This is a genomic window from Micromonospora sp. WMMA2032, from assembly GCF_002688545.1.
Classification (GTDB): Bacteria; Actinomycetota; Actinomycetes; order Mycobacteriales; family Micromonosporaceae; genus Micromonospora; species Micromonospora sediminicola.
On sequence record NZ_CP024052.1, the window covers coordinates 4898308 to 4954853 of the forward strand.

The window sequence follows — 56546 nt, forward strand, 5'->3', positions numbered from 1 at the left end:
ACGCTCGTGGAGATCATCCCGGGCAAGGGCTCCGGCGCGCTCAAGAAGAAGGTGCTGCGCTTCCTCGACCAGAAGGACGTCAAGCAGCTCTACCACCGGGTCGAGAAGGACTCGAAGAACTTCGGCCGCCTCTTCGTCCACTTCCGCTGGAAGTAGCCTGACGGCCGCTCTCGTGCGTCAGAGGTCGCGGACGGCGACCGTCTGGCCGCCGCTGCGCTCGCCGGTCAGCCGGAAACCCAGCTTCAGGTAGAACGGTTCCGGTCCGCCGGGCCGGGGCTCCCAGGTGACGTACGCCCGGTCGCCGCCCCGGGCTTTGATCTCCGCGCACACCGCGTCGACGGCGAACCGGCCGTAGCCGTGGCCCTGCGCGTCGGCCGCGATGTTCAGCCGCCAGAGACCGGCCCGTACGTCGTCCGGGCGGTCATTCCACGCGATGTCGAAGAACGCCATCAGGAAGCCGACGAGCCGGTCCCCGTCGTAGATCACCCTCGGCCAGGCGTGCTCCGGGAAGACGTACGCCTCGGCCAGCGACTTGACCACCGGTGCCACCAGATCCTCCTGGTCTGGGCGGACCGACAGCGCGAGGGCCGCCTCGTAGTTGTCCGGGGTGATCGTCTCCAGTCGCATGCGGCGCAGCGTAGCGAGCGGGTATGCGCCCGGCGACCGGGTATTCCTGGACCGCGTCCGCACAGCCGGCGACACTCGTTTCAACCGGCGGCCCCGCGCAGGTGGGTGAGCAGGCGCCGGTACTCGTCCGGCGTCCCGATGGCGGGGCGGTGCTGCGGGTGGGCGACGTAGTGGCTGATCACGGTGGTGAGGAAGCGGGCGTCGACGCTGTCGACGGGCAGCCTGGCGCGGCGGCCCACCACCAGGCCGTGCCGCCGCACCAGCTCGGGGTTCGCGATGGTCAGTGGGAGCCGCATCGGCGACCGGCCGGCGTCGCGGGTCGTGCCGGCGGCCGGCCGGGCCTCCCACGGGACGGTGCGCGACCCGAGGAGCCCCTGCACGCGTACGCCCTCCGGGTCCAACCGCACGTCGTGCCCGCGCCACGCCGCCCGGACCAGCAGCGCGATCAGCCCGAGCCAGAGCACTCCCAGGACGGCGTCGACCGTGGTGTCGATGCCCGCCTCGGCGGAGCGCAGGTATGAGCCGACGGTCGTGGAAGCCTGTCCGAGGAGGCCCAGGGTGAGCAGGACTCGCCACCCCGCCACCGGTGGGGTGAAGGACGGTGGCCGCGGCGACACCACCAGCGCGGCGGGCCGGTTTCCCAGCGTGATGATCGCCAGGACCAGGGCGGTCAGGGCGAGGGCGAGGACCGGGAGGAGCACCGCTCGCGCCAGGTCGGGCGCGTACCCCATCGCGACGGCGTTCCCGCCGGCCAGCAGCAGGCCCACCGTCAGGACGGGACGTCGGTGCCGCGCCACGGCGGTCGAGATCGTGTCGATCACGCCCGTGACCCTACGATCCGGCGGCCACCCGTAGGCGGGACGAGGGGGTGGGGGTCCCGGTCACGCGGACCCCGCCCCCTCGGCGAGCTGGTGTCGATCAGGCCGGACGTCGTACCCGGTAGGCCAGGTGGGTGACCCCGGTGCCCTCGACCACCCGGAACGGCCCGTCGAACTCCACCGGCGCGATGCCCAGCCCGGAGAAGAACGGGATCCCGTCGCCGAGCAGCACCGGCACCAGGTCCACGTGCACCTCGTCGAGCAGCCCGGCCTCCAGCACCTGCCGGGCGATCGTCCCCGCGTTGACCCCGACCTCCTTGTCGCCGGCGAGGGAACGGGCCCGGGCGATCGCCGCCTCGATGCCGTCGGTGACGAACACGAACGACTCACCCTCGGGCTCCCAGCCGTCCGGCACCCGGTGGGTCACCACGACCACCGGCTTGTCCATCGGGTGCCGCCCGCCCCAGCCGTTGGTCAGGTCGAACAGGGTACGGCCGACGACCAGCGCCCCGGTGCGCTCGACCAGGGCGCGGATGTGCGCGGCGCTGGCCGCCGAGGTCCGGAACGTCATCTCCGGGTTGGCGGTCGGCACCTCCACGTCGCCGTTGCCGTACCACTGGAAGAGGTGCGCGAACCCGCCGTGCGACGGGTCCGCGACGTAGCCGTCCAGGGACATGGTCGCGCCGGTGGTCACCTTGCTCATCGTCTGCTCCTCGGGTCGTCGCGTGAACCAGCTTTCACCCGGGGGTAGAAGCCGACCGGCCGTTCCTCGACATCCCGGCGGAAAAAGTTCAGCGGCGGGGCCGTAGCCCGTCGAGCGCGGTGGCGACGAGGCGGTCGGTGTAGTCGGTCGTGAGTGGTCCGCCGCGGTGGAGCCAGCGCTGGAACAACGGACCCCAGATCAGGTCCACCGCGACGTCGAGGTCGAGGTCGTCGGCGATCTGCCCGGCCAGTTGGGCGCTGCGCAGGCGCTGCCGCTTGGCCTCCCGCAGCGGCCCGTCCAGTCGTTGCGCGTACGTCGCCGCCAGATCGGGGTCGTGGGCGATCTCGGTGGCGAGCGCGCGCATCGGTTGCTCGTACCGGGGATCGGTCAGCTCGACGACGGTGGCGCGGAGCACCTCGGTCAGGTCGGCGGTCAGGTCGCCGGTGTCCGGCAGCCGGATCGGCTCGCCCTCCGCGCCTTCGCTGAGCATGAGGAAGGCGTCGAGGACGACCGCACCCTTGGACGGCCACCAGCGGTAGATGGTCTGTTTGCCGACGCCGGCGCGGGCGGCGATGCCCTCGATGCTGAGCTTCGCGTACTCGACCTCCTGGAGCAGGTCGAAGGCGGCGGTGAGGATGGCGCGGCGGGAGGTCTCCCGCCGGCGGGCCGTGTTCGGCGGCGTCATGGGCGGAATCCTATCAGTGAGACGAACCGTCTCGTCTTGACGGAGGGGTGGGGTCGGGCTAGCCTCGGGCCAGTAACGAGACGGACCGTCTCGTCTCATTGATCGAGGGAGCCCTCGCATGCCGACCCCGTCCGACGCCACCCCCCGCACCTGGTTCATCACCGGCGCCAGCCGCGGCCTGGGCCGTGCCTTCGTCGACGCCGCGCTCGACCGGGGCGACCGGGTGGTCGCCGCCGCCCGGACCGTCACCCCGGACGCCGTCCACGCGCGGCACGGCGACCGGCTGCTGACCCTGCCCCTCGACGTCACCGACCGGGCGGCCGTCTTCGCCGCCGTGGCCACCGCGGTCGAGCGGTTCGGACGGCTCGACGTCGTCGTCAACAACGCCGGCACCCTGTCCATGGGCATGATCGAGGAGTACACCGAGGCCGAGGCGCGGGCCCAGTTCGAGGTCAACGTCTTCGGCGCGTTGTGGGTCAGTCAGGCCGTGCTGCCCCACCTGCGCGCCCAACGGTCCGGTCACATCGTGCAGGTCTCCAGCATCGCCGCCCTCGCCGGCTTCCCGAGCACCGGCATGTACAGCGCGAGCAAGTTCGCGCTGGAAGGCATGAGCGAGGCCCTGGCGATGGAGGCTGCGGCCTTCGACGTCAAGGTCAGCATCGTGCAGCCCGGCGGCTACTGGACCGACCTCTACACCAGCATGACGACCACCACCCCGGTGGAGGCGTACGCCCCGCTGCGCGCCGAGCTGGAGCGACAGTGGGCGGCCGGCTCCGTCGACAGCGAACCCCGGCTGGCCGCCGAGGCGCTGCGGCAACTGGTCGACAGCGACGACCCGCCGCTGCGGCTGCTGCTCGGCAGCATGGTCTACGACCTGGCGTTCGACATCTCCCGCCGGCGGATGGACACCTGGGCGGGCTGGGAGCGGGTCAGCCGGGCGGCGGAGCAGGCGGTGGCGGCCCCCGCCGGCACCTGACGCCGACGGGGGCCGCGCCGCTAGAGCGGGTAGGTGCGTGCCACCGCCAGCATCTCCGAGCTGTGCGAGCCGACCACGCCCACGCCCGCCGGCCGGGCCCGGAACCCGGGCAGCGCGGACAACCCGTCGCTGGCGTCCATCGCGCGCAGGTTCACCGGACCGCCGCCGGTGGTCGCCAGCGTCAGCGTCACCTCGACGCCCTCCGGCGGCGGGGCGTGGAAGACGATCCCGAAGCCCCACCGGCCCTCGCGCGCCTTGACCGGCACCTCCCGCCCGGCCACCGACGCGGCCCGCACGGTCGCGGTGGTGGTGTCCACGTGCAGCGTCAGCAGCCGCACCGGCCGCTGCGGCGTGACCCGCACCCGCAGTGTCCGCTGGTCGCCGGCGCGGGTGTCGGCGAGCGTCTCCAGCTTCGGCGCGGGCAGGGACGCCGCCTGCGCCGGCCCGGCCCGCAACTCGCCGTCGCCCAGGCCGGGGAAGTCGTCGGCGACCGAGACGCTCCGGTCGACGTACCCGTCGGTCCAGGGCTGCGGCGCCTCCTCGTGACTTAGCCAGGCCGCCTTGCCGGTGCCGGCGTCCAGCGCGTACATCAGGTGGGTCGGCACGGGGTGGTCGGCGTCGAAGCGGTCCACGGAGAAGCCGACCCCGGCGAGCACCACCGCGGCCAGCGCGGCGGCCGTGGCGGGCAGCGCACCGAGCCGGCGGGCCCGCAGCGCGAGCAGGCCCCGCTGGCCGCCCGCCTGCGGGTGCAGCAGGTCCACCACGGGCAGCGCGGCCAGGCCGAGCAGCACCGCGACGAGCGCGGCCACCGCGCCCATGCCCATGCCGAGCGCCGGGAAGAGCAGCACCACGGTGGGCAGCAGGATGACCACGGCCACCGCGGCGGCCAGGGTCACCGCGACCACCGGCCACGGGCCGTCGCGCCGGGTGGCCAGCGCGGTGAGAGCGGCGACCGCGCCGGCCAGCGCCGGCACTGTCGTCAGGTACGCCCCGCCGGGCACCAGCACGGCGAGCAGCACCCCGAACAGGGCCAGCCAGGTCAGCCCGCCGAACGCCAGGGCGGCCGGGCCGACCCGGCGGCGGCTCAGCGCGTACCAGCAGAGCAGCACCGCGGTGGCGAGCGCCACCACGGCGAGCCGGTACCAGACCGGACGGTACGGGTCGAGCAGCTCCGCGTATCCGGGGCGGACCGTGGTGATGGCGGTCCAGAGCAGCCAGGCGCCCAGCGGGGCCACCACGAGCGGCACCAGGGTCAAAGCGACGCCGGCGGCGAGCGTGCCGGCGGTGGCCCGCCCGCGGCGGCGCAGCAGCCAGCCGAGCGCGCCGACCGCGAGCAGCGCGACCACGGCCAGCGGCAGGGTCAGCCAGCCGGGATAGCGGACCAGGCCGCCGGGCACCGGGAAGTAGGTGTCGTCGTGGCCGGCGCGCAGGTCGCCCAGGTCGGTGCGGCCGAACTCGCGGGCCAGGCCGAGCGCGTTGTCGCCGTGCATCTGGAGGCTGCCCCGGTCCATCCGGGCCGGCACGTCCAGCGGCGTGTGGTAGATCGCCCCGCCGTCGATGTAGGCGGAGTTCAGCCCGATGAACTTCTGGTCGAGGAAGGCGGTGAAGTCGGTGTCGTTGGGCAGCGCCCGGTAGATCTCCACCGCGAACGAGGTGCCCACCGGGTGCGGGGCGGCCCGACCGAAGACGTCCACCAGCTTCGCGTTGTTCCGTGAGGTCTCGAACATGATCACCGGGCCGGTGGAGCCGCGCGCCTCCAGGTTGAGCACCACCCCGCCGTCGGCGGCCAGCGGGTGGTCGGCGGCGAAGCCGGCGGCCCCGCACAGGCACGCCTCCTCCGCGTCGGTGAGCACGAAGACCACGTCGTTGCGGGGGCGCGGGCCGGTGGCCAGCGCCCGGGCCACCTCCAGGATGGTGGCGGTGCCGGCGGCGTCGTCGTTGCCGCCGGGCCCGGTCTGCACCGAGTCGTAGTGGGAGACGAGGAAGACCCTGCCGGTCGGGTCGGTGCCGGGGAGCCGGGCCACCACGTTGCGGACCCGGGCCAGCGTCGCCCCGCCGGCCGCGCCGCTGAGCTGCCCGGCCTCGGGCGCGACCGCGTCCTGCACCTGCGTATCCAGGCCCAGCCCGCGCAGCGTGCCCACCAGGTGCTCGCGTACCCGGTCGTTGGCCTCGCTGCCGGCCACGTGCGGCCGGGCGGCGATCACCTCCACGTTCCGGTACGCCCGGGCGGCGCTGAACTCGTCGGCCGGCGCGCTCGCCGGGCGCGGCGCCGGGGTGGACAGGTCGAGCAGGACGCCCGCCCCGACGGCGAGCAGCGCGACCAGCGCGGCGACGGCGGCGGGCAACCGGCGGCGCGGCTTGGCCAACGCCCGGTCGGCGGGGCGGGTGGGGGGTGCGCCCACGGGGACTCCTCGGGGTGGATCTACGGGGGTGGGCATCATCCTGCACCCCCGGGCCTCGCGGCGGCACCACCCGGTCGGTGCCTTGCCGCCCTGGCACCGCTCCCGGCGTAACATCGGGGGTCGGCCGTGCCGCTGTCCGGGTGGAAGGGGTTCACCGCCGACCCGTGCCGACGGCGGTCGTGTGGTGTGCGACCGTTTGTCTTAGCCTGGATCGCCCACGGCGCCCGGAAGGAGCCCGACATCACCAGCGAACTCCCGCGCCTCGCGGCGGTGACCCGGCCGCACGGGGGGAGCAGCGTGCCGGGCTCCGTCGTCGTGCCCCGGGCCGGCGCGGGGCTGCACGGCGGCCTCCCGCCGGGCGAGCGGCTGCGGGTGCTGCTGGTCGAGGACGACGAGGGCGACGCCTTCCTGGTCGGCGAGCTGCTCGCCGAGACCAACTCGATGATCGACCTGCTGGTGGCGACCAGCCTCAGCGAGGCCCGGCAGCGGGTGATGGGCGTGGACTGCGTCCTGCTCGACCTGGGCCTGCCGGACGCGCAGGGCCTGGACGGGCTGCGCCGGGTGCTGGAGATGGCCAGCGGCGCCGCGGTCTGCGTGCTGACCGGCCGCTCCGACGAGCACCTGGGCATCGTGGCGGTCGCCGAGGGCGCGCAGGACTACCTGGTCAAGGGTCAGGTGGACGGCGTCCTGCTGACCCGGGCGCTGCGCTACGCGGTGGAGCGCAAGCGGGCCGACGAGAACGCCCGCCGGCTGCGCGAGGTGGAGCTGCGTCAGGCCGAGTCGGCCCGCCTGGAGCGCGGCCTGCTGCCGCAGCCGCTGATGACCACCGACGAGGTCGCGGTGCACACGTTCTACCGGCCCGGCCGGCACGCCGCGCTGATCGGCGGCGACTTCTACGACGTGGTGCAGACCCGGCCGGACCGGATCGACCTGATCGTCGGCGACGTCTGCGGCCACGGGGTGGACGAGGCCGCGCTCGGCGTCGAGCTGCGCGTCGCCTGGCGGGCCCTGGTGCTGGCCGGGGTGCCCGACGACGAGGTGCTGCCCGCGCTGGAGCAGGTGCTGATGAGCGAGCGCCGGCTCCAGGAGATCTTCGCGACGGTGGCGACCGCCCGGCTCGACCTGGCGTCCGCGCGGGCCACCGTCCGGCTCGCCGGCCACCCGCCGCCGCTGCTGCTCAGCGGCGGTAAGGTCGCCCCGGTGCCGGCCAAGGGCGGCCTGCTGCTCGGCGTCCGACCCCGTCGCCCCGTCGCGTTCGACCTGGAGTTCGACACCGACGACTGGTCGCTGCTGATGTACACCGACGGCCTGATCGAGGGCCGGGTCGACGGTGGCGACGAGCGGCTCGACGTGCCGGGCCTGACCGACCTGCTCGCCGACCCGGCCAACCGGGCGGTGCCGCTGGCCGAGCTGCCCGCCTGGCTGGTCGGTCGCGCCGAGCAGATCAACGGCGGCCCGCTGGCCGACGACGTGGCGATGCTGCTGGTCACCCGGGGTGGCGGCCGGTGAGCGCGAGGGACGAGCGAAAGTGGGATCGGTGAAGGCGTACCAGCAGGGGTGGACCCTGCGGCGGCGGGTGGCCGCGCTCCTCGGCGTGGTGCTGGTGCTGCTGCTCGGGCTGGCCGCCGCGGAGGCGGCGGTCGCCGCGAAGAACCGGCAGAACATCGACGCGGTGCTGCTCAAGACCGGCCCGCTGCGGGTCCAGGCGCAGGAGCTGATGAGCGTCCTGCTGGACCAGGAGACCGCGGTGCGCGGCTACGCGGTGAACGGCGACCGCAACGACCTGGTGCCCTACCGGGAGGGCGTGCAGCGCGAGCAGACCCTGATCGCCTCCATCCGTGACCTCTCCGCCGACTACCCGGACGTGCGCCGGGAGCTGGGCGTGGTCGAGCAGCGGACCGCGCAGTGGCGCAGCCAGGTCGCCGAGCCGGTGATCGCGACCACCGAGCGCAGCGGCCCGGCCGCCGGGCAGGCGCTGATCACCGACCAGACCCGGCAGCAGTTCGACGGCATCCGGGGCGCGGTCACGACGCTCCAGGACGAGGTCCTCACCGTCCGGAAGGAGACCGCCGACCGGGTCAACGCCACCAGCAACGTGCTGGTGGTGCTGCTGATCATCGCGGCCCTGGTGGTGGCGGTGGCCGGGGCGGTCATGCTGCTCTCGCTCGACCGGATCCTGATCCGCCCGCTGGCCGGGCTGGTCGGCCAGGTGCGGGAGGTGGCCGAGGGCGACTACCAGCACCACATCGAGGGGTCCGGCCCGCCCGAGTTCCGCCGGCTCGCCGACGACATCGACCTGATGCGACAGAAGATCGCCCAGGAGCTGGACGAGGTACGCCAGGCGCGGGAGCGGATCGAGTGGGTCAACAGCCAGCTCCAGAAGCAGGCCGAGGAACTGACCCGCTCCAACCGTGACCTGGAGCAGTTCGCGTACGTGGCCTCGCACGACCTCCAGGAGCCGCTGCGCAAGGTGGCCAGCTTCTGCCAGCTCCTCCAGCGGCGCTACGCCGGGCAGCTCGACGAGCGGGCGGACCAGTACATCGCGTTCGCGGTGGACGGCGCGCAGCGGATGCAACGGCTCATCAACGACCTGCTCGCGTTCTCCCGGATCGGCCGGTTGACCACCGGCTTCACCGAGGTCGACCTGAACAAGGTGATGGGCGACGTGGCCGGGCAGACCGAGGCGGCCCGGCAGTACGCCGACGCCGAGCTGACCTGGGACGAGATGCCGACGATCCGCGGCGAGGAGCCGCTGCTGACCAACCTGCTGGTCAACCTGGTCAGCAACTCGGTGAAGTTCCGCCGCCCCGACGTGACGCCGAAGGTGCACGTGTCGGCCCGGCTGGTGGACGGCGAGTGGGAGATCAGCTGCCGGGACAACGGCATCGGAATCGAGCCGGAGTTCGCCGACAAGATCTTCGTGATCTTCCAGCGGCTGCACTCCAAGGACGCCTACCCGGGCACCGGCATCGGGCTCGCCATCGTCAAGAAGATCGTGGAATACCACGGCGGTCGGGTCTGGGTGGACACCGACGCCGAGGAGGGCACGACGATCCGGTTCACGCTGCCCGCCCTGGAGGCCGACATCGAGGCGGCCCGGGCGGCCGACGAGGCCGCGGCCGCCGAGCAAGCGGAGGCGACCGAGCCGGTGGAGGGGTCGACCGGGGACGGGGCGTCGACCGGGGAGGGCGTCGAGGACGCCGCCCCCGAGGTCGCCACTCAGCCGGACGGCCCGGTACGCGAGGAGTCGCCCGCACGGGCGGACGGACACGGTACAAACGGTGGCATGAAGGAGACGGTGGGATGACCGCGCCTGCGGACGGCAAGAGCCCGATCGAGGTCCTGCTCGTCGAGGACGACCCGGGCGACGTGCTGATGACCCAGGAGGCGTTCGAGGAGCACAAGCTCCGCAACCGCCTCACCGTCGTCTCCGACGGCGCGGAGGCGCTGGCCTACCTGCGTCGCGAGGGCCAGTACGCGGACGCGGTCACCCCCGACCTGATCCTGCTCGACCTCAACCTGCCCCGCCGGGACGGCCGGGAGGTGCTGGAAGAGATCAAGAAGGACGAGGAACTGCGCCGGATCCCGGTCGTGGTGCTCACCACCTCGCAGGCCGACGAGGACATCCTGCGCAGCTACCAACTGCACGCCAACGCCTACGTGACCAAGCCGGTGGACTTCGAGCGCTTCATCTCGGTGGTCCGCCAGATCGACGAGTTCTTCGTCAGCGTGGTCAAGTTGCCGCCGCGTGGCTGACCCGCTGCTGGACGACGTCGCCGCGCTGCTGCGGGAGGCCGCGGCCGACGTCGTGGTGCCGCTGTTCCGCCGGCTCGACGCGTCCGACATCTCCGAGAAGGCGCCCGGCGAGGTGGTGACCGTCGCCGACCGCGAGGCCGAGAAGCTGATCTCCGAGGGGCTGCGGCGGCTGCGCCCCGGCTCGGTCGTGGTCGGCGAGGAGGCCGTCGCCGACGATCCCGACCTGCTGCGGCACCTGCACGGCACCGGCGACGTCTGGCTGGTCGACCCGGTCGACGGCACGTCCAACTTCGCCGCCGGCCGGCAGCCGTTCGCGCTGATGGTGGCGCTGCTCACCGACGGCGTACCGGTGGCCTCCTGGGTCTACGACCCGCTGGACGGCACGATGGCGGCCGGCCGGCTCGGCGCGGGCACGACGCTGGACGGCACGCCGGTGCGGGCCGCCGGGTCGGCGCCGGAGGCGGGCGCGCTGCGCGGCACCGCGATGACGAAGTTCCTGCCGGCGGACTTCCGCCGCGACGTCGAGGCCGGCGGTCGGCGGCTCGGCGAGCTGCTGCCCGGCCAGCACTGCGCCGGCCGGGAATACCTGGACATCCTCACCGGCGCCCAGCAGTTCGTGCTGTTCTGGCGCACCCTGCCCTGGGACCACACCCCCGGCACGCTGCTCGTCCGGGAGGCCGGCGGGGTGGCCCGCCGCTTCGACGGCACCGACTACCACCCGGCCGACGAGGGCCGGGGCCTGCTGGTCGCCGCCAGCGAGGAGATCTGGGACGAGGTGTACGCGGCGCTGCTGGCCCGCTGATCGGCGCTGGGCGACGACCGCGACACGCTGCGTCGACGTTACGCGCTCCGCGCCCTCGCCGGCCTGGCGTGGGGCGCACGGTCCGGTATCGTGACCGGCGGTCTCCGCCAGCAGGCCGCCGCCCGGCGCCGGCGGAGACGCCGCCGCGCACGGTCGACTCGGGGGGCCGGCGGTCGACGGAAGGACCAACAGTGCCCAGGACCAGCCTCACCGGCCGGCGTGTCCGCCGGTCGTTGCTCGCGCTGCTCGCCGCGACGGCCGTGCTGCTCGGCGCCGGTTTCGCCGTGGCCGGCCCGGCCGCCGCCGCGCCGAGTCCGAACGCCCCCGACGAGGGCGACAGCAAGCAGCTGCGGGCGGCGCTGGAGGCCGCGGCGAAGGGCCACATCGACGCCAAGAACCGGCTGGACAACTCCAAGCGCCGGCAGGCCGCGCTGGCCACCCAGCTCAAGGACATCGAGGCGCGCCTCGTCGGGCTGACCGCGCAGGCCGGTGAGGTGGCCGTGCAGTCCTACCGGCTGGGTCGGCTCAACGAGGCGTCGATGCTGCTGGCCAGCTCCGGGCCGGACGACTTCCTGAAGCGGGCGGCCGAGCTGGACACGATGGCCCAGCGGGACAGCAAGCGCCTGGGTGACCTGGCCCGGGCCAAGGCCGAGGCGGCCGAGTCGAAGCTGGCCATCGACACCGAGGTGCGGGAGCAGCAGAAGCAGCTCGCCGTGCTGGCCCGCAAGAAGAAGGACGCCGAGGTCGCGCTGGCCAAGGTCAGCTCCGGGGCCGGCTCCGGCTTCAGCGGCGGGTCCTCGTCGGCCAAGCCGGCGCCGCGCAACTCGGACGGCTCGTGGCCGTCGGAGTCGTGCTCGGTGGACGACCCGACCCCCGCGTCCGGCTGCATCACGCCGCGCACGCTGCACATGCTCCAGCAGGCCAAGGCCGCCGGCTACAAGCGCTACGCGTCGTGTCACCGCAGCGGCGGGGGCGGCGAGCATCCCAAGGGCCGGGCCTGCGACTTCGCCGCCGCCACCGACGGGTTCGAGGACCGCACGGCCACCGGCGGCGACAAGGCGTACGGCGACAGCCTCGCCGCCTGGGCCAAGAACAACGCGAACCGGCTCGGCATCATGTACGTGATCTGGTACCGCCAGATCTGGATGCCGAACACCGGTTGGCGGGCGTACAGCGGCGGCGGCAGCCCGGCCGCCGACCACACAAACCATGTTCACATCTCGATGTACTGACCCGGTGGCCCAGGAACGCTGCGTACCATCGCGACGGTGAGCAGCACATCGTCCGACGTCATCACCGAGCCGACCGCCGGCACGACGGCCCCGCCGCGGGCCCTGCCGAACGGGCTCGCCGCGTTCCTGGTCTTCCTCTCCAGCGGTGCGGTGCTGGTGCTGGAGACCGTCTCGCTGCGCCTGGTCGGCCCGTACGTCGGGGTGACGCTCCAGGTGACAAGCTCGGTCATCGGCATGGCGCTGGCCGCCATCGCGTACGGGGCGTGGATGGGCGGGTGGCTCGCCGACCGGCGGGACCCGCGCACCCTGATCGCCCCGGCGCTGGTGCTGGCCGGCATCGCCACCGCGGTCACCCTGCCGATCGTCCGCTACGCCGGTGAGGTGCTGCGCGGCGGCGCGGCGAGCGCGGTGCTCCTGCTGACCGCGGTGACCGTGCTGCTGCCCGCGGCGCTGCTGGCCGGGATCACCCCGCTGGTGGTGAAGCTCCAGCTCGCCGACCTGCGCCGGACCGGCCAGGTCGTCGGCAAGCTCTCCAGCATCGGCACGCTGGGCGGCATCACGGCCACGCTGGGCACCGGCTTCATCCTGGTCGCCGCGCTGCCCAGTTCGGTGATCGTGCTGGCGCTGGCCGCGGTGCTCGGGGCGACCGGGCTGGCGCTCGGCTTCTGGCTGCGGCGACGCTCCGGCGGCGGCCCGTCGGCCCCGGGCCGGGCCAAGGCCGCGCTCGCGCTGCTCGGACTCTCCGCCGCCGGGCTCACCGCCGCCGCGCCGAACCCGTGCGACGTGGAGACCGCCTACCACTGCGCGCGGGTCGAGGTGGACCCGCAGTGGCCGGCGGGGCGCACGCTCTACCTCAACTCGGCCGAGCACTCCTACGTCGACCTGGGCGAGCCGACCCACCTGAAGTACGCGTACACGCAGTGGATCGGCCTGGTCGCGGACCTGGCCCGACCGGCGCGGCAGCCGGTGGACGCGCTGCACCTGGGCGGCGGCGGCTTCACCGTGCCGCACTATCTGGCCGCGACCCGGCCGGGCACCGACAACCTGGTCTTCGAGCTGGACGGCGGCCTGGTCGACCTGGACAAGCGGGAGCTGGGCCTGCGTACCGGTCCGCAGCTGCGCGCCCGGGTGGGTGACGCGCGGGTGCTGCTCGGGGGCGAGCCGACCGACAGCCGCGACCTCATCGTCGGGGACGCATTCGGCCACCTGGTGGTGCCCTGGCACCTGGCCACCCGCGAGATGGCCGCCGACGTCCGGCGGGTGCTGCGCCCGGACGGCGTCTACGTGCAGAACGTCATCGACTATCCGCCGGACCGGTTCATCCGGGCCGAGCTGGCCACCGTCTCGGCGGTGTTCGAGCACGTCGCGCTGATCGCCCCGCCCGGTGCGGTCGCCGGTCGGCAGGGCGCGAACTTCCTGATCATCGCCTCGGACGTGCCGCTGCCGCTGGCCGGGATCCCGGCCGGGCTCAAGCTGCTGCCGGAGCCGGCCGAGCTGCTCGACGAGGCCCGCACCGCCGAGTGGGTCGGGGACGCGCAGGTCCTCACCGACGACTACGCGCCGGTGGACCAACTCCTGGCGACCGCCTGAACGGGTGACTTTCCTGACCGATTCCGACCGCTGAGGTGTACGAGGGTCGACTTCGGGCAACAGGACCGACCATGGGTGGACCGGTCAGGAACGGCGTGCAACTGCTCGGCGAGCGATACCGGCTGGTCGAGCAGTTGGGCGCCGGCGGCATGTCGGTGGTCTGGCGCGGCTACGACGAGGTGCTCGGCCGGCAGGTGGCGGTCAAGGTGCTCGCCTCCCGGCTGGCCAGTGACAAGGCGTTCCGGCACCGGATCCGCGTCGAGGCGCAGGCCGCCGCGCGGCTCTGCCACCCCAACATCACCAACGTGTACGACTACGGCGAGTCGATCCAGGTCGGGTTGACGGTTCCGTACGTGGTGATGGAGCTGGTCGACGGCGGCCCGCTCAGCGGCCGGCTCGGCCGGGACGGGCAGCTTCCCTGGCGGGAGGCCATGACGATCGGCGCGGAGGTGGCCTCGGCGCTGGCCACCGCGCACGCCCGGGGCGTGGTGCACCGGGACGTGACCCCGGGCAACGTCATGCTCACCCCGACCGGCGTGAAGGTCGTCGACTTCGGCATCTCGGCGCTGGTGGGGGAGAGCGACAAGGGGCCGGACGGCGCGCTGCTCGGCACGCCCGCCTACCTGGCCCCGGAGCGGCTGGACAACGGGCACGTCTCGCCGGCCACCGACGTGTACGCGGTGGGGCTGCTGCTCTACCGGATGCTCACCGGCCGGCTGCCGTGGCAGGCCAGCACCACCACCGAGATGCTCCGCGCCCACATGTACCGGGATCCGGACCCGATGCCGCCGGTGCCGGGGCTGCCCGCCCAGGTCGCCGAGCTGGTCCAGCGCTGCCTGGCCAAGCGCCCCGAGGACCGTCCGCCGACCACCGAGGTGGCCCGGACCCTCGCCGAGGCGGCCGGCATCGCGGCGGTCGTACCGGTGTCGCCGGCGTTCGGCCGGGTCGACCCGGCGCTGATGGAGAACGCCGGCACCACGATCCTGCCCTGGTCGGCGGAGACCGACGCGCTGCCGTTCTCGGTGGTCCGCACCCGGACCCGGCGGGCCGCGGTGCGGCGGCGCCGGGTGGAGGCCGGGGTGGCCGCCGCCGGCCTGATCGCGGTCACCGCCACCATGTGGGGGGTGACGTCGCGAAGCCCGGCCAGCGGCGGCGTGGAGCCGACCGAGGCGCGGATGGGGCTGCCCGAGCCGACCCCGTGCGCGGTCGACTACTCGCTCCGCCGCGACACCGGCAAGGACTTCTCGGCCGAGCTGACGGTGACCAACACCGGCACCCGCGAGCTGCGTGACTGGACCATGAGCTTCAGCTTCCCCGGCAAGCAGGCGATCACCACGGCCCAACCTCCGGTACGCCAGGTGGGGCGGACCGTGTCGGTCACCGCCCCGGCGACGACTCCGGTGCTGGCGCCGGGCGCGTCGACCAAGGTCACGCTGGCCGGGCGCTACAGCGGGAGCAACACGCTGCCGGTGGAGTTCACGATCGGCGGACGCACGTGCGGGGTGCAGGTGTCGGGCATCGCCGGCTCGGTGCCGATCACCGTCGCGCCGACCACCAAGCCGCCGGCCAAGCCGGCCACCAAGACCACCGCCAAGACGACCGCCAAGGGCGGGACGGCGAAGGCGAAGCCCGCGCCGAAGCCGAAGGCCGAGCCGGCGAAGCCGAAGGGCAAGGGTGGCCCGAAGGGAAAAGGGAAGTAGACCGGCCGAAGGGGGGTGAGCACGGCAAGGACAAGGACAAGGCCAAGGGCAAGGGTTCGAAGGGCCCGAAGGGGTGACGGTCAGGCCAGCGCGGCGAAGCGCTGCACCTGGGCGATGCTGCCCTCCACGATGAGCACGCTCTCCCGCTCCAGCACGGTCTCCGGCTCGGCGTAGCGGAACGGCTGGCCGGGCTGCTTGGCGCCGACCACCATCACGCCGTACCGGTCCTGCGGGGCCAGGTCGCGCAGCGAGCGCCCGACCAGCGGCGGAGGCACCCGGATCTTGGCGATGGCGAAGTCGTCGCCGAACTCGATGAAGTCGAGCATCCGGCTGACGATCAGGTGCGCCACCCGCTCGCCGGTCTCCGCCTCCGGGAACACCACGTGGTGCGCGCCGACCGAGTGCAGGATCTTCGCGTGCTTCTCCGAGGTGGCCCGGGCCCAGATCTGCGGGACGCCCAGCTCGGTCAGGGCCAGCACGGTGAGCACGCTCGCCTCGACCGACGCGCCGATGGCGACCACCACCCGGGGGAAGTCGGCCATGCCGAGCTGGCGCAGCACCGCCTCCTCGGTGGCGTCGGCCTGCACCACCCGGTCCAGCTCGCCGGACCAGCGCTGGACCCGCTCCGGGTCGCGGTCGACGGCCAGCACCTCGTGGTCGAGCCGGGCCAGTGAGCCGGCCAGGTGACAGCCGAACCGGCCGAGGCCGATCACGGCGACGCCGGTGTCCTCGGAACGTCTAGCCGACAATGGGTTGCTCCTCCGGGTAGCGGTACAGGCGTCGCCGGGTGTTCAACGCGATCGCGGACCCGAGGGTGAGCGGGCCGACCCGGCCGATGTACATGAGCGCGATCAGCACGTACTGCCCGGACGGCGGCAACTGCTGGGTCAGGCCGACGGTGAGCCCGGTGGTGCTGAACGCCGAGGTGACCTCGAACAGCGCGGCGTAGAAGCGTACGTGCGCGGTCAGCGCGATCAGGCCGACCGTGCCGGCGGTGACCAGCGCGACGCTGAGCAGGGCGACCGTCAGCGCCTGCCGCTGGCTGGCCGAGGCCACCCGGCGGTGCCCCACCGTGGTGTCCGGTTCGCCGCGCAGCTCCGCCCAGATGGCGAAGCCGAGCAGGAAGAACGTGGAGACCTTGATGCCGCCGGCGGTGCTGGCGCTGCCGCCGCCGATGAACATCAGGCCGACGAACATCGGGTAGCTCTCCTCGGTGAGCCGAGCCACGTTGATCAGGTCGAAGCCGCCGGTGCGGCTCAGCGCGATCTGGCCGAAGGTCGACAGCACCTTGCCCGGCACGTCGTAGGTGCCGATCGTGTACGGGTTGCCCCACTCGGCGAGCAGCAGGTAGCCGAAGCCGACGGCGATGAGCACCAGGCTGCCCCAGACGGTCAGCTTGGTGGCGACCGCCCAGCGCGCCGGACGCCGCCACTCCCGGGTGGCCTCGAAGAGCGCCGGGAAGCCGAGCCCGCCGATGATCGCGCCGACGCAGAGCGGCAACGTCACCCAGGGGTCGCGGGCGAAGGCGACGAGGCCGTCGGAGTAGAGCGTGAAGCCGCCGTTGTTGAACGCCTGGATCGAGTGGAACACGCCGGACCAGATGGCCCGCCCGAGCGCGTAGTCGTAGACCAGCCACAGCCGCGCGCCGACCACGGCGGCCATCAGCGCCTCGGTGACGAAGACCGTGGCCGCGATCCGCAGCAGCAGCCGGCGTAGGTCACCGAGGCCGAACTCGGCGGTCTCGGCCTGGACGAGCAGCCGGTTGCGCAGGCCGAGCTGGCGGGAGACCGCGAGGATCACCAACGACGCGCCGGTCAGGATGCCGAGGCCGCCGAGCTGCGTGAGCACGGTGATCATCGCCAGCCCGAAGCCGTTCCAGTAGTTCGGCGTGTCGGTGACCGCCATGCCGGTCACCGACACCGCCGAGGTGGAGGTGAACAGCGCGGTCTCGAACGAGGTGTAGCGCTGCTCGCTCGTGGCCCAGGGCAGCATGAGCAGCCCCGTGCCGATCAGGATCACCACCAGGAACCCGAGCGGCACCAGCCGGACGGGCTTGCGGAGCAGGCGGCGCACCACGTCATCTTCCGTCCGGAGATTCACCGGCAGGTCAGGAACCGACCAACTGGCGGTCAACCGGGACCGGTCTGCTGTGCGTACCCATCGACGACAGGAGACGGCGTTGCGACGTACCCTTTCCGCCCTCGGCGTGGCCGGCGCGCTGCTCGCGGCGGCGGCCGTGGTGGTGCCGGCCGTGGCCGCCCAGGCCGGCCCGGACCACCACGCCGAGCGCCCCCGCGCGACCCAGCGGCCGATCGTGATCGGTCACCGGGGTGCCAGCGGCTACCGCCCGGAGCACACCCTGGAGGCCTACCGGCTCGCCATCCGCCAGGGCGCCGACTTCATCGAGCCGGACCTGGTCTCGACGAAGGACGGCGTGCTGGTCGCCCGGCACGAGAACGAGATCTCCGGTACGACGGACGTGGCGGCCCACCCCGAGTTCGCCGCCCGCAAGGCGACGAAGACCATCGACGGGGTAGCGGTCACCGGCTGGTTCACCGAGGACCTCACGCTGGCCGAGCTGAAGACGCTGCGGACGAAGGAACGGCTGCCGTTGGTGCGGGTGGCCAACACCGCGTTCGACGGCAGGTTCGAGATCCCCACCTTCCAGGAGGTCATCGACCTGGCCCGGGCCGAGTCCAAGGCGCGGGGCCGGACCATCGGCGTCTACCCGGAGACGAAGCACCCCACCTACTTCGCCTCGATCGGGCGCTCGTTGGAGGAGCCGCTGGTCGCGGTGCTCCGGAAGAACCGGCTGACCCACCGCGACGACCCGGTCTTCATCCAGAGCTTCGAGACCGCCAACCTGCGCAAGCTCGACACGATGACCGACGTGCGGCTGGTCCAGCTGATGGACGCGGCCGGCGCCCCCTACGACTTCACCGCCGCCGGCGACCGCCGGACCTACGCCGACCTGGCCACCGCCGCCGGCCTGGCCTGGGTGTCCCGGTACGCCGACGGCGTCGGCCTGAACAAGAACCTGATCGTGCCCCGGGACGCCACCGGCCGGCTGCTCGCGCCGACCTCGGTGATCCGGGACGCGCACCGGCTCAAGCTGGTGGTGCACGCGTGGACCTTCCGGGCCGAGAACCAGTTCCTGCCGGTGGACCTCCGGATCGGCGCCGACCCGAACGCGCGCGGCGACATCACGTCCGAGTACGAACTCTTCTTCGACCTGGGCCTCGACGGCGCGTTCGCCGACCAGCCCGACACGGCGGTCGCCGCCCGCGCCGGCCGCTGACGCCCGCTCACCCGTCGGGGTGCCCGCGTTCGCGCGGGCGCCCCGACATGCCCCCGCCTGTCGCGTTCGCTCGTCCGCCTGTCGCGTTCGCTCGTCCGCCTGTCGCGTTCGCTCGTCCGCCTGCCGCGTTCGCTCGCCCGCCTGCCGCCCCCGCCTGCCGCGTTCGCTCGCCCGCCTGCCGCGTCCGCCCTCCCGCCAGCTGCGTTCGCCCGCCCGCCTGCCGCAATCGCCCGCCTCGCGCCGCTGCCCGCTGCCCGGGGGAGGCGGCTGCGCTTGCCAGCGCCTTTAGAGCTGATAGCAGATTCGACTCACCCCCCCCGCCGGCCGCCAGGCACCCAGCGTTAAGAGGGGGCCCTTCCTCTACCGCAGGCGTTAATAAGGGGCCCTTCCTTACACCGAGGCACGCCCCGCCTCGGGCGGGGTGATGAGTCGGATCTGTTATCAGCTCGAAAGGCGGTGGCGGGAGGGCGGTGCCCCTCTCGACGACTACAAACTTGATGACGTGGGTGGATCGGCTGGGCGCGAGTCGGTCACGTCATCAAGTTGCTAGTCGGCCTGAGGGCTACTGTCCCGGTGGTTCGGCGACGTAGGTGCCACGGCCGGGCTGGCCGGTGATCAGCTCACGGTCGTGCAGCAGGGACATCGCGCGATAGGCCGTGTTGATGTGGACGCCGTAGGTCTCGGCCAGTTCGCGGGTCGAGGGGAGCTTGTCGCCGGGCTTCAACTCACCGCTCCTGATTCTCGCGGCGATGTCGTTGGCGATCAGGCGGAAGGGCGCTTCGGCTGTGGGCATGGTGAGGACTCCGGTTGGTTCGGCGATTCCGATCCTGCCCTACCTGCACAAGTAACTGCAACAGGTTGCGAAGACGTCGACAGTGGAGGCTCGCGCAACACCAGTTACTGGTGTAGGTTGACGGTGTCCGGCTCCGGTTGGTTCGGCAAACCGCGGGGTCGGACCCGGATTGGGCTCCGGGGCCGTACCGCCGAACGAGGCTGCGGTCGCGGGGCCGGCGACCCGCCCGCGTCCCCTGTCTGCGGACGGGTCGCCTCCACGGCTGGCGAGGAGGATTCGTGCGCAACGTGCTCCACCTGTTCCAACCGGCCCGGCGACCTCGTGGGGGCCGGGCGCCGAACGAGGGCTGGTACCGCTCCGAGTCATGCCGACCGCTGAGCGTCGGGCAGATCCGCGAGCGGCGGTTCCGCACCGTGCGGCGTGGCGGACTCGACCCGGCGGAGGTGCACGCGTTCCTGCACCGGGTCGCCGGAGACCTGGCGCTGGCCCGGCACGACGCGGCCCGGTGCGCCGAGGAGAACAGCCGGATCAAGCGGGCGCTCCGCGCCTGGCAGTCCCGGTTCGCCCCGGGGGCGTACCGGTGAGCCGGGAGCGGTTCGTCGTACACCTGCCGGTGCTCGCGGCCGACCTCGACGGCGCCCGTGGCTTCGCCAGGGCCATCTGCCGCGCGCTCGGCTTCCTGGCCGACGTCGAGCGGGCCGGGACGACCGTGTCGCGGGAGGACGAGCAGTCCCTCCGCCACTGGGTCTGGTGTGACCGGGTGCTGGACGGCGGCCGGCGCTGCCCACAGGCGGCCGAGCACGACGGCGACTGCGGCGGGCGGTGAGCGGTGAGCGGGCGGTCCGGCGATGGCCCGGGCCGACATTGCTGCCGCACCTCGCGTGGTGGGGCGGGCCATCCCGAGTCGGCGGGGTTACGTGGTGGTGTCCGACGTTGTAACGTGCGGCCATCCCGTCCCGGGCACTTGTGTGCGCCGACCACATAGCCCGTGGGTGACGTCACTTCTAGCGTGAGCCGACAACTGACAATCCTCCTGTCCTCACCTGGAGTCGCAATGACGATCCGGCACACGCGACGGGTGTTCCTTACCGCCGCCACCTCGGTGGCGGTCGCTCTGGCCGCCACGGCCTGTGGCAGCCCGCAGGACACCGCATCCGGCGGCGGCGACGCCGCCCCGGTCAAGGTCGGTCTGGTCTACTCCCAGTCCGGGCCGCTGGCCAGCTACGGCAAGCAGTACATCGAGGGGTTCAAGGCCGGCCTCGACTTCGCCACCAAGGGCACCGGCAAGGTCGGTGACCGCAAGATCGAGGTGACCGAGGCCGACGACGCGGGCGACCCGGCCAAGGCCGTGTCCGCCACCAAGGACATGATCGGCAAGGGTACGAAGATCATCGCCGGGTCCACCTCCTCCGGCGTCGCGCTCCAGGTGGCCCCGATCGCGGCGCAGAACAAGGTCCTGTTCATCTCCGGCCCGGCCGCCACCGACGCGGTGACCGGCGCGAACAAGTACACGTTCCGATCCGGCCGGCAGTCGTGGCAGGACGTGACGACCGCCAAGTCGTTCATCGGCGACGCGGCCGGCAAGAAGGTCGTCGTCTTCGCCCAGGACGGCGCGTTCGGCGACGCGAACGAGGCCGCCGTCAAGGCCGTGATCGGCGGCGCCGGCGCGACCGTGAGCAGCGTCCGCGCACCGGCCAGCGCCACCGAGTTCACCCCGTTCGCCAGCCAGATCAAGGCCGCCAAGCCGGACCTGCTCTTCGTCGCCTGGGCCGGCACCACCGCCGGCGCGATGTGGCAGACGCTGGACCAGCAGGGCGTCCTCGCCTCCACCACGGTCGTCACCGGCCTGGACATCCGCGCCTCCTGGCCGACGTTCGGCGCGGCCGGCAGCAAGATCTCGTTCCTGTCGCACTACTTCGACGGGGCCAGCGACACCGAGGCGGCCAAGGCCGCCAAGGCGAAGGTCGCCGGCGGCACGCTCGACCTGTTCCACCCGGACGGGTTCGCCGCCGCGCAGATGGTCGTCCGCGCCGTGCAGGAGGGCGGCGACGACGTGGACAAGATGATCAAGGCGCTGGAGGGCTGGGAGTTCGAGGGCGTCAAGGGCACGATGAAGATCCGCGCCGAGGACCACGCGCTGCTCCAGCCGATGTACCAGGCCAAGCTCTCCGGCAGCGGCACCACCTTCACGGCCACCGCGCAGAAGACCCTGACCGGTGACGAGAGCGCGCCTCCGGTCGCGCAGATGAAGGGCTGACCCGTGCTCGCCACCCGCGGTCTGACCTGGCGGATCGGTGAGGTCGCCATCGTCGACTCCGTCTACCTCGATCTCCAGCCGGGAGAGTTCCTCGGCGTGATCGGGCCCAACGGCGCCGGCAAGACCTCCCTGTTCAACCTGATCACCGGCCTGCGCCGGCCCACCGAGGGGAAGGTCCTGCTGGACGGCGCGGACATCACCGCGCTGGCCCCGTACCAGCGGGCCCGGCTCGGGCTCGGGCGGACCTTCCAGGCGTCCTCGGTCTTCGGCTCGCTGACCGTCCGGGAGAACGTCCGGCTCGCCGTACAGGCGCACCGGGGTGGCTCGATGAAGCTGTGGCGGCGGGCGGCGGCCGACCGGGAGGTGGCCGCCGCCGCCGACGCGGCGCTCGACCGGGTCGGCCTGCACCACCGGGGCGCGGCCCTGGCCGGCACGCTCGCCCACGGCGAGAAACGCAAGCTGGAGATCGCCCTGCTGCTCGCCGGGGAACCCCGGGTGATGCTGCTGGACGAGCCGATGGCCGGGGTGAGCGCCGAGGACGTGCCCGAGCTGGTCAGCGTGATCAAGTCGCTGACCGGGGACAGCGGCCGGGCCGTGCTCATGGTGGAACACCACATGGACGTGATCCTGGAACTGGCCGACCGGATCGCCGTGATGCACCACGGCGCGCTGCTGGCCTGCGACACCCCGGACACGGTGATGGCGAACGCCACCGTGCAGGAGGCGTACCTGGGGGAGGCGCTATGAGTGAGCCGATCCTGTCGGTGGAGGACCTGTCCGTGCGGATCGCCGGGCTGCACATCCTCCAGGGCGTGTCGTTCGAGGTGGCCCCGACCGGCGTCACCGTGCTGCTCGGGCGCAACGGCGTCGGCAAGTCCACCACCCTGCGCGCGATCGTCGGGCTGACGCCGCGCAACGGCGAGGCCCGGGGCACGGTGCGGATGGGCGCGCAGAGCCTGCTCGCCCGCCCCACCCACCGGCTGGTCCGCGGCGGCCTCGGCTACGTGCCGGAGGACCGCTGCGTCTTCGCCGGGCTCACCGTCGCCGAGAACCTGCGGCTGGCCGAGCGGCGGGGCACCACCCCGGCGTACGACAAGGTCTTCGCGCTCTTCCCGGAGCTGGACCGGCGCGGACGGCAACGGGCCGGTTCGCTCTCCGGCGGGCAGCAGCAGATGCTCGCCATCGGCCGGGTGCTCCTCAACGACAACCGGCTGCTGCTGGTCGACGAGCCGACCAAGGGGTTGGCGCCGAAGGTGGTGACCGAGGTGGCCGAGGTGCTGGAACGGGTCGCGGAATCCGTGCCGGTGCTGCTGGTCGAGCAGAACCTGGCGGTGGTGCGGCGGCTGGCGTCCGACGCGGTGGTGCTCTCCGCCGGTCGGGTCGCCTGGACCGGCGACGCCCGCGAGCTGCTGCTGGAGACCGCGCTGACCAAGTCGCTGCTGGGCGTGGGGTCCGGGGAGGTGCACGCGTGAACACCGTCGTGCTGCTGACGCTGACCGGGCTGGGCCTGGCGGCGCTCTACTTCCTCGTCGCCTCCGGCCTGTCCCTGGTCTTCGGCCTCGCGGACGTGCTCAACTTCGCGCACGGGCTGTTCCTCGGCGTCGGCGCGTACGCGACCTGGTGGGCGGCGGGCAACCTGCCCGGCGCCGGGCCGGACGGCCTCGGCTTCGTGGTCGCGGTGCTCTTCGGCGTGCTGGCCGGATCGCTGGTCGCGGTGCTGGTCGAGCTGGTGCTGATCCGGCCGCTCTACTCCCGCACCATCGAACAGGTGCTGGTCACCGTCGGCCTGTCGCTGGCCGGGGTGGCGCTGCTCCAGGCCACCTGGGGCGCGGACCCGCGCCCGTTCCCGCGCCCCGACTGGAGCCGGGACGTGACAGCGGTGTTCGGCGCCCAGGTGCCGAACGCCGGACTGCTGCTGATCGTCGCCGCCGTGGTGGTGCTCGGCGCGTTGCTGGCGTTCCTGCGCTGGACCCGGTACGGCCTGATCATCCGGGCCGGCGTGGAGAACCGGGAGATGGTGACCGCGCTCGGCATCGACGTCCGCAAGGCGTTCACCCTGGTCTTCGCGATCGGCGGGGCCGCCGCCGCGCTGGCCGGCGCGCTCGGCGGCGTCTACTTCGGCACCGTCTCGCCCGGGCAGGGCGGCTCGCTGCTGATCTTCGCCTTCATCGTGGTGGTGATCGGCGGGATGGGTTCGGTGGTCGGGTCCGCGTACGCGGCGGTCGCGGTGGGGCTGCTGCAACAGTTCGTCAACTACTACGGCACGTCCGGGCTGGGCGACCTGTGCGTGGTCGGTCTGCTCGCCGTGGTGCTGCTGCTGCGTCCGCAGGGCCTGGCCGGAAAGGTGGCTCACGCATGACCGAGGTCAAGAGCGCGGAGGTGCCCGCGCCTCCGGCGACGGTGCCCGACGAGCTGACCCCCGGCCACTCGCGGTGGCACGGGCTGCGCCCGTACCTGCCGCTGGTCGCGCTGGTGGTGGCGGCGGTCCTGCCCTACTCGACGCTGAACCTGCCGGGGATCTTCGAGGGGCCGCTGAACTCGCCGGGCACGCTGCAACTGCTCGCCATCTGCCTGGTCTTCGGCGGCCTCGCGGCCGGCTACGACCTGCTGTTCGGGCGGACCGGGATGCTCTCCTTCGGGCACGCCCTCTACTTCGCCGCCGGTGTCTACGGCACCGACGTGCTGATCACCAAGGCCGGGCTGCCGCTGTGGCAGGCCGCGCTGCTGACCGTGGTCGGCGGCACCACGCTCGCCGCGCTGCTCGGCGCGGTGGCCCTGCGTACGGTGGGCATCGCCTTCGCCATGGTGACGCTCGCCTTCGCCCAGGTCGGGGCGATCCTGGTGGCCCGGGACTTCGGTGGCCTCACCGGCGGCGAGGAGGGGTTGCCGCTGGACGTGTCCGGGCTGCCGGCCGCGCTGGTCGGCGTCACCAACACGGTGAACCTCTACTGGCTGGCGCTGGCGTACCTGGCGATCGTGGTCCTGGTGGTGCACCGGGTCAGCGGCTCGCCGACCGGCCGGGTCCTGGCCGGGCTGCGCGACGACGAGCGGCGGATCGGGGTGCTCGGGCTCGACCCGTACCGGTTCAAGCTGGTGGCGTTCACGTTGGCCGGCGGCCTGGCGACGGCCGGTGGCGTGGTCTACGTGCTGATCGTCGGTGGCGCCAGCCCGCACATCACCTCGTCGGAGCTGACGCTGTCGCTGCTGGTCATGGTGGTGCTCGGCGGCCCCGGTACCCGGTGGGGGCCGGTGCTGGGCGGCATCCTCTACATGTACCTGGACCACCGGCTGACCGCGTTCGGCAGCAGCGACGCGGTGAACAGGCTGCCCGCGTTCCTCAGCCACCCGCTGAGCCAGCCCCTGTTCGTCCTCGGCACGGTGTTCATCCTGGCGGTGTACTTCTTCCCCGGCGGCCTGGCCAGCTTGAGATCCCGCCTGACCCCCCTCCTCACCGCCCTCCGCCCCCGCCGCTGACCCCACCCCCGCCCCGTTGATCAAGGAGTTCGCGTCCGGCCCACCGGCATAGGATGACGCGAACTCCTTGATCGACGAGGTCGGGGAGAGGCTCGGGGAGGGAACGTGACGGAGCAGCAGCGGGTCGCCGTGGTCAGCGGGGGTGGGACCGGGATCGGGGCCGCCGTCGCGCGCGGGCTCGTCGAGGACGGGTTCGACGTGCTCGTGGTGGGACGGCGGGGGGACGTGCTCGACGCCGCCGCCCGGCGGATCTCCGAGGAGTGCGGCCGGGCCGACGCGGTACGCGCGGTCGCCGCCGACCTGACCGATCCGGCCCAGCTCGCGGCCGTCGTCGACGCGGTCGGCGGGCGGACCGTGGACGCGGTGGTCAACAACGCCGGGGGCTATCTCGGCGGGCCGACCGGAACCCTCGACGAGGTGGCCGCCTGGTGGCGCGCCAACCTGGACGCCAACGTGCTCACCGCCGTCCTGCTGACCGAGGCGTTGCGGCCCGTCCTGCGTCGTCCCGGCGGTCGGGTGGTCCTGCTCAGCTCGATCGCCGCCCAGCGTGGCGGCGGCGGGCCGTACTCGGCTGCCAAGGCGGCGCTGCACGGCTGGGCGTACGACCTGGCCGCCCAGCTCGGACCGGAACAGATCACGGTCAACGTGGTCAGCCCCGGTTACGTCGCGGAGACCGAGTTCTTCGGCGACCGGATGACGCCGGAGGGCCACGCCAAGCGGGTGGCCGCCACCCTCGTCGGCCGGGCCGGGACGCCCGACGACATCGCCGCCGCCGTGCGCTACCTCGTCGGTCCGTCGGCCGGCTACGTCACCGGTCAGGTCCTGGGCGTCAACGGCGGCTCCGTCTTCGGCCGCTGAACACGACGACGGGCGGCGGCCCCCCGTGTGGCCGCCGCCCGTTCCCGTGCGTCGTGGATCAGCCGTTGAGCATCTCGTACGCCGAGGCCGTGGCCTTCTGCGCGCCGGCCGGCGGGGCCAGCTCCGGTGCCTTGCCGAAGTCGTAGTACTTCGTGACCAGCTTCATCGCCTTGTGCTTGCCGGCCGCCGGCACGTCCAGGGTGAACGTGGTCAGGTTGCCGTCCGGGCCGACCACGGCGGTGAACGGCACCTTCCGGCCCGCCGCACCCAGCGCGGTCAGGTCCAACCCGTCGAACGTGCTCTTCACGTCCTCGTTGTCGGCCAGGTCGGCCAGCCCGGTGTACGTGCCGTCGCCCTTGTCCTCGACCGTCTCCGCGGTACGGATGATCGCGGCGGTGTTGCCCGGGTCGGTGCCCTCGTAGCTGGGGGCGTTCTCGCCGTCCGCCAGCTTCTCGCGCTCCATCTTCATCCAGTTCTTGGGCAGCTTGAGCGCGTCGTGCAGGCCGGGAAGGCCGGTCAGCTTGACCCGCATCCACAGGTCCTCGTCGATCACCCGGAACGTCATGTCCATGATGAACTTCGGGTCGTCGTTCTGCTGCTTCATGCCGAGTTCCATGCCCTTGGCGGCCGGGTCCACCACACCGGTGAACCGGTCGGTGCCGTCCTGGGTGGAGAACCGGAAGCGGGGGTCCTGCTCGGTCGGCACGGCGGCCAGCAGGGCGGCCTTCGGGTCGGCCGACGGCGCCGGTGCGGCGCCGGCGCCCTCGGGGGCGTTCCCGGTGCTGCCGCACCCCGCGGCGAGTGCGGTGGTGGCCAGCACGGCGGCCGCGCGGAGCACGATCCGCCGGGCGGTTGCGGCGGTGCCGTTTCGCTGCGTCATCTCGTTCGACTCACTTTCCCAGGTGGTTGTTGCCGGGGAAGCATCGCAGGCAGCGACGGCCGCTCCGCTGCCGATATGCTGCCGTCCGACTGCCGTCGGCCGCGGCGGGCGACGGCTGGGGGGTACGGGGGCGGAAACTCGCATGTCAGAGGCGCTGCGCTTCGAGCTTCTCGGCCCGCAGCGGGCCTGGTGCGCCGACCGTCCGATCGATCTCGGCCCGGCCAAGCAGCGGGCCGTGCTGGCCGTGCTGCTGCTCGCCGCCGGGCGTCCGGTCCCCACCGGGCAGATCGTCGAGGCGGTCTGGCCGGAGGAAGCGCCGGTGAACGGCCCGAACGTGGTGCAGAAGCACGTGGCCGGGCTGCGCCGGGTGTTGGAGCCGGACCGGTCGCCGCGCACACCCGCCCGGGTGCTCACCCTCACCGACGCCGGCTACCTGCTGCGGGTCGCGCCGGAGACGGTGGACGCGGTCCGCTTCGAGCGCGGCGTGCAGCGCGCCCGGCAGGCGCAGTCGGCGGGGCGCCCCGCGGACGCGCTGGACGAGGTTGCCGCCGCGTTGGAGCTGTGGCAGGGCGAGCCGTTCACCGGCTTCGCCGGCCCCTGGTTCGACGCGGCCCGGCACCGGCTGGTGGAGCTGCGGGCCGTCGCCCTGGAGACGCGTACCGAGCTGGAGCTGGCCGCGGGCCGGCACGGGGAGGTGGTCGGCCGGCTGGTCGAGCTGGTCGCCGAGTTCCCGGTCCGCGAGCGGTTGCGTCTCCAGCTCATGCTGGCGCTCTATCGCAGCGGCCGGCAGGCGGAGGCGCTGGCCGCCTACCGCGACTTCGCCGCCTCCCTGCGTGAGGACTACGGCATCGAGCCGGGAGAGGCGCTCCAGACGCTGCACCGGCGCATCCTCCGCTCCGACCCGACGCTGCTGCCGACCGTCGCCCAGCCGGCCGCACCGCCGGGCACGGACACCGCGCCGGCCGCACCGCCGGGCACGGACACCGCGCCGGCCGCCGGACCGGGTGTGACCGCCGCGTCGCCGCCGGCGCATCCGGCTCCACCCCGGCCCGACGCCCCCGCCACCCCGCTGCCCGGTCCGGCCACCGCGCCGGCCGGACCCGTCGGCCCGCCAGTGCCGCCCGCGCACGTGCCGACGCCACCCGCGCCGCACGAGCACGTGCCGATGCCGCCCGTGCCGGTCGGGCACGTCGAGTCGCAACCCGTGCCGGCCGGGCACGTGCCGACGCCGTCCGTACCCGTCGGGTCGCCGACCGCCCCGGCCGGCGCGACGCCGGCACCGGGCGGCCCCGGCTTCGTCGACCCGTCGTCGGGTCCGGTGTCCGCCGTGCCGGTCGCGTACCCGCAGGCGCTCTTCGTCTCCGCCGGGCGGCCGGCGGAGACGCCGCCGGACCGGCGCTCGCCGGGTTGGGTCCGGGCCACCGCGACGCTGGTGGGCGCCGCCGTCACCGTGCTGTCGGTCGGCACCCTGACCTGGGCGGTGATCCTGGCGTACGCGCTCTGGCGACGCAGTTGGCGTCTCGCGTTGGGCGCGCTGCCCTACTTCCTGCTCGTGGTGAGCGTGTTCGGCCTCGCGGTCAGCAGCCCGGTCGAGGAGGAACCGAGCGACCCGATGGTCATCTACTTCCTGTTCGGGCTCTGCGTCTGCTGGATGCTCGGCACCCTGCACGTGGTGCTGCTCAACCCGGCGTTGTGGGCGGCGCTGCGGGGCCTGTTCTGGACCGGGCCGCAGCGCGCCGACGAGCAGCGGCGGCTGCGCCGGGAACAGGCGCGGTACCTGCTGCACCACTACCCCTCCGCCCGGCGGGACCTGCGGATCGGCCGCCCCGACCTGCTGCGGGAGTTCGACGACGGTGGCCTGGTCGACGTCAACGCGGTGCCCGACACGGTCTTCGCGACGCTTCCCGGTCTCACCGCCGAGCAGCGCCGGCAGGTCGCCGTCGACCGGTGGCTGCGCGGGCCGTACGGGTCGCTGGAGGAGCTGGTCGTGCGCTGCCAGCTGCCCCCGGCCGCCACCGGGGCGCTACGCGAGGTGCTGCTCTTCCTGCCACCCGAGCCGCCGCCCGGGCCGCCCGTGACTCCGACGTCCCCTGGTAGAAATGCCGGATGAGCCAGGATCGGACGGCCGTCCGGGAACGTGCCGAGGCGGTGCTGCGGCGGCTGGCGGGTGAGCACGCCCGGCTGCGCGAGGACCAGTGGCGGGCGATCGAGGCGCTGGTCGTCGACCGGCGACGGGTGCTCTGCGTCCAGCGCACCGGCTGGGGCAAGTCGGCGGTCTACTTCGTCGCCACCGCGCTGCTTCGCGAGAACGGCGAACACGGGCCGACGGTGATCGTGTCGCCGCTGCTGGCGTTGATGCGCAACCAGGTCGAGTCCGCCGCCCGGGCCGGCATCCGGGCCCGCACCATCAACTCGGCCAACCTCGACGAGTGGGACCAGATCACCGCCGAGATCCACGCCGGGGCGGTCGACGTGCTGCTGATCAGCCCTGAACGGCTGAACAACCCGGACTTCCGCGACACCGTGCTGCCCAAGCTCGCCGCCACCACCGGCCTGCTGGTGGTGGACGAGGCGCACTGCGTCTCCGACTGGGGGCACGACTTCCGGCCCGACTACCGCCGGCTGCGCACGTTCCTGGCCAACCTGCCCGAGCGCACGCCGGTGCTCGCCACCACGGCCACCGCCAACGCCCGGGTCACCCGGGACGTGGCCGAGCAGCTCGGCGACGCGCTCGTGCTACGCGGCACGCTGGACCGGGAGTCGCTGCGCCTCGGCGTACTGGACCTGCCGAGCCCGGCCCACCGCCTCGCCTGGCTGGCCGACCACCTGGACCGGCTCCCCGGCTCGGGCATCGTCTACACGCTCACCGTGGCCGCGGCCACCGAGACGGCCGAGTTCCTCCGGGCCCGGGGGTGGTCGGTGGCCTCCTACACCGGGCAGGCCGAGGACGCCGACCGGCGCGCCGCCGAGCAGGACCTGCTCGACAACAAGATCAAGGCGTTGGTCGCCACCAGCGCGCTCGGCATGGGCTTCGACAAGCCCGACCTCGGCTTCGTGGTGCACCTCGGCGCGCCACCCTCGCCGATCGCCTACTACCAGCAGGTCGGGCGCGCCGGCCGGGCCGTCGAGCACGCCGAGGTGCTGCTCCTGCCCGGCGCCGAGGACGCGGCGATCTGGCGATACTTCGCCTCGCTCGCCTTCCCGCCCGAGGAGCAGGTCCGCACCGTCCTCGCCGCGCTGGACACCGAGCGGCCGATCTCCACCCAGGCGTTGGAGCCGATGGTCGACCTGCGCCGGGCCCGGCTGGAGCTGATGCTCAAGGTGCTCGACGTCGACGGCGCGGTCCGCCGGGTGCGCGGCGGCTGGCTCGCCACCGGCGAGCCGTGGGTCTACGACGAGGCCCGGTTGCGGCGCGTCGCCGACGCGCGCACCGCCGAGCAGCGGGCCATGCGGGAGTACGCGGCCACCTCCGCCTGCCGCATGCGCTACCTGCGGGAAGGGCTCGACGACACCGGGGCGCAGGACTGCGGTCGCTGCGACAACTGCGCCGGGCCGCTGTTTACCGCCGAGGTCTCCACCGAGGCGCTCACCGCCGCGCAGACCTTCCTCGGCCGCCCCGGCGTCCAGATCGCGCCGAAGAAGCTCTGGCCGACCGGTTTGGACGCGGTCGGCGTACCCCTGAAGGGCCGGATCCCGCCGGCGGAGCAGGCGCTGCCCGGGCGGGCCGTGGGGCGCCTGTCCGATCTGGGGTGGGGCGGGCGGTTGCGGGGCCTCGTCGGGCCGGACGCGCCGGACGGCCCGGTGCCCGACGACGTGGCGGCGGCCGTGGTCGAGGTGCTGAAGGCGTGGGCGCACGGCGACGATCCCTGGCCCCGCCGCCCGGCCGGCGTGGTCGCTGTCGGCTCCCGGACCCGGCCGCTGCTGGTCGGCTCGCTCGCCGAACGGATCGCCTCGGTCGGCCGGCTCCCGCTGCTCGGCCAGGTCGTCCCGACCGGTCCGGCCGGGCCCGGCGGGCCGCGCGGCAACAGCGCCCAGCGGGTACGCGCGCTGCACGACGCCTTCCGCCTGCCGGACGAGCTGGCCGACGCGCTGCCCGGGCTGGACGGGCCGGTGCTGCTCGTCGACGACCTGGTCGACTCGGGCTGGACGATGAGCATGGTGGCGCGCCTGCTGCGGCGCGCCGGCGCGCCGGACGTGCTGCCGCTGGCGCTCGCCGTCGCCGGCTGACCCCGTGCAAGGAAGGGCACCTTATTAACGCCTCCGGTAGAGGAAGGGGCCCCGCTTAACACCGCGGATGCGAGCCGGGCCACCGTCCGCGCGGCCGTGGTCGGTGGGCGCCCGGGCCGGCGGTACCGTGGGGCCATGACCGAGCAGCGACCCGTCGTCCAGACGTACACCGTGACCGGGATGACCTGCGAACACTGCGTCCGGGCGGTGACCGAGGAGCTGTCCGCCCTGCCGGGCGTCGAGGAGGTCCGGATCGACCTCGCGGGCGGCACGGCCACGGTCACCAGCGCGTCCCCGCTGCCGGTGGAGTCCGTCCGCGCCGCTGTCGACGAGGCGGGTTACGAGATGGTCGGCGGCGTTGCCTGAGTCGCCGTCCGCGCCGCCCGGCGTCGACCTGCCGGCGCGGTCCGGCGGTGACGTCGACGTACCCGCGCTGTCGGTCGGCGGCGACGCGGCGGAGGGCGCCGGCGGTGGTGAGCCGGCGGCCGGCCGCCCGGCCGCGGCGCGCGGAACGGCCCCGGCCGGGCCGGTCACCGTGGACCGGGAGACGCTGCGGCTGGCCCTGGTGGTGGGTGGCCTGGTGCTGGCCGTGCTCCTCGGTTTCGGGCTGGGCCGGCTGAACCCGCCGGCGAACCCGGCCGGAGCCGGAGCCGTGGCGCCCACCGGCGGTCCTCCCGCCGGCGGCGCCCACTCGCACGCGCCGGGCACCGGCGCGCACAGCCACGACGGCGCCACCGTCGCCCAGGGCGGCGGTGACGGCGCGACCGGACTGTCGATCAGCTCGGCCGGCTACACGCTGGTGCCGTCGGCCGGGGAACCGGCCGCCGGACGCGCTGGCGACCTGCGGTTCCAGATCCGCGACGAGCAGCGTCGCCCGGTGACCCGCTTCGCGGTCGTGCACGACAAGCCGATGCACCTGATCGTGGCCCGCCGGGACCTCAGCGGCTACCGGCACCTGCACCCGACGATGACCGCCGACGGCACCTGGTCGGTGCCGGTGGCGCCGTTCGACCCCGGCGTCTGGCGGATGTACGCGGACTTCACCGCCGTCGCCGACGACGGTCGCCAGGTCGCCGTGGTGCTCGGCGCCGACGTGACAGTGCCCGGCACGTACGCGCCCCGGCCGCTGCCCGCCGCGGCCACGTCGGCCACGGTCGACGGCTTCACCGCCACCTGGACCGGCACGCCGGAGGTGGGGCGGTCGGTGCCGCTGCGGTTCCGGGTCACCGGCGCAAACGGTGGAGCCGCCGCGTTGGAGCCCTACCTCGGCGCGTACGGGCACCTGGTGGCGCTGCGCGAGGGTGACCTCGGCTACCTGCACGTGCACCCGGAGCCGGTGCGCGACGGTGACGCGGTGACGTTCTGGCTGACCGCGCCGGGGCCGGGCCGCTACCGGATGTTCCTGGACTTCCAGGTCGGGGGCGTGGTGCGGACCGCCGCGTTCACGCTGACCGTCGACTGACCGGTCAGCCGGCCCGGCGGACCGGCCGGCGGGCCAGGTAGCGGAGCAGGTCGCGGATGTGGTGCTTCTCCTCGGCCGGGACGTTCGGGTCGGCCAGCCGCTCCAGGATCACCCGGACGTCGGCCTCCACCGGGCCGTCCTCCGCGCCTCGGCGGCGGGGCACCGGACCGGCGTCGGGCAGGCCCAGCGCACGGAACGCGGCGGCCACCGGCAGGTCGAGGGCGGCGCAGAAGCCGCGCACCTTGGCCAGCTCGGGGTAGTCCTGCCAGTCGCCGGCCAGCCAGCGGAACACGGTCGAGCGGCCGACGCCGGTGTGGGTGGCGAGGTCGGTCACCGTCCAGCCGCGCTCCTCGCGGGCATCGTCGATGGCCCGTCGCACGAAGCGCGCGAAGGCCATCTGCGGTGACACGTCTGCGGAACCCATCCCTGCGGGTCTGTCCCCTTCCGCCGGTGGCCCGGCTCTGCGCCCTGAGCCTAGTACGCCCGCGCGAGGAAGTAACTGACTGATCGGTCGAAAGGTCCCGCCGGCGGGACTGACGAGGGCGTGACGGTTGCGAGGTGTCAACTAAGCTGGACCGACCCCCGGCAGCGACACGACGAGGAGCAGCATGACCGAGCCGGACCGCCCCGTCCCGCACCGTCCCGGCGCCGTGAGCCTCTTCTTCGTGGCCAAGGCCGGCGTGTTCGCGCTCGGTTTCTGGGTCTGGCTGCTGGTGCTGGCGGTGCGGGGCGATCCGGCGACCGGCGTGCACCTGATCGCCGCGACCGGCGCGATCTGCACGACGCTGGTCGGGGTCGTGCTGGGTGCCCGGATGGCGCTGCAGCGCAACGCCGCCCTCCGGCACGCCGAGGTCAAGCGGCTGCTGGTCGACATCTCCTGGAACGCCTTCGCCGCCGCCGGCAACGCCGACCAGCCGGCGAAGGTGGTGCCGTTCCCCAGCCCGCCGCAGGACGGCGAGCGGGTCACCAACCGGGGTCCGGGCGACCGGGTGTCGATGCTGGACCGGGGCGACCGCAACCGGGGCGAGCGCCGGCGTTAGTCCCGGTCCGTCCCGTCGAGCAGCGTCTCCAGCCGGGGCGTGACGCCCCACTGGTCGACCAGCTCGCGATACTCGGCCCGCCGGCTCGCGGTCGGCGCGCCCGCCGTGCGCCGGGCCCGGATGAGCAGGTTGCGAGGCGTGTGCTGGGAGTCGACGAACTCCACCACCTCCGCGCGGTAGCCGTGCAGCCGGAGCAGCCCGGCGCGTACCGCGTCGGTGAGCACGTCGGCGAAGCGTTCGCGCAGGATGCCCTGCCGGGTGAGCAGCTCGTACGGCGCCGGCGCCGGTCGGGAACGCAGCTGGGCGGCGAGGTCGTGGTGGCAGCAGGGCGCGGCGAGCACCCAACGGGCGTCCCAGCGCACCGCCCGGGCCAGCGCCTCGTCGGTGGCGGTGTCGCAGGCGTGCAACGCCAGCACCAGGTCGGGGGTGGGGTCGACGGCCGCCTCGGCGATGGTGCCGGCCACGAAGCTCACCCGGTCGGCCCAGCCCAGCCGCTCGGCCAGCTCGGTGTTGCGGCGGCGCTGGTCCTCACGGACGTCCACCCCGACCAGCGTCACGTCCAGTCCGCGCCCGGTCAGGTAGCGGTAGGCGGCGAAGGTCAGGTAGGCGTTGCCGCACCCCAGGTCCACCACGCGCAGCGGGCCGGTGAGGTCGTCCGGCAGGGTGGCCGCCAGCGCCCGGAGGAACGCGTCGACCTGGCGGCGCTTGGCCGCCGAACCACCGATCTCGGCGAACAGCGGGTCACCCGGGTCGAGCAGCCAGTCCTTGGCCCGGTCGTGTCCCTCCGCCGCGCCGGCCGTCCGGCTGGCCGCGGCGCGGTGCACCTGTGCCTCGCCGGACTTGGTGACCCGAAGTTGGAGCGTGGCGTCGGCGGTCTCCACGTGCCAGTTGCCGAACGGCTCGGCGAGCAGTTCGTCGACGGCCGCGTCGGCCTCCGCGCCGGGGGCCACGTTGCGGGTGTGCGGCCGCGCCCCGTCGGAGGTGGCGATCTGCAACCGGGGACCGGCCTTGAGGGTGACCGGGCGCAGCTCGGCGCGGACCACCGAGGGGCGCTGCCCGCGTCGACGCCCGGCGGCGACCGCCCGGGTCAGCCCGGGGCCCAGCAGCAGCGCCCGCACCTCGCCCAGTGCCGAGTCCAACGCTTCCGGCATCGCTACTCCTTCGTCCTTCCGCCTCCCCGCGTCCTCTCGCCTCCCCGGTCGATCACGAGGTCGACGGTGAGATCACCGTGCCGGCGAAGCAGGCCGGCGCCGGGGTGGGGACAGGGAGCGGCCCCCGGAGCGGGTCCGGGGGCCGGTCGTGTGTGTGCTGGTCAGTCGGTGGTGGTGGCGGTGGCTTCGGCGGGTGCGCCGGTGCCACCTCCGCCACGGCGACGCCGGCGACGGCGTGGCTTGGTGGCGGTCTCATCCTCGGCGGATGCCGCCGGGGTGGCCTCGCCGGTGCTCTCGGCGCCGATCACCGCGGCCGGCTCGCCGGCCACCGTCTCGCCGGCCCGGCGGCGACGCCGCCGGCGCGGGGTACGGGCGCCCTCGTCGGCGCCGGTGTCGGTGGCGCCGCTCTCGGCGGGGGTGCCGACGGGCTCGTCGCCGCGACCCCGCCTGCGCTCCCGGCCCCGGCTGTCACCGCGACCCTCGCCCCGGCCGCCCTCGCCGCGTCGGGTGCCGCGCCGCGACCGACCGCCGCCCAGGTCCTCCTCGACCTCGGCGGACAGCCCGGCGCGGGTGCGCTCGGCGGTCGGCAGGGTGCCGCTGATGTCGGTGGGGATGTCCAGGTCGGTGTAGAGGTGCGGGGAGGTGTGGTAGGTCTCCGGCGGCTCGGGCATGTCGAGCCCGAGGGTCTTGTCGATGATCCGCCAGCGGGGCACGTCGTCCCAGTCGACGAACGTCACCGCGACACCGGTGGCCCCGGCCCGGCCGGTGCGGCCGATCCGGTGGGTGTAGGTGTCCTGGTCCTCGGGGCAGTCGTAGTTGATCACGTGCGTGACGCCGGTGACGTCGATGCCCCGGGCCGCCACGTCGGTGGCGACCAGCGTGTCGATCTTGCCGGCGCGGAACGCCCGCAGCGCCCGCTCCCGGGCCCCCTGGCCGAGGTCGCCGTGCACGGCGGCCACGGCGAAGCCGCGGAAGTCGAGGTCCTCGGCGACGCGGTCGGCGGCCCGCTTGGTGCGGGTGAAGATCATGGTCAGCCCGCGCCCCTCGGCCTGGAGGATCCGCGCCACGATCTCGACCTTGTTGAGCGAGTGGGTGCGGTACGCGAGCTGCTGGGTCTGCGGCGACGGACCGGTCTCGGCGGTGTGCCCGGCGTGGATGGTCACCGGGCGGCGCAGGAAGCGCCGCGACAGCGCGACGATCGGGTCCGGCATGGTGGCCGAGAAGAGCATGGTCTGCCGGTCCTCCGGCAGCATGGCCAGGATCTTCTCGACGTCGTCGAGGAAGCCCAGGTCGAGCATCCGGTCGGCCTCGTCGAGGACGAGCGCGCGGACCCGGTCGAGCCGCAGGTGCTTCTGCTTCTGCAGGTCCAGCAGGCGACCGGGCGTGCCGACCAGGATCTCGACGCCCTTGCGCAGCGCCTCGATCTGCGGCTCGTAGGCCACCCCGCCGTAGATCGGCAGCACCCGGACGCCCCGGGTGCGACCGGCGGCGTCGAGGTCCTTGGCGACCTGGATGCCCAGCTCGCGGGTCGGGACGACGACCAGTGCCTGCGGCACGCCGTCGCTGCCCTCGGACGGGGCGAACACGCGCTCGAGCAGCGGGATGCCGAAGCCGAGCGTCTTGCCGGTGCCGGTCGGGGCCTGCCCGATCAGGTCGACGCCGCGCAGCCCGATCGGCAGCGCGTATTCCTGGATGGCGAAGGCGCGGGTGATGCCGGCGGCCTCCAGCGCCTCGACGGTCTCCTGTCGGGCGCCGAGCGCGGCGAACGTGGGTGCCTCCGGTCGGACCGGAGCGGTGGGGGCCAGTGGCTGGCCGGAGATCTGCTCACTCATCTGGATGTGGGGGTGCCCTCTCGTGGTGCGCCCCTCATGTCCTCAGGGCGCGATCGGTGTGGCGCGGGCCACGCGGTCGGGGGCGGTTTCGCCGAGCCGGACCGGGCCGCACGCGCTCCGGGGACCGGTGCTGATCGGCGGAGCTGACGGAATGCTCATCAACCACGCTGACCAGGTCGGTGCCCACGGCAACTGTCTCATCCTACCTGAACGGCCCCTGAGCCGTCCCGATTCCAGGTGGCGGCCCCGCGCGCGGGGGCAATCGTTGTGACTTGGGTTACAGGCTCCGAGCGGGTAGCCTGCGCTCGTGTCCGCCCCCGACCCCGCCGTCACCGACCTGTTCGGCCTCGTGGCGTACGGCGAGCTGCTCGCCTTCGACCGCCTCGCCGCCGACGCCCGCCTCGCCCCCGACCTGCGCCGCCGGGCCGCGCTCAGCGAGATGGCCGCGGCCGAGATCGCGCACTACCGCTGGCTCGCCGACCGGCTCGGCGCCCTGGGTGTGACCCCGGAGGAGGCGATGGCCCCCTACGTCGACGCGCTGCGGGCCTACCACGACTCGACCGAGCCGCGGGACTGGCCGGAGGCGGTGACCAAGGCGTACGTGGGGGACGCGATCACCGACGACTTCCTGCGCGAGATCGCCGGCGGGCTGGACGGGCCGGACCGGGCGCTGCTCCTCGACGTGCTGCACGACTCGCGGTACGCCGAGTTCGCCGCGGCCGAGATACGCGTCGCGATCGAGGCCGACCCGCGGATGGCCGGCCGGCTCTCGATCTGGGCGCGGCGGCTGCTCGGCGAGGCGCTGTCCCAGGCCCGGCGGGTCGCCGCCGCCGACGACCGGAGGGCGCTCGCCGCGCTGATCGGGCGGGCCGGTGGGGACGTGTCGACGCTGCTGCGGCGGCTCACCGAGGCGCACACCGCGCGGATGGTGGCCGCCGGGCTGAACAACTGAGTCGCCGCGGCGGGCGCACCCGCCACGGCGACCGGTGCGCCGGGGATCAGCGGACGGTGAACCCGACCGCGCGGGGCGAGGCCTCCGCGATCTCGACGTAGGCGACCTTGCCGACCGGCACGATGACCCGCCGGCCCTTCTCGTCGGTCAGGGAGAGCGTGCCCTCACTCTTGGCGAAGGCGTCGGTCACGATCTGCTCGATCTCGGCCGGCGACTGCGCGCTCTCCAGGACCAGCTCCCGCGGCGCGTACTGCACGCCGATCTTGACCTCCACTGTGCCTCCTCAACTGGGGCGAAAAAGCCACCGTGGGAAGGCTATCCGATCCGGCGGCCCGATGTTCAGGCTGACTCACCTTGCAGCGGGAAGCTGGCGATGCCACGCCAGGACAGCGCCGCGACCAGCGCCTCGGCCTCCGCCTTGGGCACCTGGCGGCCGCCCGCCAGCCAGAACTGGGCGGCCGTCTCGGCCGCGCCGACCAGCCCGGACGCCAGCAGTTCGGCGTGGAACCGGCTGACCCCGGTGTCCGAGATGATGGTGTCGGTGATCGCCGCGATGCAGCCCTGCTCGACCCGCTCCACCCGCTGCCGCACGGCCGGGTCGTTGCGCAGGTCGGACTCGAAGACGAGCCGGAACGCCTCGCTCTCGTGGTCGACGAAGTCGAAGTAGGCCCGCACCGCCGCGCCGACGCGCTCCTTGTTGTCGTTGGTGCCGCGCATCGCGTCGTGCACCTTCGCGACGATGGCGTCACAGTGCGTGTCCAGCAGCGCCAGGTAGAGCTCCATCTTCCCGGGGAAGTGCTGGTAGAGAACGGGCTTGGAGACACCGGCCCGCTCGGCGATGTCGTCCATCGCGGCGGCGTGGTAGCCCTGCGCGACGAACACCTCCTGAGCAGCGGCGAGCAGCTGCTTGCGGCGCGCCGAGCGGGGCAGGCGGGTGGGCCGGCCGGCGGTCTGTGCACCGTTCCCCACTGCGGTCATGGGAACCTCCGAGTATCTGCGTACGAGCCGGCACGTATCACCCGAACCGGTCCGGGTTCGTGAACCCGTCGCGGAATTGGCCCGCCGCTGTAACTTATCGCCACTGTCACCACACGGTAGCCTCAGCGGGGGCGACCAAGGAGCGCGCGGTGAGTGAAACAGGGCAACCCGGAGCCGCCACCCCGGGAGAGCACGGCGACGGGACGGGCCAGCACGACGACCCGGCCCGCACCGGCGGCGGATGGGCGCCCCCGGCGAACGGCTGGTCCCGGGGCGCGCCCGCGCCCGGTGGCTGGCCCTACGGCGACCTCGGCGGCAGTTGGGTCGCCTCCTCGCCGAGGCACGGTGACCTGCCGGCCCCGCCCGGCCAACCCGCGACCGAGGAGTCGCCGGCCCGGCTCAACGGGCGACACGTCAACGGCGTGCGCCACCCGGGGGAGGAGCCGCCCGTGACCCGCCAGGCGCCGGTGAGCGCCCCGCCGGTGGGCGGCGAGCCACCCCGGGAGACCGACGGTGACCGGCTGGCCGTGCCGGCGCCCCGCCCGGCGCCCGCGATCGAGCAGCAGCCGCCCGGGGTCGACTCCGCCGGCTCCCGGCACGCCTCGGACGAGACGTCCGCCGGCCGGCTCCCCCGCTGGCCCGAGGGCGGCCCGACCTCCGCGCCCCCGGCCCTCCAGGTGCCGCCGGTCGGGGCCGCCGCCTCCGGTTTCGAGGTGCCCCCGGGCTTCCACGCGCCCACCACCGAGCCGGCCCCGTCGCTCTCCCGGGGTTGGGCCGACCGGGCCCCCGGGCAGCCGTCGGTCGCCGATCCCGGTCGGGCCGAGCAGTCGCCCCGCGACCCGGCCGAGCAGCCGCCCCGCCACCCGGCCGAGCACCGACCCGCCGAGGGGCGGGGACCGGCCGCCGAGCCGCGGGCCGCCGCCGAGCACCCGGGCGCGTCCGACCACCGGGCCGCCGCCGATCACCCGGGCGCCGCCGAGCACCGGGGCCCGACCGAGCACCGGGGCGCAGTGCCCGACGACCCGGGCGCGGGCCCGGTCGGCGAGCCGGACTGGTCCGGCCCGTCCTGGAACAGGCCGAGCTGGGGCGACGGCTGGGCCCCGCCGTGGGCCCGCGCCGACGAGCCGGTCGGGCGGCGGGCGGCACGGGACGACGAGCCCGCCGAGCGCCCGGCACGGGACGACGAGCCGGTCGGCCGTCGCGCCGCCCGGGAGGACCGCGCGGCCGAGTGGGCGCCCGAGCCGGTGCGGCCGTACGCGCCGGCCGGCGTCGAGCCGCCCGTCGGCTACGAACCGCCCCGCCCCGAGCCGGTCCGCCCGTACGAGCCGGTGCGCGCGGAGCCGTCCGCCGGCCCGGAACCGGCGCACCCCGAGCCGACCCGGCCGTTCCGCCTGCCCCGGTCCGAACCGGAGCCGCGGCCGGGCTACGAGCCGTCCGCCGAGCGCCCCTCCTGGGCCGGCCCGCCGGTGCCGGTGACCCCGTTCGGCGGGTCCGCGCCCGCCGAGCCGACCAGCGCCCCGCCGGCCTCCCGGGAGGCGCCCACCGGCCCGCCGTCCGCGGCGTACGCGCCCGCGCCGGCCGGTCCACCCCACCCGTCGGCGCCGTCCGGCCCGCCGTCCGCGAGTTACGCGCCCGCGCCGGCCGGTGAGCCGTTCGCCGGCTACCTCTCCGCGCCCGCCGCGCCGCCGTCCGCCGGACCGGCTCCCGTGCCGTCCCCGCGTGCCGCCGGCGAGCCCCCCGCCGACCCCCGGCAACCGCCGGCCGGGTCCGAGCAGTCCGTCGCACCGGCCACCACCCGGCCGGTCTCCGCCGTCCCCGCCACCAGTGGGACGACGCGCTTCGACCCCGCGCCCCACCCGACGAGCGCACCTCCCTACGCGGCCCGCCGGTCCGCCCCCGAGCCGGTGCCGGCCGCCGACGCGGTCGCCGAGCCCCGGTCGGCGGAGTCGCCCCCGGCGGTGCTGCCGCAGCGCGTCCCCGCCGAGCCGGACGTGCCCGTCGTGCCGGAGCCGCCAGCCGTGGAACCGTCCGCCGAGACTCCCGAACTCGCCCGTATCGCCACCCACCTGCGGCGCGACGACGAGCCCGCGCCGCTGCGCGAGCGGCCGGAGGGCTTCGACGTCAACGCCATCCTCGACGCGGTCCGTGAGGTGGCCGGCGTCCGGGACGCCGCGCTCCGGCGTACCCCCGCCGGCGCGCACAGCCTCCGGCTCGACCTGGCCGACGGCGCGGACCCGGCCGAGGTGAGCCGGGTGGTGGCCCGCCTGCTCCAGGAACGGATGGGCCTGGCCGCCGCCCCGCAGAACCTGCCCGGCGCGCCGGCCCTGCCGCCGCCGCCGGTCCGCCGGCGGTCCGCCGCGGCGCGCGTCGCCGAGGGCCGGTCGGTCCCGACGGCCGACCCCCGGTCCGTCACGCCGCAGTCCCGGCCCGTCGACGAGCCGGGTGCGGTGCCGTCCGGGCCGACCGAGGACGACACGTCGGCGCGTACCGGCGTGGTGCGACCCGCCGCCAACCGGCCCGCCGAGAACCGGTCCGGCGAGGGCCGGTTCGGCGGGGTGGAGTCGCGTGCCGGCCGGCCGGCCGACGTGCCCGCGGACGGCGACGAGCCGCCCCGCCGTCGCCGGCAGGCCGCCCACCGGGGTCGGGCCACGGTGGAGGAGACGTCGCTGGCGGCCGCGCCGACCGGCATGTCCACCGGCAGCCCGGTCACGCTGGGCACCTCGTACGCCGGTGGGCAGATGACCACGACGGAGACCGCGCCGTCGCGACCGCTGGACACCGGCGGCGTCCCGGGTCCCCGGGTGGTGATCGAGCACGTCCTGGTGAGCACGTTCGGGCTGGACGCGACCACCGAGGTGCGCCTGATCGCCGGCGACCGCACGGCCGAGGGGCACGCGACCGGGCCGGCCGTCGACGGGTACGTGCTCCGGCTCTGCGCGGTGGCCGCGGCCGCCGCGGTGGACGAGCTGCTCGGCCGGGTCGTCCCGGCCGGTGAGCGCGGGCGGTGCTTCGTCGAGCACGCCGCCGTGGTGCCGTTCGGCAACTGCGAGGTGGCGACCGTGGTGGTGCTGCTGGTCTGCGACGGCTGGGTGGAGCAGTTGGCCGGGTCGGCGCTGGTCGCGGGCGACCCCCGGCAGGCGGTGGTCCGGGCCACCCTCGCCGCGGTGAACCGGCGGTTGGAGGCGTTGCTCGCCTGACAGCCCGGTCGCGGTGTGCGGTCGGGCCGGGGCGGGGAAGACTGGAACCATGAAACGCGCCGAACTCTGGCCGGACCATGTCCTTCCCGCGCACCACGTCCCGCCGCCGTGGCCGGGTCGGCACGTCCGTCTCGACGGGACGCTCGTCCACGTCCGGGACACCCCGGCCACCGCGCCCGGCGCCGAGCCGGCCCTCTACGTGCACGGTCTCGGCGGCTCGGCGCAGAACTGGACCGACCTGGCCGGCCTGCTCGCGGGGCGGCTCGACGGCCAGGCGATCGACCTGCCCGGGTTCGGGCGCAGCGAGCCCGGGCGGCGCTACACCATCCCGGCGTTCGCCGACCGGGTGGTGAGCTGGATCGAGCACAGCGACCGGGGGCCGGTGCACCTGTTCGGCAACTCGCTCGGCGGCGCCGTCGCGGTGCGGGTGGCCGCCCTCCGGCCGGACCTGGTCCGGACGCTCACGCTGATCTCGCCCGCGCTGCCGTTCCTCGACTTCCGGCGTTCGTTGCAGGGGCGGATGCTGCCGTTGCTGGCCATCCCCCGGGGTGAGCGGTTGGCCGCCTGGCGGCTGGCCCAGCTCGCCCCGGAGGTGATGGCCCAGCAGGTGATGGAGTCGTGCGTCGCGGACCTGACCCGGATCAGCGAGCAGCGCCGGCAGGAGGCGATCGACGAGATCCGGATCCGGTACGAGGCGGCCCACTACGCCGCCGCGTACGTCCGGACGTTCCGGGGCCTGGTGGGCAGCTTCCTGCGGTCTTACCTGCCGGGGGCCGGCGCGCTCTGGCGGCAGGCCGCGGCGGTGCGGGTGCCCACGCTGGTGGTGGGTGGCCGGCAGGACCGCCTGGTCGACGTGCGGGTCGCGCCGCAGGCCGCCCGGGTGATCCCGGACAGTCGGCTGCTGCTGCTCGACGGCGTCGGTCACGTGGCCCAGCTGGAGGTGCCCCGGACCGTGGCGCGGGCGGTGCTGGCGTTGCTGGCCGAGGCCGCCACGCCGGCCCCGAACGGGACGGAAGCGCAGGCCAGGGCCATGGTCACCGGAACGGAGGAGAGCGGAACCGGGCGCGACGTGGCAGTCTGAGCCGGATGCCCAGCTCCCGCCGTCCGCGTGCCGCGCGGTCCACGTCTCCTGCCCGCCGATGGCGTTCCGCCGTCGTGGTCTGCGCCTTCGCCGCCGCTGCCGCGGTCGGTGTCGGGGTCGCGTTGCAACTTCCGTCGGCCGGGGCCGAGGTGCTGGTCACGGACGGGTTCGCGGCCCAGCCGCCGGCACCGCCCGTGCCGGCCCCGCCGCCGAGCGTCTCCCCGTCGCCGTCCCCGGCGCCCAGCTCACCGGCGGCGCCCGTGCTGGCTCTGCCCGGCCCGGTGCCGGCGCACGGCCGGGGCAGCTTCGGCTACGACGACCGGACCAGCGGCGTGCTCGGGACGGCCGGGACGCTGCGCCGGTTCCGGGTGGCGGTGGAGAACGGCTCCGGCGAGGACGTCCGCGCCTTCGGTGGGGCGGTGCAGCGGGCCCTGACCGGGCCGGGGAGCTGGGTGGACGGCGGCCGGTTGCGGTTGCAGCGGGTCGCCCCGGGGGAGCGGTACGACTTCACGATCTATCTGGCCACCCGGGACACGGCGGGCCGGCTGTGCGGGGCGGGTGGGATCGACATCCGCAAGGGCGGGGTGCCGTACACGTCGTGCCGGGTGCCGGGCAAGGTCGTGATCAACCTGGACCGGTGGCGCACGTCCGCCCCGCACCTGGTGGCCGCGCGGATGCCGCTCGACACCTACCGGCTCTACGTGGTCAACCACGAGGTGGGGCACCAGTTGGGGCACCACCACGAGGCCTGTCCGGGTGCGGGCCGGCCGGCGCCGGTGATGCAGCAGCAGACCCTGTTCCTCGACGGGTGCCGGCCGAACCCGTGGCCGTACCTGGGCGGGAAGCGGTACACCGGTCCGGCGCTCTGAACGCGGTCGTGAGGGATTCTCGCGGCTTGCGCCGCAAAAGCAGCTAAATGCCCGAATTGCGTGGCACGCTGGTGGCATGACGTCGTCGTCCCCTTACGACCCGCCTGCCGCGCCCGAACGACCCGGCCTGCGCCGGATGCGCCGCCGCCGGCGGCGGTCGGTGCTGCTGCTGACCATGATGCTCGCGGCCGGCGGCGGCGCCCTGGGGATCACCCGACTGAGCGAGCCGCCGCGCACCGAGCGGGTCCCGCTCGCCGCCGTGCCGCCGCTCGCCCAGGGCGCCGAGGCCGAGATCCCGGCGGCCCCGACCGGCTATCCCACCGCCGGTCCCGGCACCTTCGCCGTGGCCGAGGGCCGATCGGAGGTACGCGGCCAGGCCGGCCCGCTGCGCCGCTACCGGGTCGAGGTCGAGCAGGGTACGGGTCAGGACGCCGACGAGTTCGCCGCCACCGTGGACGCGGTGCTCGGCGACCCGCGCAGCTGGATCGCCTCCGGGGAGCTACGGGTGCAGCGGGTGCCCGAGGCGGCCGCCGCCGACTTCACCGTCTACCTGGCCACCCCGGCCACCTCGGAGCGGATGTGCGCCGAGGGCGGGCTGCGCACCGAGCGGTACACGTCCTGCCGGCTGCCCGGCCGGGTGATCCTCAACCTGGCCCGCTGGATGTCGGCGGTCCCCGACTACGGCGCCCCGCTGGAGGTCTACCGGACCTACGTGGTCAACCACGAGGTCGGCCACGAGTTCGGCGAGCTGCACCAGGCCTGTCCCGCGCCCGGCGCCCCCGCGCCGGTGATGCAACAGCAGACGTACGGGCTGGACGGCTGCGTGCCCAACGCCTGGCCGTACGTCGACGGGGTCCGCTACGACGGCGAGCCGACCGACGGCGTCTGAGTTATTCCCGGTCCCGCAGTTCGGGCCGAGTGTCCCTCATCATGGCCGATCCCCACCCGGGCGAGCGACAATGGCGCGGTCCCACCGCCGATCCCGGGGAGTCCACCGTGTCGTTGCCCCCGCTCGTCGAGCCCGCCGCCGAGCTGACCGTAGACGAGATCCGCCGCTACTCGCGCCACCTGATCATCCCGGACGTCGGGGTCGAGGGGCAGAAGCGGCTGAAGAACGCCCGGGTGCTCTGCGTCGGCGCCGGCGGTCTCGGCTCGCCCGCGCTGATGTACCTCGCCGCCGCCGGCGTCGGCACGCTCGGCATCATCGACTTCGACACCGTCGACGAGTCGAACCTCCAGCGCCAGATCATCCACGGCGTCTCCGACGTCGGCCGGCCCAAGGCCGAGTCCGCCGCGGCCTCGATCCGGGAGATCAACCCGCTGGTCAACGTGGAGATCCACAACACCGCGCTGGACCGGGAGAACGTGCGGGACATCTTCTCCCGCTACGACCTGATCGTCGACGGCACCGACAACTTCGCCACCCGCTACATGGTCAACGACGCGGCCGTGCTGCTCGGCAAGCCGTACGTCTGGGGTTCGATCTACCGCTTCGACGGCCAGGCGTCGGTGTTCTGGGCCGAGCACGGCCCCTGCTACCGCTGCCTCTACCCGGAGCCGCCGCCGCCCGGCATGGTCCCCTCCTGCGCCGAGGGCGGCGTGCTCGGCGTGCTCTGCGCGTCCATCGGGTCGATCCAGGTCAACGAGGCGATCAAGCTGCTCGCCGGCATCGGCGAGCCGCTGGTCGGCCGGCTCATGGTCTACGACGCCCTGGAGATGAGCTACCGCAAGATCAAGGTCCGCAAGGACCCGAACTGCGCGCTCTGCGGCGAGAACCCCACGGTCACCGACCTGCTGGAGGACTACGAGGACTTCTGCGGCGCGGTCTCCGAGGAGGCCCAGGAGGCGGTGGTCGACTCGACCATCACCGCCCTGGAGCTGAAGGAGTGGCAGGACGCCGGCAAGGACATCTTCCTGGTCGACGTCCGCGAACCCGCCGAGTACGAGATCGTCCGGATCCCCGGCTCGACGCTGATCCCCAAGGGCGAGATCATCTCCGGCGAGGCGCTGGCGAAGCTCCCGCAGGACCGGCAGATCGTGCTGCACTGCAAGTCGGGCGTCCGGTCCGCCGAGGCGCTCGCCGCGCTCAAGGCGGCCGGGTTCAAGGACGCCGTGCACGTGCAGGGCGGTGTGCTGTCCTGGGTCAAGCAGATCGACCCGTCGCTGCCCGCGTACTGACGTCGATGTCCCGAGGGCCCTTCCGGTGCGCCGGAAGGGCCCTCGGCGTGTCACCGGTGGGCCGGGCCACCTCTGACCGAGCTACCGAGGCGTAACCGCGTCGGCGCAGGTAGCGTCGCCTGCGTGGTGGATCTGGAAGCGGCGATCGGGTTCGTCGTGGCGCACGGGGACGCGGTGGACCGCGCCCGGTTGTCGCGGCTGCGCACCGGCGCGCCGGTGCCGCCGGAACTGCTCGACGCGGCGGAGTCCGGCCAGGCCGTCGGCGGCGGCTGGCCCGCCGTGCTCGACGGCGAGGTGGCGTCCGTCGACGCGACCTGCTTCCGGCTGTCCGAGCTGGACGACCTGGGCGCGCTCGGCCGTCCCGCCGCCCGACACGCGCTCGACTGGCTGGCCGTCCGCCAGCTCGCCGACGGGGGCTGGGACGAGCACCCGTCGCTGGCCGGGTTCGCGCCGGAGTGGGCCACGCCCGGCGATCCCGAGGCCCGGTTCTACCTGACCGCGAACGCCGGGTTCTGGCTCACCGTGGCCGGGCTCGACGCCCGCGCCGCCGGCCCGCTCGACCACCGCGTCGGCGGGGCGTACGCCGGGGTGGTCCAGGCGGCGGCCCAGGCGCTGGCCGGGCGGCTCGCGGCGGACGGGAGCTGGCCGTCGTTCCTGCCGGCCGGCTGGCTAGCCGCGGCCGTGCTGCACCGCCAGCAGATGTACTACGAGTCGGCCCGGATCCAGGCCGTGCTCGCCGACCGGATCCCCGGCATGTCCCCGGCCGACGTGGCCTGGCTCGCCGCCACGCTGCGGCGGGTGGAGGTGGGCGAGGAGCAGTGGCTGCTGGTGTCGGCGCGGCGGCGGTTGGCCGAGACCCAGCGCAGCGACGGCGGCTGGGACAGCGACGACGGCCACCAGTTCGACGTGCACACCACGCTGCGCGCGATCCGGGCCTGCCGCCCGAGCGCCCCCGAGGCGCCGGTGTCCGGCGCGCCGTTCGTGGTGCCGCGCATCGTCGCGCTGCCGGCCGCGCCGGCCCCGCGTACCGCCCCCGACGCGTCCTCCGCCCACGCCCCGCGTTCCGCCCCCGACAGGTCCTCCGGTGCCGCGCCCGACCTGCACACAGGCTTCGTTCCAGGTTCGCCCCCGGCCCTCGTCGCAGATCCGACCTCGCTCCCCGTCCCGGCCCCCGCTTCGCTCGCCGGGCACCCGGTCTCACCCGCGCCGCCCGTCGATCATGGAGTTGTGGCGCCCAGCATGTCGGATTGACCCCGTTGTCCGAGGTGCCACAACGCCAAGATCGACGAAAAGGCGGGCGGGAGTGCGGGAGTTCCGGGAAGGGGCGCCGCGACAATGCCCCACGCCGGACCGCGCGCCGGATCTTGGAAGGAAGTGGCCCTTCTGAGGGCCGTTTCCTTCCAAGATCTCGTGCGAGGTGTGGTGGGTGACGAGGACGTGGGCGGGCGGACGCGGAGCCGTGGGCGGATCAGCGGACGTGGCCGTCGCCGGTGACCACGTACTTGGTGCTGGTCAGCTCCGGCAGGCCCATCGGCCCGCGGGCGTGCAGCTTCTGCGTCGAGATGCCGATCTCGGCGCCGAAGCCGAACTCGCCGCCGTCGGTGAAGCGGGTCGACGCGTTGACCATGACCGCGGCGGCGTCCACCCGGGCCACGAACTCCCGGGCCGTCCGCTGCGAGTCGGTGACGATGGCCTCGGTGTGGCCGGTGCCGTACCGGCGGATGTGCGCGACCGCGTCGTCCAGGGAGTCGACCACGGCGACCGAGATGTCGGCCGAGAGGTATTCGGTGGCGAAGTCCTCGTCGGTCGCCGCGACCACCCCGGCGGAGTGCGCGGCGACCTCGGGGGTGCCGTGGACGGTCACGCCGGCCTCGGCGAAGGCGGCCAGCACGACCGGCAGGAAGACGTCCGCGACGGCGCGGTGGACCAGCAGCGACTCGGCCGTGTTGCAGGTGGACAGCCGCTGCGTCTTGGCGTTCAGCGTGACCGCCAGCGCCTTGTCGAGGTCGGCGGCGGCGTCCACGTACACGTGGCAGTTGCCCACGCCGGTCTCGATCACCGGCACCGTCGACTCCTCGACCACGGCGCGGATCAGCGACGCGCCGCCGCGCGGGATCAGCACGTCGACCAGGCCCCGGGCGCGCATCAGCTCCTTGACCGAGTCGCGCGAGGAGGAGTCGAGCAGTTGCACCGCGTCCGCCGGCAGGCCGGCGCCGGCGACCGCGTCGCGGAGCACCCCGACCAGGGCGGCGTTGGAGTGCGCCGCCGAGGAGGAGCCGCGCAGCAGTGCCGCGTTGCCCGACTTCAGGCAGATGCCGGCGGCGTCGACGGTTACGTTCGGCCGGCCCTCGTAGACGATGCCGACCACCCCGAACGGCACCCGGACCTGACGCAGCTCCAGCCCGTTCGGCAGGGTCGAGCCGCGCACCACCGCACCGACCGGGTCGGGCAGCGCGGCCATCTCGCGCAGCGCGTCGGCGATGGCGGCCACCCGGCCCCCGTCGAGGGCGAGCCGGTCCAGCACGGCCGCGGACAACCCGGCGTCGCGCCCGGCCGCCAGGTCCGTCGCGTTCGCCGCCAGGATCTCCGGGGTACGCGCCACGAGCGCGTCGGCCATCGCGTGCAGCGCGGCGTCCTTGACCGTACGGGTGGCCGTGGCCAGGACCTCCGCCGCGTCCCGGGCCCGGCGGGCCTGCTCGACGACGCTCATCTGCGCTCCTCAGGTGTTAGGAGGGGCCCCTTGTTATGCAGAATGCGTTAACAAGGGGCCCCTGCTTACAGCAAAACGAGGTCGTCGCGGTGGACGACCTCACGTTCGTAGGCCGGGCCGAGCGCCGCGGCCAGCTCCGAGGTGGAGCGCCCGAGCAGGCCGGGCAGTTCCACCGCGTCGTAGTTGACCAGGCCCCGGGCCACCGGCGCGCCGGCGGTGTCGACCAGGTCCACCGGGTCGCCGGCGGTGAACGCGCCGTCCACCGCGGTGATCCCGGCCGGCAGCAGCGACTTGCGCCGGCCGACCACGGCCTGCACCGCGCCGGGGTCGAGGTGGAGCCGGCCGCGGGGCGCGGTGGCGTGCGCCAGCCAGAAGAGCCGGGCGGCGGGCCGCCGGGCGCTCGGGTGGAAGTAGGTGCCGACGGGCTCGCCGGCCAGCGCCGCCCCGGCCAGCGGCGCGGCGGTGAGCACCACCGGGATCCCGAAGCCGGTGGCGATCCGCGCCGCCTCGACCTTGGTCACCATGCCGCCGGTGCCCACCCCGGCCCGGCCGGCCCCACCCACGTCGACGCCGGCCAGGTCACCCTCGCCGCGCACCTCGGTGATGCGGGTGCTGCCCGCGCGGGCGGGGTCGCCGGTCCAGAGCGCGTCGACGTCGGAGAGCAGCACCAGCAGGTCGGCGTCGACCAGCGCGGCGACCAGCGCGGCGAGGCGGTCGTTGTCGCCGAACCGGATCTCCTCGGTCGCCACCGTGTCGTTCTCGTTGACGATCGGCACGGCCCGCAGGTCGAGCAGTTTGCGCAGGGTCCGGTACGCGTTGCGGTAGTGCGCCCGCCGGGTCACGTCGTCGACGGTGAGCAGCACCTGCCCGACGGTGTGCCCGTGCCGGGCGAACGCGGCCGCGTACCGCCCGATGAGCAGGCCCTGGCCGACGCTGGCGGCGGCCTGCTGGGTGGCCAGGTCGCGCGGGCGCCGGGGCAGCCGCAGCGGCGCGAGGCCGGCGGCGATCGCGCCGGAGGAGACCAGCACGACCTCGCGACCGGCGGCGGCGAGCGCGCCGAGCGTGTCGACGAGCGCGTCGACCCGGGCGTCGTCCAGCCCGCCCGTCGCGGTGGTCAGCGAGGACGAACCGATCTTGACCACGATCCGGCGGGCCGAGGTGACTGCTTCACGCACCCGACCATTCTGCGCGCTGCGCCCGGAGGGACCGTGGCGCGTTCCCATATCGTGGCAGCTCGTGACACCTGACGAATACGTCGAGGCGGTGCTGACGCTGGTCGAGCGGATCCCGCCTGGCCGGGCCATGTCGTACGGGGCGGTGGCCGACGCGCTGGCGGAACGCTCCGGGCGGGCATCGGCGCGGCTGGTCGGCTCGATCATGGCCCGGCACGGTGGCGGGGTGCCGTGGCACCGGGTGGTGAACGCGGCCGGCCGGCTCCCGCCGGGACACGAGCGGGAGGCCCGGGCCCGGCTGCGCGCGGAGGGCTGCCCGTTGCGTGGGGACCGGGTGGACCTGGCGGCGGCCGCCTGGTCGCCGGAGGAGGGGATGTGACCGCGACCATAACGTGAGTAGCATTCGGCTCCATGACAGCTTCGGGCCTGCCCCGCCGGGTGCACCTCGGATACGCGCTGGGCTCCCTGGCCACCGGCGCGTTCGGCACCGTGCCCGGGCTGCTCCTGCTGCCGTACCTCACCGACACCCTGGGCGTGGCGGCCGGGCTGGCCGCGCTGCTGGTGCTCCTGCCGAAGGCGTGGGACGTGCTGGTCAACCCGGTGGCCGGGCGGATCTCCGACCGGACCCGCTCCCGCTGGGGCGCCCGCCGGCCCTACCTGCTCGGCGGTGGGCTCGCCCTGGCGGTGCTGTTCGCCGCGATCTTCGCCGCGCCGTTCGGGAACGGTCCGGCCGCCGCCGGGTACGTCGCGCTCGCCTTCCTGGCCGCCGCGACCGCCTTCGCGTTCTTCCAGGTGCCCTACGTGGCCATGCCGGCCGAGCTGACCGCCGACCCGGCGGAGCGTACCCGCCTCATGACCTGGCGGATCGCGGTGCTGGCACTGGCCATCCTGGTCTCCGGTGCGGTGGCCCCGGCGGTGGTCGCCGCGGGCGGCGACGGCCTGCCGGGCCACCGCTGGATGGGCCTGTTCGTGGCCGCGCTGATCGTGGCCGGCGCGGTCGGCGCGTTTCTCGGCACCCGGTCCGCCCCGGCTGCGACGGTGGGGGAGAGCGAGCCGACCCTGCGTGCCCAGCTCGCGGTCGCCGGCCGCAACCGGCCGTTCCGGGTGCTGCTGATCTGTTTCGTGATCCAGTCCGCCGGGGTGGCCACCGTGCTGGCCGGCGTCAAGTACTTCGCCGACCAGGTGCTGCGCGCGCCGGACAGCGGCCCGACGCTGCTCTTCGCCTGCTTCGTCGCGCCGGCGCTGCTGGTCATGCCGCTCTGGAGCCGGGCCGGCGCCCGGCTCGGCAAGCGGGCGTCGCTGGTCGCCGCGTCGCTGCTCTTCGCCGCCGGCGCGCTCACCCTGGTGACCGCGCCCGCGCTGCCGGCCGCCGGAGCGTACGCGGTGGTGGCGGTGATCGGCGTCGGGTACGCCGGCCAGCAGGTCTTCGCGCTGGCCATGCTGCCGGACTGCATCGCCTACGACACCGCGCGCACCGGGCGGCGGCAGGCCGGGGTGTTCACCGGGCTGTGGACCGCCGGGGAGACGTTCGGACTGGCCCTGGGGCCGGGCATCTACGGCCTGGTGCTCCAGCTCTCCGGCTACGTCTCGTCGTCGACCGGGGTGGCGGCGGCCCAGCCGGGCAGCGCCCGGCTCGGCGTGCTGCTCGGCTTCACCGTGCTGCCGGCCCTGCTCGTCGCCGCCCCGGTGGTGCTGCTGCGCGGCTACACGCTGACCCCCGCGCACCTGACCGGCGCGTCCGGCGCCGTCCCGCCGACCGTGCGCGCGTGAGCCACCACGTCCCACCCGCCGCCGCGGACCGTCACGAGAGGAACACCGGAGACCGATGACCGACACGGCAGGTGCGGGCGCGCTGCCCGCCGAGGGGATGCCCGCGCCGCGGGTGCTGGACGAGATCCGGGCGCTGCGGGCCGGCGACCGACCCACGCACGGTGGGCGGCTCTTCGCCTACGTCTACGACCCGGGCGTGGCCGGGCTGGACGAGCTGGCCCAGGCCGCGTACGCGGAGAGCGCGCACGTCAACGGCCTTGACCCGACCGCCTTCCCGTCGCTGCTGGCGATGGAGAACGCGCTGGTCGCCGCCGCCGCCCGGCTGCTCGGCGGCGGCCCGGGCACGGACGCGCCGGACGTGGTCGGCAGCGTCACCGGCGGCGGCACCGAGTCGCTGCTGCTCGCGGTCAAGGCGGCCCGCGACGCCCGTCCCGACCTCGCCGAGCCGCGGATCGTGGTGCCGGCCAGCGCGCACGCCGCGTTCGCCAAGGCGGCGCACTACCTGCGGGTGGCGCTGGACCGGGTGCCGGTCGACCCGGTGACGCTGCGTCCGGCCGGGGCCGACGTGGCCGCCGCGATCCGCCCGGAGACCGTGCTGGTCGTCGCGTCCGCCCCGTCCTACGCGCACGGCGTGGTCGACCCGGTCGCGGAGATCGCCGCCGTCGCGGCGGGAGCCGGCGTCCGCTGCCACGTGGACGCCTGCTTCGGCGGCTGGGCGCTGCCCTGGCTGCGCCGGCTCGGCGCGCCGGTGCCGCCGTTCGACTTCGCCGTGCCCGGGGTCACCTCGATCTCGGTCGACCTGCACAAGTACGCGTACGCCCCGAAGGGGGTGTCGGTGCTGCTGCACCGGGACGCGGCGCTGCGCTCCCCGCAGTACTTCGCGTACGCCGACTGGCCCGGCTACACGATGGTCAACCCGGTGATCGCCTCCACCCGCTCCGGCGGACCGATCGCCGCCGCGTACGCGACGCTCCGCCATCTCGGCGAGGACGGCTACCTGCGGCTGGCGGCGTCGACCCGGGACGCGGTCGCCGGGCTGGCCGCGGCGGTGCGGGCGACCGACGGCCTGCGGTTGATGGCGGAACCGGAGTCCACGGTGGTCTGCTTCACCGCCGAGGACCCCACGCTCGACCTGTTCCTGCTGGTGGACGAGCTGACCGCGCGGGGCTGGCACACCCAACCCCAGCTCCGGTACGCCGACCTGCCGGCCAGCGTGCACCTCACGGTGACCGCCGCGGTGGCGCCACGGGTGGCCGAGTTCGGCCCGGCGCTGGCCGACGCGGTCGCCGCGGCTCGCGCCGCCGGGCCGGTCGCGCTGCCGCCGGACCTGCTGGCGCTGGCCGGCGGCCTCACCCCGGAGGCGCTCACCCCGGAGCTGGTCGCCGGGCTGGCCGAGGGGCTCGGCCTGGGCGGTGGCGCCGGCGCGCCGGACCGGATGGCGCTGGTCAACACGCTGCTCGACGCCGCCCCGGCGCCGGTGCGGGAGCGGCTGCTGGCGGAGTTCGTCGGGCTGCTCCAGCGCCCGGCCTGGTGACCCGACGACGTCCGGCCGGCGCCCACGGGCGCCGGCAGGTTGCCGTGGTAGCCGCGGTTCGCCGGTTCGAGCACCAGCCGGCCCACCGAGCCGTCGGCGGCGGAGCTGGCGGCGGCGGCCGGAGCGGCGAGCGCCAGCAACGCGGCGCCACCGCCGAGCACGACGCCGGCCAGTCGGCGTTCGGTGCGAGTGTTCATCGGGAAGGTTGCGCTCTTTCTGGGTGAGATCCGACAGTGGTTCAGCGGTACGTGTAGCGGTCCTCGTGGTCCTGGTCCTGGTCCTGGTCCAGCAGCGGGTCGGCGTCGGTGCCGACCGGCGACACCTCGGCGACGCCGGTGCCGCTGGCGCTGTTGGTGTTGCGGAGTCCGAAGCGGAAGGTCCGTTCCGCGCCGGGGCCGAGCGGGCCGAACCGGCAGACGATCGGTCCCTTCGGCGGCGCCCTGTCCCGGCAGGCCGACCAGTCGCCACCGTCCGCGACCGTGCCCACCTGCATCCGCAGGTGCAGCTCGACCAGGTCGGCCGGAACCGCGCTGACGCTGCGACCAGTCCAGCGACCAGCCTCCGCCGGGTGAGCGGTCCGCCATCTCCACCCGAACCGTGCCCCGGTCGGTGACCTGCGTGTCCAGCAACCACCCGGGCGCCGTCCTCGCGGACCGGGTGACCTGGCCGAGCACGACGATCCGGCCGTCGGCATCCCGGTCGAGCGCCACCACCTGTGACGGGCCCTGCTGGAAGATCTGGCAGCGGAGCAGGGCGACCGTCTCGACCGCGCCGTCGCCGTCCACGTCCCCGTGGGCGAGCTTCTCCAGGAGCACGTCGCCCTCCTTGCGGTAGCTGGCGGCGAGCCGGGTCGGCCCGGCCGTGCAGACCGCGCTCGGCGGCCACGCCGGCAGGTCGAGCCGTGCGGCCAGCAGTTGGGCCCGGGTGATCCGTCCGTCCGGCGCGGCCGACGTCGGTCCGCCCGTGCTCGGCGACGCGGACGGCGTCGGCGCCGGCGCGGTCACACCGGTCACACGCCCAGACGTCGGCCCGGGTTGCGGGGTTGCCGCGTCGACGCCGGCGGGGACTGTCCGGTCGGGGACAACTCCGGGCGTATGACGGCGATCACATTCCGGGAATCCCAACAACCATCGTAAGTATTTACGTTTGTAGATTAATGGTGGTTTATGTGGATCTTTCCTATCCGTAGCGTCTTCCTCAACGGAACGACCGACACGGGAGGACACGACATGGACATCCGGAAGATCACACTCGTTGGCGCGACCGGCCTGGCCGGCCTGGCCCTGGGCATCGGCGCCGTGGCGGCGATCGGCCCCGGCCCCTCCGTCGCACTGGCCATCGGCCCCGGCCCGTCCGTGCCGCTGCCGATCGGGCCCGGCCCGTCCGTGCCGCTGCCGATCGGTCCGGGTCCGTCGGCGTTGGCCGGGTGGATCGGTCCGACGAAGATCGGCCCCGGCCCGACCGTGCCGCTGCCGATCGGGCCCGGCCCGACCGTGATCACCGCGTGGCTCGGCCCGACCGGGATCGGCCCCGGCCCCGGCGTCGCGGGGAACTGACCGTCTCTACGGCCCGGCCGGCACCGCCGGCCGGGCCGTCGGCCCCGTACCCCGCCCGGGCGCGCGGAGCGGTGGCGACCCTCGCTCGGTCGACCCTGACGAGGGCGGGGGCGGCCGTCCGCCCGCCGCCCGGTAGCCGGCGGACTCCGCGCTCGGCGTCAGTCGAGCCGGCTCACCCGCACGGACCCGGCCCCCGCGTGGGTGGGGCGACGGTCGGGGTGGCGGCGACGGCCGGCGCGCCGTCGGATGCGTACGGTCATGGTGTTCCTCCCCGTGTCGTGGACGGCCGACCGGCCGGCCACGTGGCCGGGAACCTACTCGCGCGGGAGCCGACCGGTCGCCCCGAGGGGCAAAGCGTGCAATCCGCCGCCGGCCCCGACTTCCGGCCCGGACGCTGTGGTTGACTGTCGGTCCGGGGACAGCGGAGGGAGGCCCGACGTGCAGCTGCCGGCCGTGCTCGGTGAGCCGATCCGGTTCGTGCTGAACTGGGGCCGCCGCTACTCGCTCTGGGTGTTCAACTTCGGCCTGGCCTGCTGCGCGATCGAGTTCATCGCGACCAGCATGGGCCGGCACGACTTCATGCGGCTCGGCGTGATCCCGTTCGCCCACGGCCCCCGGCAGGCCGACCTCATGGTGGTCAGCGGCACCGTCACCGACAAGATGGCTCCGGCGGTCAAGCGGCTCTACGACCAGATGCCGGAGCCGAAGTACGTGATCTCGTTCGGCGCCTGCTCGAACTGCGGCGGCCCGTACTGGGACTCCTACTCGGTGACCAAGGGCGTCGACCAGCTCATCCCGGTCGACGTCTACGTGCCCGGCTGCCCGCCGCGGCCGGAGGCGCTGCTGCACGGCATCCTCCGCCTCCAGGAGAAGATCGCCGCCGAGGAGTCCGGCGTCGGCGGCGTCCCCCGCCCCGACCGGCTCGCCCCGCCGGCGGACTCGGTCCCGCGGCCGGTGGAGGCGCTGACCGCACCCCCGGTGCGTCCCCCGGTCGGCTGAACCGCCGGGTGGCGGAGCGGGACTAGCCTGCGGACCATGACCGACTCCGCGGAGAAGCGTTCCGCCTTCATCGTCGACGTGCTGACCGAGGAGTTCGGCGCGTCCATGGCGATCGACCCGGCGGCGTTCCGCCGGAAGTTCCGCAAGATGGCCGCCTCACCGTTCGCCTTCTACCGGGGCAGCGCCTCGCTCTTCTACGCCGACCAGCTCGGCGACTTCGCCAGCGAGCGGTTCCTCGACGACCGGACCAGCCGGGTGTGGATCCACGGCGACCTGCACGCGGAGAACTTCGGCACCTACATGAACGCCTCCGGGCAGCTCGTGTTCAACGTCAACGACTTCGACGAGGCGTACGTCGGACCGTTCACGTGGGACCTCAAGCGCCTGGCCGCGAGCGTGGCGCTGCTCGGTTACGCCAAGGCGCTCTCCGACCGGGTGATCGGCGAGCTGGTGACCGGCTTCGCCCGCTCCTACCTCGCCGAGCTGCGGGCCATCTCCGCCGGTGGGGACGACGCGATCGGCTCGATCACGCTGGAGAACGCGGACGGCGTGCTGCGCCGGGTGCTCCAGCAGGCCCGGCTGAGCACCCGGGTGGACCTGCTCGCCGCGCAGACCACGATCGACAACTACGAGCGCCGCTTCTCCCTCGGCGACGGCGTGTACGAGATCGACGCCGCGACCCGGGAGAAGGTCTGCGCCGCGTTCGAGGACTACCTGGGCACGCTGCCGGAGTCGACCTCCCGGCTGCGCCCGGTGGCCACCACCATCAAGGACGTGGTGCTGCGCAAGGGGGTCGGCATCGGCTCGGCCGGGCTGCCCTCGTACAACCTCCTGCTGGAGGGGCACACCCAGGCGCTGGAGAACGACGTCGTCATCTACATGAAGCAGGCCCAGGTGCCGGCCGTGGCGCGGCACATCGACGACGAGCGGGTCCGGTCGTACTTCCGGCACCAGGGGCACCGCACCGCCGAGTCGCAGCGGGCGTTG

52 protein-coding genes and 1 pseudogene (2 of these 53 only partly in view) are annotated in these 56546 nt (G+C 74.3%); 36 read left to right on the top strand and 17 right to left on the bottom strand.

Going from position 1 to position 56546, the window contains the following annotated elements:
* Nucleotides 1-156: the 3' portion of a Smr/MutS family protein gene (locus CO540_RS22715; protein WP_013288724.1), read on the top strand. Its footprint begins 99 nt before the window's first position; 156 of the gene's 255 nt are visible here — the last part of the coding sequence; its start codon lies beyond the left edge, outside the window; the stop codon is at nt 154-156.
* Nucleotides 157-177: 21 nt separating this feature from the next.
* On the opposite strand, the gene CO540_RS22720 is transcribed toward CO540_RS22715, so the two are convergent.
* The 4 genes from CO540_RS22720 to CO540_RS22735 form a co-directional block, all read right to left on the bottom strand.
* Nucleotides 178-627, bottom strand: a complete 450-nt coding sequence (locus CO540_RS22720; protein ID WP_099163574.1) for a GNAT family N-acetyltransferase — start codon at nt 625-627, stop codon at nt 178-180.
* Between the two features lie 80 nt (nt 628-707).
* Nucleotides 708-1448: a PH domain-containing protein gene (locus CO540_RS22725; RefSeq protein WP_099163575.1), complete on the bottom strand. Its 741-nt coding sequence runs from the start codon at nt 1446-1448 to the stop codon at nt 708-710.
* Nucleotides 1449-1545: 97 nt separating this feature from the next.
* Nucleotides 1546-2148 (bottom strand): dihydrofolate reductase family protein, encoded by a 603-nt coding sequence (locus tag CO540_RS22730; RefSeq protein WP_099163576.1) that lies wholly within the window; start codon nt 2146-2148, stop codon nt 1546-1548.
* 88 nt (nt 2149-2236) lie between these two features.
* Nucleotides 2237-2833 carry a TetR/AcrR family transcriptional regulator gene (locus tag CO540_RS22735; RefSeq protein ID WP_099163577.1) on the bottom strand — a complete coding sequence of 199 codons (597 nt, stop codon included), beginning with the start codon at nt 2831-2833 and terminating at the stop codon, nt 2237-2239.
* Between the two features lie 118 nt (nt 2834-2951).
* Between CO540_RS22735 and CO540_RS22740 the strand changes: the two genes are divergently transcribed.
* Complete coding sequence (locus tag CO540_RS22740) at nt 2952-3809, top strand: SDR family oxidoreductase (RefSeq protein WP_099163578.1); 858 nt, start codon at nt 2952-2954, stop codon at nt 3807-3809.
* A gap of 20 nt (nt 3810-3829) precedes the next feature.
* Here the strand turns inward: CO540_RS22740 and CO540_RS22745 are convergent, their stop codons facing one another.
* Nucleotides 3830-6211, bottom strand: coding sequence for a M28 family peptidase (locus CO540_RS22745; protein ID WP_099163579.1), 2382 nt, complete (start codon nt 6209-6211; stop codon nt 3830-3832).
* Between the two features lie 297 nt (nt 6212-6508).
* Between CO540_RS22745 and CO540_RS22750 the strand changes: the two genes are divergently transcribed.
* The 7 genes from CO540_RS22750 to CO540_RS22780 all read left to right on the top strand — a co-directional run bounded on the left by CO540_RS22750 (nt 6509) and on the right by CO540_RS22780 (nt 15291).
* Nucleotides 6509-7720: a PP2C family protein-serine/threonine phosphatase gene (locus CO540_RS22750; protein WP_091576921.1), complete on the top strand. Its 1212-nt coding sequence runs from the start codon at nt 6509-6511 to the stop codon at nt 7718-7720.
* Nucleotides 7721-7748: 28 nt separating this feature from the next.
* Complete coding sequence (locus tag CO540_RS22755; RefSeq protein ID WP_099163580.1) at nt 7749-9518, top strand: ATP-binding protein; 1770 nt, start codon at nt 7749-7751, stop codon at nt 9516-9518.
* Complete coding sequence (locus CO540_RS22760; protein WP_091569521.1) at nt 9515-9967, top strand: response regulator; 453 nt, start codon at nt 9515-9517, stop codon at nt 9965-9967. The genes CO540_RS22755 and CO540_RS22760 overlap by 4 nt, the downstream gene beginning before the upstream one ends.
* Complete coding sequence (locus CO540_RS22765; protein ID WP_099163581.1) at nt 9960-10769, top strand: inositol monophosphatase family protein; 810 nt, start codon at nt 9960-9962, stop codon at nt 10767-10769. The genes CO540_RS22760 and CO540_RS22765 overlap by 8 nt, the downstream gene beginning before the upstream one ends.
* Nucleotides 10770-10960: 191 nt before the next feature.
* Nucleotides 10961-12001, top strand: a complete 1041-nt coding sequence (locus CO540_RS22770; RefSeq protein WP_099163582.1) for a hypothetical protein — start codon at nt 10961-10963, stop codon at nt 11999-12001.
* A gap of 36 nt (nt 12002-12037) precedes the next feature.
* Entirely contained in the window at nt 12038-13591 is a 1554-nt protein-coding gene (locus CO540_RS22775; protein ID WP_099163583.1) for a fused MFS/spermidine synthase, read from the top strand.
* A 71-nt stretch (nt 13592-13662) separates the two neighbouring features.
* A complete protein-coding gene (locus CO540_RS22780) occupies nt 13663-15291 on the top strand; it encodes a serine/threonine-protein kinase (protein WP_099163584.1) in 1629 nt (542 codons plus the stop codon).
* Nucleotides 15292-15371: 80 nt separating this feature from the next.
* Here the strand turns inward: CO540_RS22780 and CO540_RS22785 are convergent, their stop codons facing one another.
* Nucleotides 15372-16040, bottom strand: coding sequence for a TrkA family potassium uptake protein (locus CO540_RS22785; RefSeq protein ID WP_099163585.1), 669 nt, complete (start codon nt 16038-16040; stop codon nt 15372-15374).
* On the bottom strand, nt 16030-17364 hold the full coding sequence (locus CO540_RS22790) for a TrkH family potassium uptake protein (protein WP_099164901.1): 1335 nt from the start codon (nt 17362-17364) through the stop codon (nt 16030-16032). Before CO540_RS22790 ends, CO540_RS22785 begins: the two co-directional genes overlap by 11 nt.
* Before the next feature lie 106 nt (nt 17365-17470).
* Here CO540_RS22790 and CO540_RS22795 point away from each other — a divergent pair, with 106 nt between their 5' ends.
* Nucleotides 17471-18589 carry a glycerophosphodiester phosphodiesterase gene (locus CO540_RS22795; protein ID WP_099163586.1) on the top strand — a complete coding sequence of 373 codons (1119 nt, stop codon included), beginning with the start codon at nt 17471-17473 and terminating at the stop codon, nt 18587-18589.
* A 562-nt stretch (nt 18590-19151) separates the two neighbouring features.
* Here the strand turns inward: CO540_RS22795 and CO540_RS22800 are convergent.
* On the bottom strand, nt 19152-19382 hold the full coding sequence (locus tag CO540_RS22800; RefSeq protein WP_099163587.1) for a GntR family transcriptional regulator: 231 nt from the start codon (nt 19380-19382) through the stop codon (nt 19152-19154).
* 278 nt (nt 19383-19660) lie between these two features.
* Between CO540_RS22800 and CO540_RS22805 the strand changes: the two genes are divergently transcribed.
* From CO540_RS22805 to CO540_RS22840, 8 genes are all read left to right on the top strand, one after another.
* Nucleotides 19661-19966: a DivIVA domain-containing protein gene (locus CO540_RS22805; RefSeq protein ID WP_099163588.1), complete on the top strand. Its 306-nt coding sequence runs from the start codon at nt 19661-19663 to the stop codon at nt 19964-19966.
* The gene (locus tag CO540_RS22810) at nt 19963-20208 is read left to right on the top strand and encodes a hypothetical protein (protein WP_099163589.1); all 246 of its coding nucleotides are present in this window, start codon (nt 19963-19965) and stop codon (nt 20206-20208) included. The genes CO540_RS22805 and CO540_RS22810 overlap by 4 nt, the downstream gene beginning before the upstream one ends.
* A 228-nt stretch (nt 20209-20436) precedes the next feature.
* Nucleotides 20437-21639: a substrate-binding domain-containing protein gene (locus tag CO540_RS22815; protein ID WP_091569564.1), complete on the top strand. Its 1203-nt coding sequence runs from the start codon at nt 20437-20439 to the stop codon at nt 21637-21639.
* A 3-nt stretch (nt 21640-21642) separates the two neighbouring features.
* Nucleotides 21643-22386, top strand: a complete 744-nt coding sequence (locus tag CO540_RS22820) for an ABC transporter ATP-binding protein (RefSeq protein ID WP_091569568.1) — start codon at nt 21643-21645, stop codon at nt 22384-22386.
* Nucleotides 22383-23111 (top strand): ABC transporter ATP-binding protein, encoded by a 729-nt coding sequence (locus CO540_RS22825; RefSeq protein ID WP_099163590.1) that lies wholly within the window; start codon nt 22383-22385, stop codon nt 23109-23111. Before CO540_RS22820 ends, CO540_RS22825 begins: the two co-directional genes overlap by 4 nt.
* The gene (locus tag CO540_RS22830; protein ID WP_099163591.1) at nt 23108-23998 is read left to right on the top strand and encodes a branched-chain amino acid ABC transporter permease; all 891 of its coding nucleotides are present in this window, start codon (nt 23108-23110) and stop codon (nt 23996-23998) included. Before CO540_RS22825 ends, CO540_RS22830 begins: the two co-directional genes overlap by 4 nt.
* Nucleotides 23995-25113 (top strand): branched-chain amino acid ABC transporter permease, encoded by a 1119-nt coding sequence (locus CO540_RS22835; RefSeq protein ID WP_099163592.1) that lies wholly within the window; start codon nt 23995-23997, stop codon nt 25111-25113. The genes CO540_RS22830 and CO540_RS22835 overlap by 4 nt, the downstream gene beginning before the upstream one ends.
* Before the next feature lie 105 nt (nt 25114-25218).
* Nucleotides 25219-25971: an SDR family NAD(P)-dependent oxidoreductase gene (locus CO540_RS22840; RefSeq protein ID WP_099163593.1), complete on the top strand. Its 753-nt coding sequence runs from the start codon at nt 25219-25221 to the stop codon at nt 25969-25971.
* 58 nt (nt 25972-26029) lie between these two features.
* Here CO540_RS22840 and CO540_RS22845 read toward each other — a convergent pair whose 3' ends face one another.
* Nucleotides 26030-26851 carry a hypothetical protein gene (locus CO540_RS22845; RefSeq protein WP_099163594.1) on the bottom strand — a complete coding sequence of 274 codons (822 nt, stop codon included), beginning with the start codon at nt 26849-26851 and terminating at the stop codon, nt 26030-26032.
* 142 nt (nt 26852-26993) lie between these two features.
* On the opposite strand from CO540_RS22845, the gene CO540_RS22850 reads away from it, so the two are divergent.
* From CO540_RS22850 to CO540_RS22865, 4 genes are all read left to right on the top strand, one after another.
* Nucleotides 26994-28961: a BTAD domain-containing putative transcriptional regulator gene (locus tag CO540_RS22850; protein WP_099163595.1), complete on the top strand. Its 1968-nt coding sequence runs from the start codon at nt 26994-26996 to the stop codon at nt 28959-28961.
* Nucleotides 28958-31078 carry a RecQ family ATP-dependent DNA helicase gene (locus CO540_RS22855; RefSeq protein WP_099163596.1) on the top strand — a complete coding sequence of 707 codons (2121 nt, stop codon included), beginning with the start codon at nt 28958-28960 and terminating at the stop codon, nt 31076-31078. Before CO540_RS22850 ends, CO540_RS22855 begins: the two co-directional genes overlap by 4 nt.
* 135 nt (nt 31079-31213) lie before the next feature.
* The gene (locus CO540_RS22860; protein WP_091569593.1) at nt 31214-31444 is read left to right on the top strand and encodes a heavy-metal-associated domain-containing protein; all 231 of its coding nucleotides are present in this window, start codon (nt 31214-31216) and stop codon (nt 31442-31444) included.
* Nucleotides 31437-32540, top strand: coding sequence for a hypothetical protein (locus CO540_RS22865; protein WP_099163597.1), 1104 nt, complete (start codon nt 31437-31439; stop codon nt 32538-32540). Before CO540_RS22860 ends, CO540_RS22865 begins: the two co-directional genes overlap by 8 nt.
* 4 nt (nt 32541-32544) lie before the next feature.
* On the opposite strand, the gene CO540_RS22870 is transcribed toward CO540_RS22865, so the two are convergent.
* Nucleotides 32545-32964 (bottom strand): helix-turn-helix domain-containing protein, encoded by a 420-nt coding sequence (locus tag CO540_RS22870; protein WP_091569599.1) that lies wholly within the window; start codon nt 32962-32964, stop codon nt 32545-32547.
* Between the two features lie 184 nt (nt 32965-33148).
* Between CO540_RS22870 and CO540_RS22875 the strand changes: the two genes are divergently transcribed.
* Entirely contained in the window at nt 33149-33580 is a 432-nt protein-coding gene (locus CO540_RS22875; protein WP_099163598.1) for a hypothetical protein, read from the top strand.
* On the opposite strand, the gene CO540_RS22880 is transcribed toward CO540_RS22875, so the two are convergent.
* Entirely contained in the window at nt 33577-34731 is a 1155-nt protein-coding gene (locus CO540_RS22880; protein WP_099163599.1) for an SAM-dependent methyltransferase, read from the bottom strand. The two genes, CO540_RS22875 and CO540_RS22880, sit on opposite strands and share 4 nt — an antisense overlap.
* 161 nt (nt 34732-34892) lie before the next feature.
* Nucleotides 34893-36563, bottom strand: coding sequence for a DEAD/DEAH box helicase (locus tag CO540_RS22885; RefSeq protein ID WP_099163600.1), 1671 nt, complete (start codon nt 36561-36563; stop codon nt 34893-34895).
* A gap of 307 nt (nt 36564-36870) precedes the next feature.
* Here CO540_RS22885 and CO540_RS22890 point away from each other — a divergent pair, with 307 nt between their 5' ends.
* Entirely contained in the window at nt 36871-37515 is a 645-nt protein-coding gene (locus tag CO540_RS22890; protein ID WP_099163601.1) for a ferritin-like fold-containing protein, read from the top strand.
* A 46-nt stretch (nt 37516-37561) separates the two neighbouring features.
* On the opposite strand, the gene CO540_RS22895 is transcribed toward CO540_RS22890, so the two are convergent.
* Both CO540_RS22895 and CO540_RS22900 read right to left on the bottom strand, forming a co-directional pair.
* Nucleotides 37562-37789, bottom strand: coding sequence for a DUF3107 domain-containing protein (locus CO540_RS22895; protein ID WP_013288692.1), 228 nt, complete (start codon nt 37787-37789; stop codon nt 37562-37564).
* Between the two features lie 65 nt (nt 37790-37854).
* The gene (locus CO540_RS22900) at nt 37855-38493 is read right to left on the bottom strand and encodes a TetR/AcrR family transcriptional regulator (RefSeq protein WP_091569618.1); all 639 of its coding nucleotides are present in this window, start codon (nt 38491-38493) and stop codon (nt 37855-37857) included.
* Nucleotides 38494-38642: 149 nt separating this feature from the next.
* Here CO540_RS22900 and CO540_RS22905 point away from each other — a divergent pair, with 149 nt between their 5' ends.
* The 6 genes and pseudogenes from CO540_RS22905 to CO540_RS22930 form a co-directional block, all read left to right on the top strand.
* Entirely contained in the window at nt 38643-41690 is a 3048-nt protein-coding gene (locus CO540_RS22905; protein WP_099163602.1) for a hypothetical protein, read from the top strand.
* 49 nt (nt 41691-41739) lie between these two features.
* Entirely contained in the window at nt 41740-42771 is a 1032-nt protein-coding gene (locus CO540_RS22910) for an alpha/beta fold hydrolase (protein ID WP_099163603.1), read from the top strand.
* A gap of 5 nt (nt 42772-42776) precedes the next feature.
* On the top strand, nt 42777-43640 hold the full coding sequence (locus tag CO540_RS22915; RefSeq protein ID WP_099163604.1) for a DUF3152 domain-containing protein: 864 nt from the start codon (nt 42777-42779) through the stop codon (nt 43638-43640).
* Between the two features lie 76 nt (nt 43641-43716).
* Nucleotides 43717-44529, top strand: a complete 813-nt coding sequence (locus tag CO540_RS22920; RefSeq protein ID WP_099163605.1) for a DUF3152 domain-containing protein — start codon at nt 43717-43719, stop codon at nt 44527-44529.
* A 41-nt stretch (nt 44530-44570) separates the two neighbouring features.
* Nucleotides 44571-45818 (top strand): adenylyltransferase/sulfurtransferase MoeZ, encoded by a 1248-nt coding sequence (gene moeZ / locus CO540_RS22925; RefSeq protein WP_172967913.1) that lies wholly within the window; start codon nt 44571-44573, stop codon nt 45816-45818.
* 72 nt (nt 45819-45890) lie between these two features.
* A pseudogene (locus tag CO540_RS22930) lies at nt 45891-46760 on the top strand (hypothetical protein); the annotation flags it as partial.
* Nucleotides 46761-47286: 526 nt separating this feature from the next.
* On the opposite strand, the gene CO540_RS22935 reads toward CO540_RS22930, so the two are convergent.
* Both CO540_RS22935 and proB read right to left on the bottom strand, forming a co-directional pair.
* On the bottom strand, nt 47287-48528 hold the full coding sequence (locus CO540_RS22935; protein WP_099163607.1) for a glutamate-5-semialdehyde dehydrogenase: 1242 nt from the start codon (nt 48526-48528) through the stop codon (nt 47287-47289).
* A gap of 65 nt (nt 48529-48593) precedes the next feature.
* The gene (proB, locus tag CO540_RS22940; RefSeq protein WP_099163608.1) at nt 48594-49751 is read right to left on the bottom strand and encodes a glutamate 5-kinase; all 1158 of its coding nucleotides are present in this window, start codon (nt 49749-49751) and stop codon (nt 48594-48596) included.
* A gap of 13 nt (nt 49752-49764) precedes the next feature.
* Between proB and CO540_RS22945 the strand changes: the two genes are divergently transcribed.
* From CO540_RS22945 to CO540_RS22955, 3 genes are read left to right on the top strand one after another with little or no spacing between them, the layout of a single operon-like run.
* Nucleotides 49765-50079, top strand: a complete 315-nt coding sequence (locus tag CO540_RS22945) for an MGMT family protein (RefSeq protein ID WP_091569870.1) — start codon at nt 49765-49767, stop codon at nt 50077-50079.
* A gap of 32 nt (nt 50080-50111) precedes the next feature.
* Entirely contained in the window at nt 50112-51470 is a 1359-nt protein-coding gene (locus tag CO540_RS22950) for an MFS transporter (protein ID WP_099163609.1), read from the top strand.
* A gap of 55 nt (nt 51471-51525) precedes the next feature.
* Entirely contained in the window at nt 51526-53004 is a 1479-nt protein-coding gene (locus tag CO540_RS22955; protein WP_099163610.1) for an aminotransferase class V-fold PLP-dependent enzyme, read from the top strand.
* 238 nt (nt 53005-53242) lie between these two features.
* Here the strand turns inward: CO540_RS22955 and CO540_RS22960 are convergent, their stop codons facing one another.
* Nucleotides 53243-53497: a hypothetical protein gene (locus CO540_RS22960; protein WP_099163611.1), complete on the bottom strand. Its 255-nt coding sequence runs from the start codon at nt 53495-53497 to the stop codon at nt 53243-53245.
* 736 nt (nt 53498-54233) lie between these two features.
* Between CO540_RS22960 and CO540_RS22965 the strand changes: the two genes are divergently transcribed.
* The 3 genes from CO540_RS22965 to CO540_RS22975 all read left to right on the top strand — a co-directional run.
* Entirely contained in the window at nt 54234-54560 is a 327-nt protein-coding gene (locus tag CO540_RS22965; protein WP_099163612.1) for a hypothetical protein, read from the top strand.
* A gap of 438 nt (nt 54561-54998) precedes the next feature.
* Nucleotides 54999-55559: an NADH-quinone oxidoreductase subunit B gene (locus CO540_RS22970; protein WP_091569900.1), complete on the top strand. Its 561-nt coding sequence runs from the start codon at nt 54999-55001 to the stop codon at nt 55557-55559.
* Between the two features lie 36 nt (nt 55560-55595).
* A protein-coding gene (locus tag CO540_RS22975) for a DUF2252 domain-containing protein (RefSeq protein WP_099163613.1) crosses the window boundary here: on the top strand, nt 55596-56546 show its 5' portion. The gene runs 366 nt beyond the window's last position; only the first 951 of its 1317 coding nucleotides appear in the window; its start codon is at nt 55596-55598; its stop codon lies off the right edge, out of view.

What these genes read in the sequence shown, in the direction of transcription:
- CO540_RS22950 (WP_099163609.1), top strand. Translation starts at nt 50,112, where the DNA reads ATGACAGCTTCGGGCCTGCCCCGCCGGGTGCACCTCGGATACGCGCTG.
- CO540_RS22720 (WP_099163574.1), bottom strand. Translation starts at nt 627, where the DNA reads ATGCGACTGGAGACGATCACCCCGGACAACTACGAGGCGGCCCTCGCG.
- CO540_RS22955 (WP_099163610.1), top strand. Translation starts at nt 51,526, where the DNA reads ATGACCGACACGGCAGGTGCGGGCGCGCTGCCCGCCGAGGGGATGCCC.
- CO540_RS22935 (WP_099163607.1), bottom strand. Translation starts at nt 48,528, where the DNA reads ATGAGCGTCGTCGAGCAGGCCCGCCGGGCCCGGGACGCGGCGGAGGTC.
- CO540_RS22855 (WP_099163596.1), top strand. Translation starts at nt 28,958, where the DNA reads ATGAGCCAGGATCGGACGGCCGTCCGGGAACGTGCCGAGGCGGTGCTG.
- CO540_RS22800 (WP_099163587.1), bottom strand. Translation starts at nt 19,382, where the DNA reads ATGCCCACAGCCGAAGCGCCCTTCCGCCTGATCGCCAACGACATCGCC.
- CO540_RS22900 (WP_091569618.1), bottom strand. Translation starts at nt 38,493, where the DNA reads ATGACCGCAGTGGGGAACGGTGCACAGACCGCCGGCCGGCCCACCCGC.
- CO540_RS22915 (WP_099163604.1), top strand. Translation starts at nt 42,777, where the DNA reads ATGCCCAGCTCCCGCCGTCCGCGTGCCGCGCGGTCCACGTCTCCTGCC.
- CO540_RS22920 (WP_099163605.1), top strand. Translation starts at nt 43,717, where the DNA reads ATGACGTCGTCGTCCCCTTACGACCCGCCTGCCGCGCCCGAACGACCC.
- CO540_RS22730 (WP_099163576.1), bottom strand. Translation starts at nt 2,148, where the DNA reads ATGAGCAAGGTGACCACCGGCGCGACCATGTCCCTGGACGGCTACGTC.
- CO540_RS22735 (WP_099163577.1), bottom strand. Translation starts at nt 2,833, where the DNA reads ATGACGCCGCCGAACACGGCCCGCCGGCGGGAGACCTCCCGCCGCGCC.
- CO540_RS22845 (WP_099163594.1), bottom strand. Translation starts at nt 26,851, where the DNA reads ATGACGCAGCGAAACGGCACCGCCGCAACCGCCCGGCGGATCGTGCTC.
- CO540_RS22860 (WP_091569593.1), top strand. Translation starts at nt 31,214, where the DNA reads ATGACCGAGCAGCGACCCGTCGTCCAGACGTACACCGTGACCGGGATG.
- CO540_RS22850 (WP_099163595.1), top strand. Translation starts at nt 26,994, where the DNA reads ATGTCAGAGGCGCTGCGCTTCGAGCTTCTCGGCCCGCAGCGGGCCTGG.
- CO540_RS22825 (WP_099163590.1), top strand. Translation starts at nt 22,383, where the DNA reads ATGAGTGAGCCGATCCTGTCGGTGGAGGACCTGTCCGTGCGGATCGCC.
- CO540_RS22965 (WP_099163612.1), top strand. Translation starts at nt 54,234, where the DNA reads ATGGACATCCGGAAGATCACACTCGTTGGCGCGACCGGCCTGGCCGGC.
- proB (WP_099163608.1), bottom strand. Translation starts at nt 49,751, where the DNA reads ATGGGAACGCGCCACGGTCCCTCCGGGCGCAGCGCGCAGAATGGTCGG.
- CO540_RS22835 (WP_099163592.1), top strand. Translation starts at nt 23,995, where the DNA reads ATGACCGAGGTCAAGAGCGCGGAGGTGCCCGCGCCTCCGGCGACGGTG.
- CO540_RS22880 (WP_099163599.1), bottom strand. Translation starts at nt 34,731, where the DNA reads ATGCCGGAAGCGTTGGACTCGGCACTGGGCGAGGTGCGGGCGCTGCTG.
- CO540_RS22960 (WP_099163611.1), bottom strand. Translation starts at nt 53,497, where the DNA reads ATGCAGGTGGGCACGGTCGCGGACGGTGGCGACTGGTCGGCCTGCCGG.
- CO540_RS22740 (WP_099163578.1), top strand. Translation starts at nt 2,952, where the DNA reads ATGCCGACCCCGTCCGACGCCACCCCCCGCACCTGGTTCATCACCGGC.
- CO540_RS22885 (WP_099163600.1), bottom strand. Translation starts at nt 36,563, where the DNA reads ATGAGTGAGCAGATCTCCGGCCAGCCACTGGCCCCCACCGCTCCGGTC.
- moeZ (WP_172967913.1), top strand. Translation starts at nt 44,571, where the DNA reads ATGGCCGATCCCCACCCGGGCGAGCGACAATGGCGCGGTCCCACCGCC.
- CO540_RS22780 (WP_099163584.1), top strand. Translation starts at nt 13,663, where the DNA reads ATGGGTGGACCGGTCAGGAACGGCGTGCAACTGCTCGGCGAGCGATAC.
- CO540_RS22815 (WP_091569564.1), top strand. Translation starts at nt 20,437, where the DNA reads ATGACGATCCGGCACACGCGACGGGTGTTCCTTACCGCCGCCACCTCG.
- CO540_RS22760 (WP_091569521.1), top strand. Translation starts at nt 9,515, where the DNA reads ATGACCGCGCCTGCGGACGGCAAGAGCCCGATCGAGGTCCTGCTCGTC.
- CO540_RS22910 (WP_099163603.1), top strand. Translation starts at nt 41,740, where the DNA reads ATGAAACGCGCCGAACTCTGGCCGGACCATGTCCTTCCCGCGCACCAC.
- CO540_RS22875 (WP_099163598.1), top strand. Translation starts at nt 33,149, where the DNA reads ATGACCGAGCCGGACCGCCCCGTCCCGCACCGTCCCGGCGCCGTGAGC.
- CO540_RS22870 (WP_091569599.1), bottom strand. Translation starts at nt 32,964, where the DNA reads ATGGGTTCCGCAGACGTGTCACCGCAGATGGCCTTCGCGCGCTTCGTG.